This is a genomic window from Limosilactobacillus caccae, from assembly GCF_900156885.1.
GTDB classification, from domain to species: Bacteria; Bacillota; Bacilli; order Lactobacillales; family Lactobacillaceae; genus Limosilactobacillus; species Limosilactobacillus caccae.
The window spans coordinates 170,497-228,167 of the sequence record NZ_FTOY01000008.1; the positions used below are offsets into that span (position 1 = coordinate 170,497).

Sequence of the window (57,671 nt, forward strand, 5' to 3'; positions counted from 1 at the left end):
ATGATAGTTATTGTGAGAATTTCATTCCAGCCTTTTTATCTGAAATAAAACAGGCTCCAGATATTGTATGGAATGATGTCATTAATTTGTGCAAAGATCACTTCCAAAAGATAGATAGTGAGACAGTTTGTTTATCATTAATGGAGATGGTATTAGGGATATCTAAAGAAAAAATTCAGGAAGGGATAGCATCAAAATTCTATAAAACTAGTTTTCTTAGGGAAAATAATTTATTCTTTAACTCTAAAGTAGTTATTTCGGAAGATACTTTGTTTATTCTACAAGCACTAACAAAGGCTAATAGTATTTTTCTATCTAATAAGGAATTTTATTTTATTTTAGAAGAGCATTCTTTAAATCGATTTAATCCTAATACGTTAAAAGGAGAACTTGAATATAGGAAACAAGTACAAGAACTTTTGGATGCTTATAAAGAATCAGATAAAAAAAGAATAATTAATGATAGAACCAAAATTAATGGTTTTTGTACTTTAATTTATCGCTATTTTGGGCCGTTAATACAACAAAATAAATGCTCAATTAATGAAGGTGCTAAGGAATTAAGAAGAATTGCAATTGTAAGACATTATATAGAGTCTTTTAATAATAGCCAAATAGATAAAACATTATCACGACGTTATATAATTTTGCGAAAAATCTTAGCAAAAAATAAATATAGAGGTGCATTAATTATTGATATTTTATTTGATAAATTAAAAAGGCAAACTTGGAAATAAGAATCGAAGGGAAATGTAGTATATGAAAATTAGCTTTTTCAGTATATACGAGTTTTTACTGTATGTAATAATTATTCTTAACTTAGAGGTTTTAAGCATTGTTTCAAATTTAGATAATGTATCTCAAACTATTTCTGTTGTTCTGACCTTTGTTGTTTTTTTGTTATATATAATTCAAAAAAATAAAATAGTTCCAAATGAGTTTACAGTATATTTTTACTCTATTTCAATCTTTGCCTACCTAGCTTTTGAAATTATTCGTTTAAGATATTCATCGTTTTCTGGATTGAAGATTACAAGCGCATTAAGTTTAGAAAAAAACTTTTCTTATATTTTATTAGCAATGCCGGTGTTTGAACTATTAGAACAAAAGAAAAAAAGTTTTTTAAGGAATGTAGTGTATATTGGATTAATAATATTAGTAGTTCGATGTATAGTATGGCTTTTATACAATAAGTTTGGAATTAATGTCATGCCAGGGCTATTTGAAGTACGGGGATATAATTGGACACATGGAGATGGCTATGTACGTTTAACAGGTACATTCTTGGATGGCTTAATTTTTACCTTTTTTGGTATAAAATTATTTAAAACCAAATCTTATCAAGAAGGATTGTATTATGGACTTATTACTGTATTTCTTTTCTTTTATGCATATGCAGTATATAGCTCACGCTCACAATTAGTCTGTTATGCAATTACAATTTTAATTATTTATATATGGAGTAGTAAAAATAAATTACATACTATTTTTAATTGCTTTATAGGATTAATATTAGTCCTACTAATCCTGCAATTTCCAATAACTAAAAACTTTATTGCTTCTTTTTCATCTAATGATGTTACTTACGGTGAAGGGACAATGGTTCGAATATTCGGAAGTAAGTTTTATCAAAATGAATGGGAAAATAGTAGTATTTTATTCGGCTTTGGAATAGCAGAAGATGGCAACTACTTTGGAAATACACAATATTTTCTATCAGATTTAGGAATTATAAGTTATATTTTTGAGTTTGGAATAATTGGATTTATTTTGACTATATTACCAATGATGCAGGGATTGATTGTAGGAATAAAGTCTATAAAAAATGAGGATGGTTTATTATTGTTTTCATTATCTATTTATACTTTATTAACAAGTTTTATGTCACAAAATGTCTACGATTATATACGGATATTAATAATTCCGTTTATTTTAGGAATTATATTATTCGTGAAATATCAAAAAGATACTAAAAAGGAATTATAACAATGAAAAATTATGATTATCTAGTAGTGGGTACTGGCCTTTTCGGTGCCACATTTGCATATGAAGCCGCTAAACGCGGTAAGCGCGTGAAAGCAATTGAAAAGCGGAACCATGTTGCCGGAAATATTTATACGAAAGAAATTGATGGGATTCAGGTTCACCAATATGGTGCTCATATTTTTCACACTTCCAACAAGGAGGTTTGGAACTATGTTAACCAATTTGCTGAGTTTAATCGCTATACTAACAGTCCGGTTGCTAATTATAAGGGCAAGATGTACAACCTGCCATTTAATATGAACACCTTTAGCCAAATGTGGGGTGTACGGACGCCAGCAGAAGCAATGGCAAAGATTGATGAACAGCGGCAAGAGATGGCTGGGAAGACACCAACTAACTTAGAGGAGCAAGCCATTTCCCTCATTGGCCGGGACATCTACGAAAAATTAATCAAGGGTTACACGGAAAAGCAATGGGGGCAAAGGGCAACTGAATTGCCGGCCTTCATTATTCGGCGGCTCCCTGTCCGGTTAGTTTACGATAACAACTACTTCAATGATACTTATCAAGGTATTCCAATTGGCGGCTACACCCAGATTGTCGAGAAGATGCTTGATAGTGACCTAATTGATGTTGAAACCGGGGTAGACTTCTTTGATAAGAAAGCGGAATACCTTAAGGAATACCCAAAGGTTGTCTTTACCGGAATGATTGACCAGTTCTTTGATTACCAATTAGGCGAACTCCAATACCGGAGCTTGCGTTTTGAAACGGAAGAAAAGCATGTCGGAAATTACCAGGGTAATGCAGTGATCAACTATACCGATGCGGAAACTCCTTACACGCGGATTATTGAGCATAAGCACTTTGAATTTGGTAAAGGTGACAAGGATAAGACCATTATTACTCGTGAGTACCCAGCCGATTGGCACCGCGGTGATGAACCATACTACCCGGTTAACAACCAACGGAACAATGAGCTATACAAGCAATACGCTAAGCTTGCCAGTGAGAAGGCCGATAATGTGATTTTTGGTGGTCGTTTAGGTCAATATCGTTACTACAACATGGATCAGGTATTACATGCGGCGCTGACAGCAGTTAATGAAGAATTTGGTGTTAGGTAATGAGATTAATCAAAAACTATTTATATAATGCAGGAAATCAGATTTTATTATTATTAGTTCCTCTTATTACTGTTCCATATGTGTCAAGAGTTTTGGGACCTCATAATAGTGGTATAAATGCATACACGAATAGTTGGGTAACATTTTTTTATTTAGTTGGTCAAATGGGAGTCATGATGTATGGTAATCGTGAAATTGCCTATACCCGCGATAATCTGGCACTACGTTCAAAAACGTTTTGGGAAATTGCTCTACTACAAATAATAATGAGTAGTCTCTCTTTATTAGTTTATGTTGTTGCTATTTTAGCAACCTCTTCTCCTTATAAATTATATTTTTTATATCAGTCCTTATGGATTATTGCATATGGTTTAGATATCTCATGGTATTTTATGGGGATAGAAGATTTTAAAAAGACGGTTGTCCGTAATAGTGTCGTAAAAATTATTTCAGTTGCTCTAATATTTATTATTGTTAGAGGAAACCATGATTTGAGTAAATATATTTTACTTTTAGGATTTGCACAGTTGGCTGGTAGTTTGACTTTATGGCCTTATTTAAAAGATAGTATAAATAGAGTTAAGCTAAGTAAATTGAACCCTTTTTCTCATTTTAAAGGCTCTCTATTATTATTTATTCCAACAATTACAACTCAAATTTATATGGTAATTAATCGAATTATGTTGGGGCGAATGTCCACTCAATCATTATTAGGACAGTTTGATTATGCAGATAAGATTATAAAGTTAGTTTTAGCAATTGTTACTGCAGCAAGTACTGTAATGCTTCCGCATATGGCGAATAAATTTGCTTCAGGAGATTTAAAAGGAATAAGAAACAGTTTATATAATTCGTTTGATTTTGTCACTGCATTTTCTATGCCTCTGATGTTTGGAATAATGGCTATTGCAAGTAGCTTTGCTCCATGGTTTTTAGGCATTTATTATGCTCATACTGGATACTTAATGTTTCTGGAAGCACCAATGATTTTATTTATTGCATGGAGTAGTGTGACTGGTAATCAATATTTAATGCCAGTGAAACGTGCTCATGAATATACATTATCCGTAACCATTGGTGCAGTGATAAACATTTTAGCAAACTATATATTAATCAAGTTATTAAATGTAAGTGGTGCGGCAATTGCAAGTGTTATCTCAGAATTTGCGATTGCTGGTATTCAATTATGGATGGTTAGAAAATCTATTGTTATTAGTAAATTATTTGATAGTTTTTGGAAATACATGTTAAGCGGAGTAGTAATGTTTACGGTTGTATTTAACGTTAATACCCGTATGACAATGAATATTTTTTCTTTAGTAATACAGATGATAATAGGGATGTTAATTTATATTGGATTACTGTTCTTGTTAAGGGCACCCATTATAAAGCAAGCGTATACAATTTTAAAAAATAATAATTAATTTATAATATTTGGAGGAAAGGTAAGCTTAATTGGCTACGTAGCTTCTACGAATCCTTTTAGGACAAGTAAGACATATTATGGACTTTGTAGAGCATTAAAAATGGAGAGATACCAAGTAGAGTGGATACTACATAATAGTAGAATAGCTAATAAATTTTTCATCTAAAATATATCAGCTTTTTATGTGAAAGGTTCATTTATTCATTTACGGCTTATGAGTTGGTATCATACCAATTCAATTAGTAAAGATTTAAATGTTTTTATTACTGCGCAAATTCATGTGGTTTCAGAATTGGAAACAGCTATTCCAATTGTTTATTATTGGTTTTAGTAACAGATCAATTAAAGAAGTTAAGTTAGTTGAGAAATTTGCATTAAGGAATGCTTCACTTAATATCTTTTATTCTGCATGGGCAGCTAATTCAGTAATTAAGGATTACGGGATTAATTCAAATCTGGTGTATTTTTATCTATCTTTGAAATATTTCAAAGATAGATAAAGTTTTAATTATCATTTAGAGCCGGAAGAAAAGCGTTTCGAGGAGGGACAAAAGTTATTTCTTAAAGAGGTTAAAGTTTTTCTCTTCGTAGGTAAAAGTGTTTCTATTACTTATTCAAAGCATATTTATTGTAGTAAAAATATTAAATTAAAAACTTTTCAGGAATACAAGGACTTGCTTCTGAAGGATTGACTTTTGGCATAATGTTATGATTGGTCTTAAGTGCAGTTTATTTGCTGAAAGCCACAATTTTTTAAATAAAATAGCAGGGAGTTAATCAAATATGTATCAATAAACGTAAAATTAATATTCGCAAAAGATAATTTGAAATGGGGAATGAATGTGAGCAGAACTTTAGTTATTGGTGCTAATGGTCAATTGGGGTCAGAGCTATGCAATTTATTAGATGAACAGGAAATTATCTATAATGCATCTATTTCTAAACAAATGGATATTACTGATAAGAATACTGTTGTTGAAAAAATTACTACATTGAAACCAGATGTAATTTACCATTGTGCAGCTTACACGGCAGTTGATAATGCAGAAGACGTAGCTAAGGAACTCAACTGGAAAGTTAACGAAGATGGTACGCGTAATGTGGCAGAAGCTGCTAAAAAGGTTGGCGCTAAACTTGTTTATATCAGTACCGACTATGTTTTTGATGGGACTAATACCGGTGAGTACGAAGTTGATGCACCAACGAATCCTAAAAATGAATATGGGAAGGCAAAATTAGCTGGTGAAGAGGCGGTAAAGGAAATTCTTGATGATTACTACATTATCCGGACTTCGTGGGTCTTTGGTAAGTACGGTAAGAATTTTGTTTACACAATGTTGCGATTGGCAAAGGATCATGACAAACTAACGGTTGTTAATGATCAAGTGGGGCGCCCAACCTGGACGCGAACCTTAGCGGAGTTTATGACTTACTTGGTTGACAATGACCAGCCATTTGGTACTTATCAGTTATCAAACGAGGGGAATTGTAGCTGGTACGAGTTTGCTAAGGAGATTTTGAAGGACGAAGACGTTGAGGTACTGCCGGTTACGTCGGATGCCTATCCTGCTAAGGCATACCGTCCACGCCATTCAATTATGAGCTTGAAGAAGGCAGAAGAGACTGGTTTTGAAATTGTGGATTGGAAGACGGCTTTGGGGACGTTTAAAAGGCAGATTGGTTAAAATTATATAAAGCTTTTGCTTCTCTGATGATAGAATAGACGTCTAAGAATTTATTAGGTTTAGTGAAATATGGTGATATAACAAATTGTATCTTCTATTCCAGACAGATATTGCAAGAATATGAGTTTGAAAGTGTTGTCTTTTAGGTAGTAACAATAGTAACTTTAATCAAGTTTTCAAATTAATAAAAATAATATTTAATCTATTATTTGGATTGCTGAAGCTGGGGGAAAGCTTTTCGGAGTCACGGTGGAGTCACCTGGAACGGACGTTGGCAACGAACTGGTCCATGGTTTCCTTGGGTAGCTTGCTTTTTTACTGTGTAATATTCGGAGATAAAACACCCTAAGATTAGTTCTCGTAAAAATAAACTCTTTCTAAAAGGAGGGATAATCATTATTTTTAATTACTTAAAAAACAAAAAAAACAAAAAAATATTTTGCTAATGGTATCATTCTTTTCTTTTCTTTTTACCATGATTAGTTTATATAACATTAACAAACATCCCTTTTTAACATTAGCAATAGTAACAATGTTTGAGTTATTAATGATAGTTACATTTTCATTAATCAAATCATTAGACCTAATTTTACCCTTTTTTCTTTTTTTTATGCTCTTTATATCAAGAAATATCCCTGAACTTTCGCAGGCCGTATATTTGGTAATTGTATTATTTATAGATCCACTCCTTTTAGTAATACTATGGAGAGTATTAACCTGGTGCGGAGAAAAATTAGATATGTTAGAAAAAAATTTTTCATTACATATGAGAAAGAAAAAAATAAAAAATGAATTTAATAATTTTTTATTTAATTATAAATGGGATCAAGGCTTTATGGGGGGATTAATTGATTATTATGAAGATATATTAAAACCTTCTAGTGATGAATTGTTAACTGAAAATAAGTATATTTTCAATAACTATAAAGTTTATTTATCTTTAAAAGAGGATTTCAGTAAACTTTCATTAAATGAACTATTAGATATAAAAGCTTATTTAGATATTGAAATAACTAAAAAAAATAATATAAAATATACAGAAGTTCTTGAAACAGTGATAAGTAGCCTGAAATATAGCTTACCTTGGCTTTTCTTATGCTTTGGAATGGCTTATCCTAATAAAGACAATACTAAAATTGTTTTAAATTATCATTTAATTTTAGGATGGGTAAGTAATCCTATTTTGATAATCTTTATTTTTTACGTGTTATTATTATTGGCTATTGTTATAATAGCCTTAATTACAAGTCATAAAAAATCCAAGAATTCAATAGATGTATTTACAGCTATCATAAATAGGGCTATTGATGACAAAAAATATATAACTAATCATTATCCACACGTATTAAAATAAATATTTTAGTATATATTCAGTTGTTAAAAAGACTGTTCAAAATTTAAGATTTGGAGCACGACACTTCTAGATATGAGTTTCTTCTTCAAGCATCCTATGTCTGACTTTTGATATGGATTGTTTAAGTATTTTGTAAAGTATCAACAACTCACATTATCTAATTTAATCGAATCAGGCAGCCTATACTGAAACTATCAGGATATAAAGGGAGCTAGTGCCAACCTAGCGGTTGAACTAGCTCCTTTAAAAATGACTAATTTAACCCCAGCTTCTTCGATCTGTGCTGCAACGTGAGGTTGCCATTGACGTTTGATGGGTGAGGTTGGTTTAGTTGAAAACTTAGACGAAATAATATCATGCTTTTCTTCCATAAAAAAGGCCTCCTAATATCCTGATGCTTTTAGTATAGGAGGTGGGGGCAGCTTTTTATAGACGTGTCGTTATGGTGTGCTTACAATAAGCCTCAAGTCCTTCGTCCTTGCGGTTTGGCAGGTGATCAAACAAATACTGAAAGTATTTGTAGATATTTAAGTGGTTTAACTGGGCAGTTGCTACCAGGCTATAATAAATTGCGTTCGCCTGTGCTCCGGAAATGCTCTTCGCAAATAGACTATTTTTACGAATTAATGTTGAAGGGCGAATTGACTGTTCAACTGGATTATTGGTTAATGGTACTTGCCCATCTTCAAAGATCCGATACACCCGTTTTTTTAGTTTTAAGGCATTATTGACTGCCGCTTTTAATCGCCCTTGCGGATGATCGATGCTAATTAGGTATTCATATAGCTTATCCACTAGCGGTTTCACTCGCGACTGTCGTTGCCAAAGCTTTCCCTCTCGATTATCATATTTCAACCGATTTTCCTGATAGAAAATTGGGCGCATTAATTCTAGTACTTGATATGCTTTAGACTTCTTCAACTGCTCCCGATCTATTAATTGGGTAATCCGATGAAACTCTCGGCGAATATGGACTAAGCACGAGCCAAATTTAGCCGTTGGATAGAGCCGATCACTATAACCGTTATAGCCATCACACATGATAATGCCTTGATAATCTTGACCGATAATTTGCCCAACAGTTTTTCCGGCACGAGTATTGTAATAATGAAACATCGCTATTTGGTGCTGACTAAATTCTTTCGTTGTCCTAGTTACCCAGAAATAGCTTTGTTCATTACTTTCATCAATCACCTTAAATGGTGTTTCATCCATATGAATTACTGCTTCATTGCGGGTTAATTTTAGTAATTGCTGATAAAGCGGCTCAAGGTAAGTTTGGCTAATTTTAATCATGCTAGTCGCTAGCTGTCGCCCTTCTACTGGTAAGCCGGCGGCTTGCCAGAGCTTTATTTGTCGATGAAAAGGTAAGGCAAGATTGAATTTATATTCGGCCACTTTTGCCAAAATCGTACTGGAAAAGTAGCTATGCGGTAAGATACTTTGTGGCATCTCACTGCTAATAATTAAATCACCATTATCTTTACTCGTACATTGCGCACACTTATAGCTTTCTTGAAGTAAGTTGACACAATAAAGTTCTGCCGGTTTTAAACGTGCTTCTCGACTGTATAGGTGTTGGCCAATTTTCTTCATCTCTTGATGACAATGGGGACAGTCAATATCTTTTAACTTAATTACCTCTTCAACTTGCGGGAGACGATCCAAAAAAGCGGTCCGTCGACCATTGCCCTTTGGCTTCTGGTGACGCACCACTTGCTTATCTTTCTTTTCAATCACTTCGGTGATTGAAATATCGGTAGCTTGTAGTTGGTCTAGCTCTTCATCACTAAATAGTGACTGTTGACCATCAACTACCGTTTCTATTACTTCAGTTTTTTTCCAAACATTTGGTTTTGTTGAAGTTTAACAATTGCAGTTAACTGTTCAACTTGCTTCTTTAATTCTTTTATTTGGGCTTTTAATTCCCGATTTTCTTTCTCTAAATTGCTGCTAACCATGGATACGTCACCTCCTTCTTCATTGTCCTTGATATTATATCAAAGAACCACAGCTTTAAAAAGTAGGTGTTAGTAAAAATTCCCCGGTATAGCTTTTTTAATGTTCCTCGCTGGAAAAGGATTGAGTCCTGCTAATAGATAATCTAGTTGTTGAGTGGTTAGCTCTTTTGCCTCACGACTATGTCGAGGCCACGTTAGTCGGCCATTTTCAAACCGCTTGTATAAGAGAATAAAACCTTCGCCATCCCAAAACAAACCTTTGAACCGATCACTTCTGGTTCCACAGAAAAGGAAGAGTGAATTATCGTATAATTCTAAACCATAATGCTCTGCGATAACCATTGCTAGTCCGTCAATTCCCTTGCGTAAGTCAGTCTTACCGCAGACAAGATATACATGGTCTGGCTCATGCCAATTAACGAGCATAGCGAATCACTACTTTTGCGATTATCAGTAGCTAAGATTGAATTTGCTCCTTTGTATATCGTTAGTTCAACATCGTTAACCTGTACCTTAATCGCTGGGCGAGCGTTGAAGCCATGCTTTTTAAAATTGCTTGGTTTGCTTTTGAAAACCGGTTTAATAATCTCATTTTGTTCTTCCATAATAAAAGATCTCCTTACTGAATTAATGTTTTCAGTATAGGAGACCATAGACGGTTAAGCTAGACGTATGGATATTGACTGCTTACTTTTCAACTAAACCAACCTCACCCATCAAACGTCAATGGCAACCTCACGTTGCAGCACAGATCGAAGAAGCTGGGGTTAAATTAGTCATTTTTAAAGGAGCTAGCGTCAACCTAGCGGTTGAACTAGCTAAAGCAATGATTCGCTATGCTCGTTAATTGGCAGGATCCAGATAAAGTTTATCTGGTTTGTGGTAAGACTGATTTACGCAAAGGAATAGATGGTTTAGCCATGGTGATCGCCGAAAACTATGGGTTAGAATTATATAGTAATTCTTTATTTCTATTTTGCGGAAGTCGTAATGACCGTTTTAAGGCACTCTTTTGGGATGGTGAAGGATTTATTCTCCTCTATAAGCGCTTTGAAAACGGTCATTTACAGTGGCCGAAAAGTAGTCAAGAGATTAAACTACTTGATGAGCAACAACTAACAAACTTACTTAAAGGACTCAACCCATTTCCCATACCACAAGTGCACCGTGCGATTCCAGGTAGCTTATATTAGGCCTGTTTAAATTCCTTCCACTTTGATATAATAATTAAAGATTAATCAAGTGAGGAGGTGACGCAGCATGGATAGTAAGGAACTAGAAAAAGAAAATCAAAAGCTGAAGGCGCAATTAGCTAGCGCTAATCAGCAAATTGATTATCTTCGCCAGATTATTGCCGGGCAAAAAGAGCAGTTCTTCGGGAAAAAAACTGAAGTTATCGAAAAGGTAGCAGTTGGTCAAGAGTCACTATTTAGTGATGAACAACTGATGTCGATGCAGGCACCTGATCTTTCAGTAACTGAAGTTACTGAAACAAGAGTTACCAAAGCAGTGCGTCACCACTCGAAACGGAAAAAGAGTGGGCAGCGGACTGCTTTTTTGGATTCTTTACCCCAAGTCAATGAGAGTAAAGGACTGACCGACCGTGAATGTCCAAATTGCCAGCATGAACTGAAAAAAGTAGGCAGCAAGTTAGTGCGACGAGAAGTTTGTATGAAGCCAGCCGAACTTTATTGTAAGAATTATTATCAAGCTACGTACAAATGTGAAAATTGCCATCCCGGCGGTAAAGATATCCTGATAAATAGTCAAACACCAAAGGCGTTATTAAATCATAGTTATTTATCTAGCAGCATTTTAGCTCAAGTAGCGAATTACAAATTTAACTTAGCATTGCCTTGTCATCGCCAGCTGAAGCTCTGGCACGCCGTCGGCTTGCCAATTCAGGACAAAAATTTGGACCGCGCCCTAATTAAGGTTAGTCAACGGTACTTAAAGCCAATCTATCAGGCCCTTATCAAATTAGTACAAGAAGAAGCGGTGATTCATATGGATGAAACACCCTTTCAGGTGCTCGATACACGAAAAGCTAATGGATATTTCTGGGTAACGAGAACAACAAAGGAATTCAGTAACCATCAAATTGGTATTTTTCATTATGCCAATAGTAGATCAGGTCAAATGGTTGGGAAGATCCTGGGCGAGAATTATCCAGGAATTATTATGTGTGATGGCTATAGCGGTTACAGCAATCGGCTTTATCCCAGAGCTAAATTTGGTTCTTGTTTGGTACATATTCGCCGTGAATTTATTCGAATTACCAAACTTTTAAAACCAGCCCAGCGTCGCCAAACGAAGGCATGGCAAGCAATTAAGCTATTAAGCCGCGTTTTCCATAAGGAAAACAGTCTAAAATATCAAAGCGCGAAGGAAAAGTTAGCATTGCGAAAGGAGCAGATAAAACCATTGCTTGATCAATTCTACGATTATCTAGATCGGATTGAACATCCAATGGGTAGGCTAAGAAAGGCCATTGAGAATGCGCAAAAGCTTCGCCAACGTGTGTATCGCATCTTTGAAAATGGGCAAGTGCCACTAAGTAATAATGCGGTTGAACAAGCAATCCGCCCATCGACCTTAATTCGCAAGAATTGTTTATTTGCGAAAAGTATCGCAGGAGCAGAAGCAAATGCGATTTTCTACACCTTAGTAGCAACGGCTAAAATGAATTAGTTAAGTCCTTATCGCTACTTCAAATGTTTATTTAAGAAACTACCAAACCGCAAGACATCAAATCTTGAGGGCTATTTGCCATGGGCAAAAGAAGTTCAAGAAAATTGTCATAAATAAACAAAGGCGCCTGTGATCCAAATCGTAGGATCACAGGCGCCGTTTTCAATACGTGTTGTTATGGTGTGCTTACATATCTTTGAGTATGTTTTAATATTGTTAACCAATATTCTGGTTGAATGTAGGATTCGTCTGTTAAAAAATAGTATATTTGTTAAGAAAATTATTAGGGTATAGTTTACTATACTTTAGTGGTAAGGATGTCTAAATCATTTAAATACACATGGATATTTATTGCTTATTAAACTATCAAATTAGTAAAGAATCTAAAGTTAGAATATGAAATGGTGTACAATGGAATATATGCAAAATTGAAGGTGTCTTTTTTAAGATACCATTTTTCTTAAATAATATTAATTAAAATTGTTACTGGGATGGATACTTTACAAATTATAGGGAGTATAGGAAATGGATGATAACAGAATATTAATTACAAAAATAGAAATAAAGAATTTTAGATCAATAAGGCGAGCCGTATTAGATGTAAAAAATTATAATACGTTTGTAGGACTTAATGATGCAGGAAAGTCAAATTTATTAAAAGCACTAAATCTATTTTTTAATGATCAAACAGACTATCAAGAACAATTCAATTTCAAATTAGATTTTTCATATCTTTTTCCAAAGAAAACTCATAATACTAAAGAAATAAAAATAAAGATTACTTTTTTAATACCAAAGGGATATCGTGATTCTGGTAAAATTACCTGGGAAAAAACGTGGCGGACGAATGGTTACTTTAAAGACAGAATAATTGATAGCGATGGGCAAGAATTGCATGCGCGTTCAAGAGTACCTGGAGCATTAAGACAGATAAGATTTAGATATATTCCGGCTGTAAAGAGTAAAGAGTATTACAAAGGATTATTAGCTGATCTTTACCTTTCGGTTTCATCATCTTTGGATAGCCCATTAAAAAAATCTATTTCCAATTTTTCTAATACATTAAGAAACTATACAAGTGAAATTAGTAAGAATGCACTTAAGCATTTAGGAATAACAAGTAGATTGTCGATTCCTGAGAACTTAAGTGAAATTTTCAAGGCACTTGAATTTATAACATCAGATAAAGATAGAAATTTAAATATTGACTTAGAAAAAAGAGGTGATGGAATACAAGCAAGACATATACCTTTTATTTTAAAATATATAGCAAATGAAGACCAAAAATCACGTTCTAAAGGATCAACAAAAATTGTGACTATTTGGGGATTTGAAGAGCCAGAGAATGGTTTAGAACTAACTAAAGCTTTTGACATGGCAGAAGAATTTTTAGATTATTCTAATGATATACAGATGTTTATTACAACGCATTCTCCAGCTTTTTATCTAAATAAGGATAGCGAAAATAGTAAAGTTTTTTATGTATCGAAAGATGATAATGAGGGTGAAACATTATATTTAGATAATTATAAAAAAGCAATGATTACTAGAAAAATGGGCTTAATGCCTTTAGTGGCCCCCTTTATAAAAGAAGCGCAAATAAAACTTAGAAAAGCAGAGGCAGAAATTCGTAATACTCCATTTACTGATGTTGATTCTATTATGGTAGAAGGTATGTACGATCAAAAGTACTTAGAAATGGCTATTAACCAGTACTCGCATAATAACTTGTATAATAAAATAAAGTCAAAAAAATTAAAAATAATAACTAAACCAGAAGAAGGAGGGTGTGAAAAAATCGTTAACTTAGCCAAGGCATGGATATATGCTAATAATAAGTCAAAATTATACATAATATTTGATAGAGATAAAGCTGGTGAAAGTGCTAATAAGGAATTAAATGGATTTGTAAAAGAATTTAAGCATGAACATGAAAAAAAGAGGGGGAAGGCATTACCAATTAAAAATAGTTTTTGGGAATATACTGATGCAATGAAAGAAGCTAATAATAGAAATAAGATTCACCTTTACGTTGAGGTTGAAGACTTATTATCTTTAACGTTTTGGGATGGATTATTAGGAAAAAATTATATTGAAGAGAAAAGCTATGATACTTTAAATTGTATTCTTAAAGGTATGACATCCAAAAATGAATCTCTTGACGCATTAACAGACAAATTAGGAAATCAATATCCTGAACTAAAATATTTAGTGAAGTATAAACCAATTGATCAAAAGAAAAAGCAAATTTTTAACTTAGCCCAAAAAATCTATAATGAATCTGAGAAAGATGCACTGTTAAAAAATTTTGAGCCAACTGTGAGAAAATTGGAAGAGTACTTTCAATAGAATTAGATAAAATTAAATGATTAATCCAGAATAATTTATTTGCTTTGAAATCAGTGTCAAGACCTGTTGTTTCTAATTACAGAAATAGGTAAATTATTTATGCATAATGTCAACACCGATTTAAAATTGCTAGAAATCACCGGTTTAAAAATGTACTTTTTCACCGGTTTAAATTCTGCTTTGTATGTTGTTCCGTATAGTCTTTCATCCGATATGATTTACCAGAAATCTTAAATATTTCTGAATGATGAACTAATCTATCTAAAATTGCATTAGCAATAGTAGGATTAGAAAAAGTTTGTCCCCATTTAGATAGTGGAATATTAGTAGTAACAATGATTGACTTCTTTTCATATCTTCTTGAGATAAGCTGAAAGAATAGGTTAGAGCCTAAATCATCAATTGGTAAATAGCCAATTTCATCGATTATTAGAAGCTTATAACGAAGGTAGTTTTTGAGCATCGGCTCAAGACGATTTTCTTGATAGGCTAATTTCAGTCTTTCAATTAATTCATGACATCGGTGACATCTTAAACGGCACTGATCATGCTTAATCTGGGCAGTTTCACCAAAGTAATGATGATACAGAAAATAATCAGAGTTACGTTGAAGAACACTGCCACGCTTGAGCTCACGGCCAATCGTTGACCGATGACAATGAAGTTTTCTAGCGATTGCCGTATTGGTTAATCCTAAATCGTGAAGAGCTTCGATTTGTCCACGTTGTTCACTAGTTAATTGATGGTAGTGTCGACGAGTGTTAAAATTTGATTGAGTCATGAAGATCACCTTTCTTATTTTTTGGTCAATTTAAGTTTAGGTCTTCATGGCCTTTTTGTTTAATTTATGATGTTGCACTTAGATTATAAATCCGGCAAGGATGATTTTTTAAGATTATGGATTTTATGGTATAATACTTTTATCAGATTTATGATGAGTCAGGCAATTAAGAATCTGAAGAAGCTTATAGCTTACTAATGAGATAATTTCAATAAGAATCTTAACAATTCTTAGAATTATTTCCATCTTAGAGGACTTACTCTTATTGAGCAAGTAACTGATGAATGCAATTGTTAAACACATTGTTAAGTCACCTCTAACTTTATTAAGTGATTTGAGGAAGGCTATTGCCAAGAATAAAATGAACTTGCTGAGCCTGTCCAGCAACTAAGTTCAATGCAGCCCGTGTATAAATTCTTATTTTCTCATAAGGATTAAAAATGGGTTGCTTTTTAACTTTAAAGGATGACTTTATGGAAAAGAAAATCTCATTTAATGAAATAAAGCTTTCTACATTGAGAGAATATTTACAAAGGAAAAATTTAAAAAGAACAGCGACAACGTATAAACATTTTGACAAGCCTTTATCTAATAATATCAGATGCAAAATAATTAACGAAATTATACAAAATAATAATTATGTTTCTAGTTATCGGCATTTACCGTTTATAGAATTTCCAATTGTTTTTCAAAAATATAATAGAAAAAAGAGAAAATATAATAAAACGAGGATTATATCTTTACCATCTCATCATGATGCTTTTTTATATAAGATATATTCAAAAATTTTATATAAAAGTTATGAATACTATTTAACTCAAAATAAACTTTCAGAAATACCTATAGCATATAGAACTGGCCATTCAAACATTACGGGTGCTAGGGATGCAATTGATAATATAGCTTCTCAAACTTCCTGGGTAATAAAGGGAGATTTTTCACATTTTTTTGATAACCTGAATCATGATGTGTTAATGAAGAATGTAAAAAAAGTGATTGAAAGTATTGATGGCGGAGAATTTACAGATGACTGGCGATCAATATTAAAAAATCTGATGGATTATAGATACATTAAGCTTGACGATATTATTAACAACCCAACTTACAATTTAAAAAATAGAACCTCATATGTAAAAGATTTAAAAGAATTGGATAACCTAATAGCAAATAACCAATTAAAGGTTTCACGGAAGCATAAAGTGGGAATTCCACAAGGAACTGCGCTAAGTGCAATTTTAGCAAATGTTTATATGGTAGAATTTGATGAGTGGATTAGAAAATATTTACAACGATTTAATGGTTTTTATAGGCGTTATTCTGATGATTTTATAATTGTAATTCCTGATCAAGAATTTAGTATTGAAAAAATAAGAGAAATAGAAAAAACAATAATTGCAAAAAGTCGCAATAATCTATTCTTGACCATAAAAGAATCAAAAACACGTCTTTATTATTTTGACAAAAATCGTCGAGAAATTTTTCTTCTTTCCTCTGGTAGTAATACATTAGATAAAAGTGAGTTAAATTACTTAGGCTTTTCTTTTAATGGAATTGCAGTTAATTTACGTCCTAAAACCATATATAAATTTCATTATAAGGGTAAGAAAGCCGTTAACTCGTTGGCTGAAAATATGTGGATATATAAGCAGACACAAAAAGGAATGTACAATACTGAAGATGAAAACCTAAATAATTGGCAGAAATTTGTTAAAGAAAGTGCAAATAAGGGCTATAGTATTCCGAAAAGAAAGCTGTATACTCAAATGTATCTTGTCACAAAGCCAATTAAAAGGAAAAATTTCCTTTCGTACGCTTGGAATGCACAGAAAATATTTTCACAGAGTAATGAAAAATATGAGGTTAATATCTTAAAATCAGCTCTTAAGCAGGTTGGATATCTGCAAAGAAAATTTAGCGAAGATAAAAGAAATAAGGAGTAGTTAAGAGAAAAGATCGAAGATATTCGGATATCTCTACTAATTTGATAAGTTCAGCATAGGAAAACGTTGCTAGTTATATTCTCCACTTCCATTTCTAAGCTTCAATTTTAGGTGAATAGCAAAAGGATCATGAAGCACTAAAATATCAGTGTCATGATCCTTTTTTCAATACGTATGGGGATTGACTGCTTAGCTTGAAAGCAAGCAAAAGCTTTGTCATTAAAATAATTCTGAATGTGATCCTATTCCGGTTAGGTATACAATATTTTGATTTGTCCGAATATAAAGAAGTAGATGATCTCCATTATGACCGTCAAAATGTAAATCGAGTCCTTTAATTTCAAGATCATTTAAGCTCCCCAATTGATTTTTAATTTCTTGACGTTGTTGTTTTGTTAAATTGATTGGATGTTCATAAAAATAAGAAGGAATCTTTTGGTCAGTTAAAAAACTCCCATGGTAAACGTTTATCGTTAGGAAATGGAACTTGACCATTAAAAATGCTATCCCCGCGAGATTTTTTACTTTTCCGTTATTTCTTAAAGTGGTTAGTGGGAATAACTTTACTCATTTAATAGTTTCTCCAAGTCATCATAGGAATTAGCACTCTTTAAATGAGAATCTTTCATGTCATTAATCGCTTCATCAATTGATGACATGGTTTCAGCATTTGGAATACCCCAATATTTAGGAAGGCCATCGTTAGCAACTGATGTTAATGTCATCCGAATAAAGCTTGAAATTGATAAGCCGTGTGCAGCTAATTCTTTGTTGGCTTTTTCTTTAACATCAATGGGAATTCTACTATTTACTCTTGCATCCATATTTATCACCTCTTCTATATTGTATGACAAATAACGTACAAACTCGATTAAACTGCAAGCCCCTAATTTTACAACATCATATAAAGGGGCTCTTACTGATTTGACGCTCTTGGCATTAGAAAACTTTATTCGATTAAACTGAATATATGGATATTGACTGTTTTATCAGACAACAGAGAACAGTTACCGGTTCCAGCCCTTCACAGTATCCTAACATTTAAGATGTGTACTTAATCGTGTACAAATATCTAGCGGGTTGATCTAATAAAAAAGAGGTGATAAGTCATGATCCAAGCAGTTACAACTAAAGAATTTAGAAAATCGTTTAAAAAATACGCTGATGATGTAGCAGAGTACAATGAAGCAATTATTGTTGCTCGTCCTGAAAAAAGAATGTTGTGGTAATCTCTGAAAAAGAGTATAACTCTTGGCAAGAGACAAACTATTTACTAGGGACTAAGGCCAATCGGAAAGCGCTAGCCCATTCAATCAGCCAGTTAGATAACGCTACTAACCATCACTTTTTAACACCTGCAGAATTTGATAGGATGTCAGCTGACGATCAGGCTTAATATTGATTTTACGCAAGATGCTTGGTACGAATATCTAGATTGGAAAAAGAATGACAAAAAGATGGTGAAAAGGATAGATAAAATAATTAATGATACTATTCATCATCCCTTCACCGGTATTGGTAAACCTGAACCACTGCAACACAATTTGACTGGCTTCTGGTCACGGAAAATTGATAGTGAGCATCGAATGGTGTACGATGTAACAAGAGAAGAAATACAAATAATTCAGCTTAAGTACTACTATGATAAGTGAATATAATTGTATCTTATCAAGTGTGGTTAAACTTACTTGTTCCTCTAGTAATATAGAATTAGTTACTGAAACTTGAAAGCGCCAAATTACGGTAATTGACCGTCATTTGGCGCTTTTTCGTTATAAAAATAGAAAACGCAAGACTCTTGCGTTATACTTCAAGCGCCTAAAACCTAAGTAGAAAAGAGTCTTGCGTAATGAAAAGGATAACTCAAATTCGGACCGAGAACGATACTAAAAAACTTAATTTCTTCATTTATCACGCAAATTGGTCTAAGCCAACTTAGTAAATGAATCAATTTCAAGCGTCATTCAAGGATTCAATTCACGGACAGCCAGAAATTAAGTTTATTGAAGTATTGATCTACCTGTTAAGGACACTGCAATTACAGGAAGCCGAGTTTATCAACCAAACAATTAGCCAATTCATGGCTTACCTATTGCGTAGTATCTAAAATATTCTTCTAAAGGCCGTTTAAAAACTAAATTTGATAAAGAAAGAACTAGAGCTGTTATGGGCTCTAGTTCTTTTGAGTACTTTCAAGTTTCACTATGCTATTTATATAAATAAAACATATGTTTGCATAGAGCAATCGGCTGTGCTAATATATTTTAAGAACATATGTTTTGAAAAGGCGCGCTAAATATAATTTGTGAGGCGTTTAGAATGAGTGTAGATAATAGAACTTTAACTGATAAGCAAATTCAGGATGCGTATATTTTTATAGATGGTACCTTTAATAAGAGTACAGAATTTGACCACGGATTGTTTAGTGAATGGCTTACCTTAAAAACAATACTCGATGATGGGGATGAGGAAATAGAAGTTGCAAAAGCCAATCTCTACCTTTTTAACGGTGATCAAGTTGATTTATATGAAGCTGCTGATAGTATCGATGGTGATCAAGAATTTATAGCGTCTAAACTATTAAATGTATTTCAGATTAATCCTTTGAGTAAGATTGCGATTATCGATAATTTGTTCATTAATAGTAAAAAGGCTACAGCTAAGACAAAAATAAAGCTATTGAATGAGCAAATCTTACCTTATTTATATGATCGGGGATTTGATTATGCAGTGTTCTTAAATGCAAGCATCTGCTATAAAGGGAGTTGTTTAGAGCAGGAAATAATTGACAATGCATTTGAAAATGAACTACCAATGACTCGCGAGATTGATGAATCAGCAGAATGGGGAGAAGGAATCAACCTTGTTGATCTAGAGAATTATGAGAGTTAATTGTGTATGTTATGATGATTTACTGATTAAGATAAGTAATCCTGGTGTCTCTTGAAGCTGCTTTAATAATAGAGAGGTGAAATCTTTATGCACGAACTAGCTCTCCCAGTTGAACTAGAACAGCAAATTGTGAATGGAATTATGAAGGGAGAACAGAACTATCTTCAAATGCGCCTTAGAGAAAATCCAAATTTAATAGTAAGTAATGGATTGTCATGGGCTAGAGGAAATTATATTGACACATATGTTGGCAAGGAGACAGAGACTAACTCAAAAGTTACCTATAATATTGCTAAAGCTGGTTATGCCTGGGGCTATCTTCAATTTGCATATGCTCAATCAGAGAGAAATAAAAGTTTGATTTTTGTAAAAAATATTAGGACAATTGGTCCGCAATTTAATGGATCATCTACTAATATAAGTGATTATATAAATGAATATGCCGGGATAAATAATCATCTGGTTAATAATGGAAAATTAGAAGGTAGGGGAATTAACGGATCATTTCAAATGGAATTACTACCAAGTAAGTCAATGATTGATAGTAATGATGTTGACCGATTTTATATTGTAACTTATGATCATGATGAAGGCGGGCAGTTAAGTAAAATTATTCTAACTATGCCTAATCAACGAACTAATAAGCTGTTTCAGGTTGAAGATTTATCTGAATTAATGAATAATAGTGGTATTGAGTTTAATGACGATGAATTAAATGTTGCTGGAGATAATAACTCTAATATTCCGGATGCAGTATATGGGCAACAGAAATATAGTTTTGAAGTTCCAACTACACAAACAGAACAATCTAAAAAGGAAGGTTAAATTAACCATAATGATGAGGAGGCTAATTCATGGATTATGTTGGAGATAACATTCGCCAGTTGCGTGAATTGAATGGCCTTTCTCGAAAAGAATTAGCTAATAAATTGGCAACTACAGAGCAAACTATTTCGCAATATGAAAATAATAAGATCATTCCTAATATAGGTGTCTTTAATAAGCTAAGTAATGAATTTAACGTTAGCTCGCAATACTTTTTAAAAAGAAGTTGTATTGACAAATATGTAACCAGTGAAGAGCATGTGGCATATCGCGCTGATGATAGAAGCTCACGAAAGAAAACAAAATTTGAATTACAGTATTTGAACTTTGTCGATTATTATATAAATTATTTTGAATCGTTCCTGAAGGTCCCCAAAAATAACATTGATGAACTTCAAAAAGAATCTACTAAGATACTAAATAGTATTTCAAATCGAAGTGTTGCTATTGATAAGGTTGCAAATATAGCTCGTGATTTTTTAGAAATAACTGATAATAGGAATTTGATGTTTAACCTGGAAAAAAGTGGTATCTATATTTTAGAAAAGAAAAATTTAGGACACACGATAGATGCTTATAGTACGTTAACTGATAATGGACGCCCTTTTATTGTATTAGGCACATATCGAAAGTCAGCTGTTAGAAGAACATTCGATTTAGCACATGAATTAGGACATATTTTATTACATCAAGATGTTGATATGGCAATATTAGAGAAAGAGGAATATAAAGCAGTAGAAAAAGAGGCAAGCGAATTTGCATCTGCACTATTACTTCCCAAAGACCAATTCTTGAGGGATTGTGGGAACTTAAATCATTTTGCTAATCCATTATCATATATATCGTTGAAGAAAAAATACTATGTTTCTATTGCAGCTTTAGAAATGCGAGCTTATAAATTAGGACTTTTAACTTACCAACAAAATAGGCTTTTTTACGCAAAAATTAATAAATTAGACTATAAAAATATAGAGCCATTAGATGATAAATGGGCACCAATAAAGCCTGGTAAAGTAAAAGCAATGATGGATATGGTCTTTGAGCATGGATTAATGCCAATTTCAGATATTACAAATAAGATGTACATTAGCAAAAAGTTTTTAATTGATTTGTTTGATTTAAAAGAATCATACTTTGATAAGTTTGAAAGCGAAATTAAGAGTTATTACAAGACAGAATCGAATATTATTAAGTTGTTTTGATTAGAATACTTTTTTAAGTAGTTTGTGAATTACTCAAAAATTAAATAGAAAGTTTAAAATGACCTACAGTTGTTGTTGACTGTTTTCAATTTTCTATCAGGAATATCGTAATGAGAAAGGAAAACATCAATAATAGCAGAGATGGGTAAATATCATTAATCAATACTTTTGCTGAATAATTAATCCGTTCTTTAACGTTAATTCGTAAAAATAGTTTAAGTAAAATAACATTTAAAATAGCAAAAGGATCATGAATCGCCAAATTGACGGTGGTTCATGATCTTTTTTTCAATACGTATAGATATTGATTGCTTAAGGTAATTGTGCCAATTATTGGGGGAGTTTAGGAAAAATTCAGTTAAAAAAGCACTAAGTTAGTATCTAGTTACAACTTCAACTAACTTAGTGCTTTTTTATGGGAGACAGCGAAAATGCTTACTATCTAAGTGATTTACGGTAACCTGCTGCTTGAGCTTCAGCTTCTGAATTGAAGTAGACAGCGTTAGCAGGATTCATATGGTAGCCTTGTTGGTCAGGGGTATGGTAAACCTTAGAATTAATATTTCCTACGATTTTTCCATTTGCCTGATCAGTTTTCATGTCATCATTAGTTGAAACGGCCGTTTCTGAAGAGCTTGTAGCATTAGAAGATTCTTCAGAAATTGCTGTGCTACTTTCTGAAGATGACGATGATTCAACTGGTTTGACATAACCGGTATTTGTAACGATAAAGGTTACTTTTGCGCTTTTACTATCTTCGTCGTCATCAGAAGTAATCACAAATTTACACTTTTTCGTATTTTGTGCTAATTTTAGTGTTTTTGAGAAATTACCATTCTCATCGGCTATGACTTTGTAATGATGGTTATTGCCACCATATTTTACGAAGGAGACTTTAGCGTCATTTTCAGTTTTTCCCGTGAACGTGATCGTTCCATCAGCTTCAGAATTGATCTTGATAGCTTTATTGGTAATTTGTGCTTGCTTGCCGTCAGGGATGTTGATTGTTAGTGGTGTTTGACTAGCTTCTACAGTTTGCGTATTAGGAACTGCCCATAGGCATAATCCAGCAATAAGCCCTATAAAAATCGTTGTTATCTTTTTCAAATTCCTATCCTCCAATGATTATATAACACATACTCCCACTAAATAGGTTATCATAATCAATGATCCTTTTGGGAGTCAGTAGGAAAAATATTGTTTCTCATTTTCTGTGAAACTAGAAAACTAGTGAAAGGGGAATATATATGGCACGAAGCGTATTTAGGAAGCCATCTTTAAAGAAGTCGTTTTCGGCAAGATATAAAGGAATATATAAGCGTAAGCTAAAAAAGGCATTTATTCCAGGCTACGGAACGCGTAGGGCTGGATGGATGCATCCGCAGAGAAAACTTTATAATAAGGTGTATTACCGCACGTCAATTGACACGCGAAAATTGTTAAATGGTGAGAGAAGCCACCGATACAGTACAAATAGAAATAATTCAGTGCAAGGTGCAGGGTGTGCTAGTTGGCTAATTCTTGGTTTTCTTATATTGGCATTTATAATTAGTTATCCTGTCATTGCAGTAGCTATGATAGTTATTATCGGTTATTTTATTTATCGTTATAAGCATAAAAGAATATATATCACAACTGAGAAAGTTAAGTCGACTTCGCTGCCAAAAACAGATATAAAGCCCCAAACTTCTATTAAGAAAATAGATAGTGATTGGAAGAATTTTTCACATACCCCGCAACGACATTATAGTGAATTACAGCATTATATTAGTGAAAAACCAGAGATAATAGTAAAAGACAAAAAGATTATTAATGTTAGAACAGGTTATCCCTTGGCTAAACAGTCGTCAATTGAGACATCAATTATGCAATTTCAGGAAAATTTAACAATGCCGGAGCAAAATTATGTCGAAATGGCGCAGTATGGTTATTTTGATACGGCAGTGGAGAATTATTTTATAGCAACGTATTTACCATATTATTTTGCAGGAATCGTTGCTTATAAACGTGGTGATTGGGATCGGGCTGAAGCATGGTGGCTCTCAGTTTTAAATTTGCGGCCGTTAACGGTTAGTCAAAAGTTAGCAATCATGTATCGAAAGCAAAAACGATTCGAAGATGTTGTTAGGATGTATAACTGGTCGTTACAATTTGCTAATGAGCCACTTCTAAGATTACGTGAAGATGAATATCAACAATTAATTTCTAATTTAGAAAAAGCAAGGAAAAATGCAGCAAAGCATAAACAAATTGACTGTTCGCTTGGATTACGAGAGTACCCAAATAGAGCGGACATGGCATTTATACAATATCTAAAAAAGATATCAGATGGTTTGGAAGAAGATAGCTAGTTATTATAATTAAATGCATTAAATTTACAAAAACTAAATAATACTAGCTAATGAAGGCTAATCAGAGAGACACAATTATTAGCATTGGCAGTTAACAATGAGGACTAGGGATGGTGTATTATTAACTTAATACATCATCTTTTTATGATTAGGAGGATTCATGCCAAAATTCAGAAACATCATCGTCACCGGGGGCGCTGGCTTTATCGGTTCTAACTTTGTCCGTTATATTGTCGCTAACCACCCGGAAGTTGCCCATATTACCGTACTAGATAAGTTGACTTACGCTGGTAACCCAGCCAACTTAGCAGGGTTGCCAAAAGAGAAGGTTCAATTAGTCGTTGGTGATATTTGCGATCAGGACTTAGTCGACCAGCTCGTTCAAAAAGCCGATGCCGTGGTGAACTACGCCGCCGAAAGTCACAACGATAACTCCCTAATCGACCCGGCGCCATTCATTCAAACGAACATTGTTGGCACCACCGTCTTAATCAATGCGTGCCGCAAGTATGATGTCCGCTACCACCACATCTCAACTGATGAGGTCTATGGTGACTTGCCGCTGCGAGAAAACCTCCCTGGTCATGGTGACGGACCCGGTGAAAAATTCACCCCTGATGCACCATACCGGCCGTCAAGCCCGTACTCGGCATCCAAAGCTAGCTCTGATATGCTCGTCCGGGCGTGGGTGCGGTCATTTGGCCTCCGGGCGACGATTTCTAATTGTTCTAACAATTACGGTCCTTACCAGCACATTGAAAAATTTATTCCCCGGCAGATTACCAACATTTTGAGTGGCATCCGTCCCAAACTATATGGCACCGGGAAGAACGTCCGCGACTGGATTCACACCAGCGACCATTCACGGGCGGTGTGGCAAATTTTGACTGCGGGAAAGATCGGTGAGACCTACCTAATCGGTGCCGATGGGGAGAAGAACAACCAGGAAGTCTTAGCGCTGATCCTTGAATTGATGGGTCAACCTGGGGATGCCTATGACCACGTGAAAGATCGCCCTGGTCATGATTTGCGGTACGCGATTGATGCTACTAAGCTGCGGACCGAACTCGGCTGGCGACCAATGATTACCGACTTCCGCCAGGGCCTGCAGCAAACGATTAACTGGTACAGCACCCACCAAGACTGGTGGCGTGACGAGAAGGCGGCAGTGGAAGCCCGGTACCGCCAAAATGGGCAGTGAAGAGGAGAGTAGTTTAATTTGCGGCCTTGGCTATGCAATGATAAAGTATCGGATTTTGGGGAGAGGTAAACATGAACTTTGAACAGTTGTTATATGTCGAGGTATTGACTCACTGTAAATCAATTAATGAGGCCGCCGACACACTTCATATTAGCAAATCAGGATTGAGCTCGGCCATCAATGATTTAGAAAATGAATTAGGGATTAAGCTATTTAATCGATCATATGGAGGTACTACGCTAAGTAAAGCTGGCCAGCAGTTGCTTCCGTCAATTACCAATATCTTAAGTTCAAAAAATAAATTAGAATCAACAGTTAGTGCGATCAAGGATGATACAAACCAACACGTTATCCGGGTCCAATATGTAAATACCTTATTAGAGCCATTGATTGGTGAATATATGCTTGACTACACGCGTAATAATCTAAATAGAAAGTTAAATGTTAGCTGTCACCACGCTGACAAAATAATTAAAAATGTTCGGGATAAAAGAATCGAAGCGGGACTAATCGCGGTTAATCTTGAAGAAGATAAGTCAATGATTGATGGCTTAAAATTTAGTCCAATTTGTCAGAGTAGGTTTACGCTCTTTGTCGGCCCCAAAAATGCCTTTTATTCTAAAGAAAGCATCGATAATTCAGATATTCAAAAAATGAAATTTTGCCTTTATGATGATCCGCTTAACGAAAAGAACTTTGATCGCTTGCAGATGATCTGCGGACCATTAAATGTATTATTACGGGTTAATGATAATCAAACAATTCTTCAGACAATAAAAGATACTGATGTTGCCGGACTAGGCCGGGATGCTCAAACTATTCACTCTTTATGGCCAGCGATTAGAGTGATGAAGAAGTTTACTTTGACCAACCTAATTCCAGACAAGTTTACTTTTGGTATCCTTACCCACCCAGAAAATAATATTACAGAAGAAAGCCAGGCATTTTTAACGGGGCTTATCGAAAAATTGAGAGCAGAAATTCAGTGATAGGTTATTCGCTAGTGAAGCTATCTTAGTATTATAAAGAAAAAACTCATTGAAGCAGGAAAATCTTCTAGCCGCAATGAGTTTTTTCAGTTAATTCTTTTTATTCATGAGTTTCAGCATATCCGAGCTTTGTTTCAACATGCTTCAGCAAGACATCAGTTCCAGGGAGTTTCATATTTTCGGGGAGATTGGCGAGGAAAGTGATTAGCCCAGCAGGTAGATGAAGTTCCTTTAAAGTTTCATCAGTAAAGCAATGGTAAATCTCTTCTCCTTTATTCTCTTTAATCTTTTTGGCAATGTGATTATCCATCAGTGTTGCCCGGCCAATCCCAATTAGGTCCATGTAGTTTAGGGCATCTTCCATCTGCTCTTCAGTTCTGATACCACCGGCAACTACTTCTAAGGTTTCACCGTTAATATGCTCGCCAAGTAATTCAGCTAATGTCTTGTTAGAATCAGTTGGCTTTTGCTTGTAATCGAGTAATGAAAGATGAATATAATCAAAGTCAAAATTAGTAGTTAACATGTCGACTAATTGGGTTGATTCGTGCCAAGTGTAACCAACATTTTCACCGTGAATTTCTTCTGGTGAAATTCGATAGCCAACAATGAAGTCCTTTGGCGCATAGTCTTTAACAACTGCCATGACCTCTTTAGAAACTTCTTTAGCAAAATTCATCCGTTTCTTTAATGAGCCACCCCAGTAATCAGTTCGGCGATTGGAGTATTTAGAGAAGAATTCTTGTAAGAGGTAGTGATTAGCACCGTGGATTTCAACACCATCAAAACCACAATCGATTGCCCGCTTAGTAGCAGCACCAAAGTCTTTGACGATTTGCCATACTTCATCTTCTGTTAGTTCGTGAAGAGGATAGTCAATCCACGGAAAATCAATATCTGATGGCACTTCTACCTGTCCGCCAAGTGTGTGGCGATATTTGGCTTCTCGACCAGAGTGAACGAGTTGAAGAATTGCCTTATTTCCATCCTTTTTCAAGGCTTTTGCAATTTTGGCAAGTCCCGGCTTAAAGTCATCATTGTAAATGGCTAGTTGTTCACGGTTGCGCGCCCATGAACGAGAAGGACCCCCATTGGGACTAACGCTGGTATATTCAACAATTACTGCACCAGCAGATTGTGAACGGGAATTATAGTAGTCAATGGTATCCTGGGTTGCTTTCTCATCCTTCCCACTGTTAGTTAGCATTGGTGTTTGAATAAGACGTGTATCAATAGTGGCGCCATGACAAAATGTTACTTTATCTGTTACTTTTTTCACTTGTAAGGACCTCCTTATCCCTTTGCCTATAATTTAGCATCATTAAAAGCGCTTGCATATCAGGAATGAGTGGCAACACTGTTCAGTAAAAGCGAACACTAGGCGGTAGTGCCTCCTCACTAAAAATTAAAAAATCCTAATCAACCACTTGACTATTAACCCAGCGATCGCTATACTAATCACAACTTATATGAGAAATTGCTGAGAACGAATGAGTAACTAATGGCAACTTTTAAAGAGAGCTGTGGCTGGTGAGATGCAGCATTGTTAAGATTAGTGAAGATGGTTCGTGAGCACTTGGACGGTGAATGATTAGCCGTCCACGGCGTTGCCCCCGTTACCAAGGCTGCAAATTTATCGCTGATAAGTTTGTGAGTGCAGGGGTAGTGGCCCCTGAAGAAGGGTGGTACCGCGAATCAACGTCCCTTGGAAAGATTAATTTCTTTTCAAGGGACGTTTTTATTTTAGGAGGTAGATTATCATGACGAAAATTACAGAAGAACTTAACCAACCATTGTTAATCGACGGGGCAATGTCAACGGCCCTGGAGCAGCTTGGTGCGGACACCAATAATCCATTGTGGACGGCCAGCGTGCTGGATAAGCAGCCAAACCTCGTCAAGCAAGTCCACCAGGAATACTTTAAGGTCGGCGCCCGGTTAGCGATCACCGATACCTACCAGGCGAATGTACCGGCATTTGTCGCCAATGGCTATTCGGAACGGCAAGCTCATGCATTGATTAAGCGGGCGGTCCAGTTAGCAAGAGACGCTCGCGATGAATACCAGCAAGCCACCGGGGTGTATAACTACATTGCTGGCGCGGTGGGGCCATACGGGGCCTACCTTGCCGACGGGAGTGAATACACCGGCGACTACCAGCGCAGTGAAGCCGAATTTAAGGAGTTCCACCGGCCACGGCTTATGGACATTTTGAGTGTGGGGGTCGACGTGATCGCAATTGAAACCCAGCCCCGCCTCGACGAAGTTATCGCGGTCCTTAAACTCGCCAAGGAATTAGCGCCGACAACCCCGTGCTATGTTAGCTTTTCCCTAAAAAACCATGCCACCCTAGCTGACGGAACCCCGCTGGCGGTCGCGGCCGCAACCGTCGACCAGTATGACAACGTCTTTGCGATTGGGGCGAACTGCATCCCCCTCGAACGCGTCGCCCCCGCGGTCACGGTTATTCGCCGGGCGACGGACAAACCAATTATTGCTTACCCCAATTCCAGTGCGGTCTATGATCCGCAAACCAAGACCTGGGCATACCCCCACGGCCACCGGAGTCTGGCAAGCTATTTGCCGCAATGGTTGAGCGCTGGCGTAACGATTGTCGGGGGATGTTGTACGACCACGCCAGCAGATATTGCCTTGCTCCATGAAAAACTTACCGAACGGTCAGAAAGGGAGGGGACGGCAAATGACTAAGAAGACGCACCTATCACGGAAGATGAGCGCCCGTCACGTTCAAATGATCGCCCTCGGTGGCGTCATCGGTACCGGCCTCTTCCTTAGCTCCGGCTACACCATTCACCAGGCCGGGCCACTGGGGACGGTGATTGCCTACCTTGTCGGGGCACTAATCGTCTATGCCGTCATGCTCTGTCTCGGTGAACTAAGTGTCGCCATGCCCTATACCGGCGCCTTTCACGTTTATGCGAAAAACCTAATTGGACCGGCCACCGGTTTCACCGTCGCCATCCTGTACTGGCTGACCTGGACGATTGCGATGGGGTCGGAATTCACTGCCGCGGGGCTAATTATGAAGCGGTGGTTTCCCCAGGTACCCGTCTGGTGGTGGAGCCTCCTGTTTATCAGCATTATTCTACTGTCGAACATCTTCACCGTCCGGATCTTTGCCGAAAGTGAATTCTGGTTTGCGGCGGTCAAAGTGCTGGCAATTGTTGCCTTTATTGTCCTGGGAGGGCTCGCCATTGTGGGGATTATCCCCATTCACGGTTACCAGCATGCGCCGTTATTGACCAATTTTACGAAGAATGGCCTCTTTCCCAGCGGCTTTGGTGGGCTTTTTACAACGATGCTGACGGTAAACTTTGCCTTTTCGGGGACCGAGCTAATCGCCATTACCGCTGGTGAGACGAAAAACCCGGAAAAGACACTGCCCAAGGCGATCCACACGACCTTGTGGCGGTTGGTAATTTTCTTCGTCGGGAGCATGGTTGTGATGGCGTCGCTGATCCCTTACCGGCAGGCGGGGGTCACGCAAAGTCCCTTTGTTACTGTCTTTAGCCAACTGGGGATTCCTTATGCGGCAGACTTGATGAATTTTGTGGTCCTGACCGCAATTATTTCGGCCGCAAACGCCGGCTTGTATGCGTCGACGAGGATGTTGTGGTCGCTTGCCAACGAGGGAACGATTCCAGCTGTCATTGCGAAGACGAACAACCGGGGGATCCCGGTGATCGCTCTTTTGCTGAGTATGGTGGGCGGGATCTTAGCCTTGCTATCCAGTGTTTATGCGGCCGGTACGGTCTACCTGGTGCTCGTGTCCGTGTCGGGATTGGCAGTTGTTTTCGTCTGGATCGCGATTGCCCTATGTGAGTTGCTCTTCCGGCGAAAATTCCTGCAAGCAGGGCACCAGCTAAGTGAGCTAAAGTACCGCACCCCGTGGTACCCGCTAGTGCCGTGCTTTGCCTTACTCGCCAGCACCCTTTCCTGCCTCTTGATCTGGTTCGACCCTCAGCAGCGGATTGCCCTATATTGCACGGTCCCGTTCGTGCTTGCCTGCTACGGGATTTACTATTTGCAGGCCGCCTGGCGAAAGCATGCGGTGGCGGTGAAACAATAAAAAAATAGGTTTCTACGATGGTTAGCGCAGTAGAAACCTATTTTAATTACTTTTTAACTTCACCAGCTTGGACAGGGTCTTCCTTAGTAAGGGTGAATGCACAGATTAAGGTCACGATTCCAACGATGATTCCTAAGATAAGGTAGGTATGTTGGAAGCCGATTTGGTCGTACATCTTCCCAGCAAATGATGAGAAGAAGAAAACCGAAATCTGCTTAGCAAAATTAGAAGAGAGCGCGTAGACTGTTGCGTACAGCCGCAGGTCGAAAGCACCGGCAATGTACTTCATGATTGAAACCAAGAGTAGGGGCATTTCTAACCCGGCGAGCAAACGGAAAAAGATGATTAATGTCAAGTTTGGCACGAGGGCTGAACCGATAATCCGGACGGTCAAAATGATTCCGTAACAGATCAACCCGTTCCGGGAACCAATCTTGTTAATGATCCATGGCATTGGAATCATTAACAAGAATTCCAGGGCAGTTTGCGTACTGGTCATGTAGGAATAAGCAATTGTTCCCTGTGCAGCCGCGTGGAAAAATGACTTAAAGAAAATGATGAACTGCTGGTCGAAGACGTCGTAAATAGCAGAAGTTCCCATGTAAAATAGGGAAAGAATCCAGAAGTTACGGAGCTTAAAGATCGAACCGATTTGCTTAATGTCGAGTTTGTTTGAGGTATCATCCCCGGCAGTCGTCAGGTTATCCAGGTGGATCTTGTCGCTAAATACCAGGCAGCAAGTCAAAATGATTGCGGCAACCGTACATGCCCAAAAGATTGCGTTTGGGTTCCACAGGAAAAGTCGACCTCCAACTAAGGCGGCAACGGCCCCTGCTAAGGAACCACCCATCCGGGAGTGACCATATTCAAAGCCGTTCGTGAGACTGGCCCGTTGTACATATTGTTCGACCACCGAAACCCCACCATTTAAGATAAATGAGAGGTAGATCCCGGTAATGATCGCTGCAAACATGTTATTAACGCCGAGCAATGGTGGGAATATCCATTGGAAATAAGGGCCAACTAAAATCATTGCGACAGCGATTGTAATAATCAGGTTCTTTTTCATCACCAGCTTATCAGAGATAACCCCAAAGATCGGTTGAAAAAGTAATGAAATACCAGACATCATCGAAAAGACCAGGCCGGCTTCGACACCATTGAAGTGGGCTTGCTGTTCGAGCCACAGTGTCAAGTAGCCGAAGACAATCGCCCAGGTGAAGAAGTAGCTAAAGTGGGTAACAGGGAAACCCCAGAAATCCTTTTTCTGGTGGCTTTGCGAAGTGGTGTTCTTTGTATTATCCAAAATAAACATCCTTTCTATTGGTAATTGTATGGAACGGGCTTACCGAATACCGGGACGCCATTGTCGTCATAGCTAAATGGTTTAACGATCGTGTGACGGTTAGGGTCGTAGAGGGGGTCCCCCTTAATGTCGGTGTAGTTCCGGCAGTGGTATACCATCAGGTTAGTCGTCCCATCTTCGGCAACGGTGAAAGAATTGTGGCCGGGGCCAAATTGGTCGTGTTCAACATCACTCTGGAAGACCGGCGTCGTTGACTTTGTCCAGTTAGCGGCATCTAAGACGTCAGCATCGTCATTGCAGGTTAGCATCCCCATGGCATAGTTTTCATCGGTCGCACTGGCGGAGTAGGTAAGGAAGAGGCGGCCGTTACGGTGTAAGACAGCCGGTCCTTCGTTAACCCAGAATACCTTTGTCTCCCAGTCGAATTCTGGTTTGCTGAGTAAGACCGGCATAGTTTTTAGCGTCCACGGGTTTGCCATTTCTGCAATGTAGAGGTTTGAATTTCCCTTGATGGCCGGGTCCTTTTGTGCCCACACGTAGTAAAGCTTGTCATTCAGTGTAAACGTGGTGGCGTCCAGGGAAAATGAATCGATGGGCGTGTTAACCTGGCCACGTTCGATCCAGGCTTCCTCATTGCCCATTGGGTTAGCCTGGTCACACTCGATACAAAACATCCGGTGCTGGAACATCCCGTTCTGATCAAAGGCGGTAGTAGCAGCGGCGGCAAAATAAACGAACCATTTACCATCGATAAAGTGAATTTCTGGCGCCCAGATAAGCTCGCTCATTGGACCTTCATCATGTTTGCGCCAGATTGTTCTTGGAGCGGCGTGAGCTAATCCTTCGATTGTTCTGGCCCGCCGGAGTTCAATCCGGTTATACGCTGGTACTGAAGCGGAAAAATAGTAGTAGCCGTCAGTATGCTTATAAATATACGGGTCTGCTCGTTGAATAATTAATGGGGCGGAATAGTCAGTGGTTGTCATTGAAAGACCTCCTAAAAAGTTTATTAACTATATTTCACAGCTAACGATACCGGTAATTGAAAAGGCTTTCAACAAGCTGAGGGAGATTTATCGGACAAATTTCACGAAAAATGACTAATTTATTGACTTATTCCTGAAAGCGATGCCATAATAGGCTTATAAAAAACTAAAAGGCTTATCTTAATGCCAATATTGCTGTAATAGCATTAAGATAAACCTTTTAGTTAAGTGTAAAGGAGCGAGACGATGGAAATCACAATCTCACAAGACTATTTGGATGTGTATAAAGCATTAGCGAGTCCCGTTAGGTTACAAATTATCCGCCTGCTATCAAAAAAGCAGATGAGTATTGAGGAACTTGCCAGCCATCTTGAAATTAGTCCGACAATTACCGCCCGCCACTTAAGAAAATTAGCCGAAGCAGAGATAATTACCCTTACCCAGGTCGGCCATAAAAAGGTCGCCAAGGTGAAAGTCGATAAGATAAATATTGTCTTCCCGAAGGTGATTTACGAAGCCTTTAATGTTTACCAAACAGAGGTACCAGTCGGCCACTTTACCAATTTTTCCGTAACCCCGTCATGCGGGATGGCGGGCCGGTCAGGTTATATCGGGAAGGTCGATAATCCATCGTATTTTATGGACCCTCACCGGATGGATGCGGGGATGGTGTGGTTTAACAATGGTTACCTGGAATACCAATTACCCAACCACTTAAAAGAAACAGACCACTTACAAATGATTGATATCATTGGCGAATTTAGTAGTGAATTTCCGTTCTCGAATAATAACTGGCCGTCAGACATAACGGTTGCGGTTAACGGAACTGAGCTGGGCTTTTGGACTAGTCCGGGCGATTTTTCTGACGTGCGGGGCAAATACACGCCGGCATGGGTGCCCAATAACGTGAACCAGTATGGTTTACACAAGGTTTTTCGGATCACCGACCACGGGACTTATTTAGATGGGCAGCCATGGTCACCAGTGACGCTTAATGATTTGACCTATGACCCCGACCGGTTTGTCTTGCGCTTTGAGGTGAAAAAGACGGCGACTCATAAAGGGGGATGCACGATTTACGGTCACGGCTTCGGCAATTTTCGCGAAAGTTTGCAGATGAAGTTGTTCTATAGTTAACTTCGTAAAGTTACCTATACATTTTATTCACCGCAAAATTAATTTTTAAAACCCAAAGGGCCTCAGACTAAGCAATACAGCTTTTTCTGAGGCCCTTTTCAAATGTATAAGGGTTACACTTGAAATAATTGTCCAAACAGTTTAAAACTAGTAGTAATCAAACTTTTACCATTAATAGTAGGATAACGATAGATGCGTTGATAGATACATTTTGGGAGATACGTTATCAAGCAATCGTTTGCAGTACTAGTTTCCAGAAGAGCTAATAGGGGATACTCTCCTCAAATCGTTCGGTTTGCACGATCGTTAGTTAGGGGTATTGAGATGCAAATCGAATTAGTTACGGTTATGGAATAACTATGGGTAGCGTTACCCAATTATAAGCTAATCGGGAACTCATAATTCGGGTAGGTATCGATTTTGTGACAGTGTTGGAGCTATCACAAAGAAATGGGACGCCACTAACTCGAATTGTCACCCGCTCGTCAGTGGATGACGCATCAGGATAATGACGCAAACTATTATTGGAACTATTCATCAATAAATTTTTCCACTAATAGCAATGGTGATGTACAAGTATTCGCAAGACATTTCCGCGGAGTCGTCTTGATGTGAAACAAACTAATAACGTCTGCCCCACAAGTACATAGTAACATTTTAGCTATTAAATAACAACCTACTATTAATAAGTGCCTTTTTACACATATAAAAATTACTGAAATTATAAAAAGGGCATTAAAAGGTTGTTTTCATGGCGTTCTGTTAATTCAGATGGCAACTAATAATTACTCACATACTTAATTTTATTAAGTTAGAAAATGTTAGGCCACCTGATTAGCAGAACGCTTTTTCTCGTTAACCAAATCAGATTTTTCCGTCTGGTGATAATAAATTCTCTTCGTATGAGACCGGGACAATTAGGTACCAGTGCCCAAATAACCGCATTAGTTGGGCGACCCCGAAATGGTTTGTTGATGCCATCAGTGGGTGATCGGGCTTAACCGTATATGGGAGGCGGATCCGTTTACTGAGGACGCTAAGGGAAATGAACTTTCCTTTCTTAGGGAAAGAGTAGTTCATCTTATATGCATAGCAGGCTCCCATCTTTGCAAAATTAAGTGGTTGCTTAATTAATGATACCCGGTCGATGTTTTCGCCAACGTTTTTTAATAAAGAAAGTAGACGGTGATAGCGTTTGGTAACCGTCAGATAAGTAAGTTGGATCATTGCAGAATTTAGCCGTGGTGCATTCTTCCGGAGCTTATTGTATAGTTCACAGTTAAATTGCTTACGGTTCGCCCGCAACTGGTGCTCGTAAAAGAACCACTTACTGACGATATTACATACCCGTTGGTATTCTTCCGCGCATTCGGTAAGCTCGTGTTCTTGTTCTTCGCTTGGGTGGAGGGTGATAGTGAGATTTTTTCTTACTAGCATGGTTGCCACCTACTTAAATAAAAAAGGGGACGTTAAAACGCGTTGGTTTTACTCCCCTTTGCTGTTGAATAGTGATGCTTTCTCCCCGTTCGTGTTGCCTGTGTTTCATGATGTATATCATAACCCTTCTAATCTGATTAAGTGTATTAAGTCGAGTTATGAAGCCCCCAGTGCTTATTACTTTTCGAGTAACGCTTTGACTTAATTATAATATACGAGTTGGTGATTGATAAACAAAAATGCACAGATTCCCATTCGGCCGATAGTTTATTAATTCACAAGCAAACGTTTAGGTGACGATAAGGACGGGCGTAACTTATGCACAAATTATCCGTAAGTGAACAAAATAAATCTTTTAAAATGATAAAAAGTAGCAAATGTTATTAAAAACTAGCTAAGATAAATTCGCAAAATTCAAGAAAAAATATCACAAAACGAGTGATTTAAAAGGCTTGATGGGATATAATCTGGTTGACGATAGATTACATTAATTAAGTGATAAATGCACTTTGGGGGTTTAGATTTATTTAGAAGCACCGTTTGCCTTCATCAAACTTACCTTTATTTTTCATAATGAAATTTAATAGTAACTACTGAGAGATAGGAAGGTAAATTTACATGGTGGGAAAAAATAATACACACTTAATTGAGAAAAAGGCCAATCAACACTTTACAAAATGGTCATTACGGAAGCTAAGCATCGGGGTTGCCTCTGTGGCAATTGCTTCAGGCTTCTTTATTTATAGTAGTCTAGGCGAACAAGTAGCGTACGCTGCTGATGATGCGCCAGCGATTACGGCAACGAGCACGGATACTAGTGCTACGTCGCAACCGGCAAGCACACCGGCTACAAATAGCACGACGGCAGCCGAATCCTCGGCCGCGACGCCAGCAAGTGATAATCCATCAACAAGTACGCCCGCAGACGCTGCAACCATCACGACGACACCGATTGCAGGGACGCCAACGGCTGACAGCTCTGCTAGTGACGCTTCTAGCGGTGCAACAAGCGCTGAAAGTGGGACGATGGAAAACCCAATTGTTGCCGATGCAATTGCAGACGGTTACATCAAGGGACCAACGGACGCAACCAATGCTGCTTATACCCTTTCTGGACGGGCATGGGTTGTTGACAAGGGGACACCGGCAACGATGTCCAATGGTTTGCAGCCAATGCCAGACGGGACAAAGGTTTACCTCCAATGGATGGACACTGATGGTTTGGTTTCCCCAGTCTACATGACAGCAATCAAGGCACTTGGTAAGTCGGATGGTTCGCAAGTGGGACCAGGAGCCTACGCCTTTGACTTGCGCGAAGGCTGGACGGACGTAAATGGAAAGCTACATAAGTACCACGCTGTTGGTGGCCAGTACTACAAGCTTTGGATTCCAGATACCAAGCTTGAAAACGGCAATACATTGACGATGATCCGGCAGGCTGGTGGTTTTTACCCCGGATCATGGATAAACTCAGTTACTGGTAATAATATCGGTCAATTCCCACTGATCGGGACCAATATGCAGCGGACGGGGATCTTCATGGGAGAAATCCCTACCGGTGCAGAAGTTGGTGGGGAATCCTACATGACAACCCCCAAAGACCAGTGGATTGAAGATTCTGCCGGCCCACTTAAGTCCCCAGCACTTGTTGGTGCGGAAAACGCAAGCGGTTCAATTTCTGGTAGTGTCTGGCTGGAAAACGGTGGTGACAAAACTAACTCGGCTTCTGGACCTAATTACAACGGTTTGCTGGGTGATACCCCGGTTGCTGATTACACGGTAGTTGCCTCAATGTTAACCGATGAAGGGGCAAAAGCTTACAAAGAACAAGTTGAAAACCTCGCATACAGCCAGCAAGCAACTGCCGCTAAGACCTTATTAACAGAACACCCAGAATACATTGCCGCAACCGTTTACGGCAAGACTGACGAAGAGGGACGTTACACTCTTCGCTTCCCGCAAGACCTAACGTGGGAGAACACTTACCTCTACATGTTTGTCTTAGATAAGAATGGTAATTTAACAACTAATTATTCCGCTTACACGTCGCCATTATTCCGGAGTCCAAGCGCCAATAATAGTTGGGCCACTAATGCTGTTCCGGGATATAACGCAATTGCTAGAAACTCACCAACCTGGTACAACGTTCACTTTGCAACGGTTAATAATATGATGGTGACTTTGGACATTACCAACCATGATGCCACCAGCAACCCAGCATTCTTTGGTGACACTGCAAATGTTAAGCTAGCAGGAAAGGGATCAGAAATTTCGCCACTAGCTAACTACATCCAGTGGACAGATGCGAAGGGCAACAAGATTGGTGAAAAGGTTGACGTTTCACTACTAAGTGATGGTGCCAAAGCAAACTTGACCATCAGTCAGGATGGTAGGTCAGTTACCATCAACGGGGTTACTTACGAGTTAAAGAATCAAATCAAGACTGGCGATGTCTTCACCGCTACTCTTTACGAAGGAAATGACACCAATCCTGTCGCAAAGGATTCGTTTGCGATCACTGCTAAGGATAGTGCAATTTACAATCCAGCATACGATGCTAAAACTGTCGCTGCCGGGAAGACTGCTACCACTTCACCATTCTTTACTGATTACGATGGCAATGCGGTTGACCTCCCTGAAGGGGTAAGCTTTACAATTGCAGGGGCTGACGGATCAGCCACTGACGGCTGGGCAACGCTCGACAAGACGAGTGGCCAGCTTACCTACACCCCAGCTAAGGACCAAGCAGCTGGACAATACTATGTTCCAGTGACCGTGACTTACCAAGACGGGACGAGTGAAATCGTCAATGCGTTGGTAACAGTGACCAACGATGCGCAGGATTACACCGCAACTGGCGGCACAGTTACCAAGGGCTACGGTGAAGCAACGACCGCTGAGGATGTCACTAGTCAAGTAACGACAAACTACCCCGCGGATAAGGCTGACCAACCAACGATCACGGTGGACAATCCGGCTGAATTGCCAGATGGGCAAACCCCTGGGGATTACACTGTTCCGGTAACCGTCACTTATCCAGATGGGACAACTGACAGTACTACTGTTAAGGTTACCGTCCTTGACAAGGTTATTGACGTAACTGACGACCCAAGCAAGCCAACACCAGAAGGCTACGTGCGGGTAACCTTGGCAATTGGTGAAGGAGTTGACGGTAGCGGCAAGGTTTACGACGTTAAGAAGGGTGAAGCATTAACAGCAGATAACCTACCAACCATTACTGCCAAGGATGGCTACAAGAATGCCCAGTGGCCAGCCGCCGCTACCCAAGCAGTTAGCGAAAGTACAACCTTTACCGCAACGGCTACTAAGGTTGCGGATAATGAGTTAAACAACCCATCATACGATAACGTTGATGTACCTGCTGGTTCGACTGCCACGACTGACCCAACCTTCACCGATCAGGACGGCAATAAGGTTACCCCACCAGCTGATACTACTTTTGCAGGTGGTGAAGGTATCCCAGGCTGGGCCACCGTTGATGGTTCCACCGGGACAGTGACCGTTGCACCAGGAACTGACACCCCTAGTGGTGAATATGAAGTTCCAGTAACGGTCACTTATCCAGACGGCAGCACTGATACTACTACTGTTCACGTAACGGTTACTAATGATGCCGCTGACTACGCGGCTCAAGGTGATGAGTTGACTAAGGGCTACGGTGAACCAACAACCACTGATGATGTGACTAGTCAAGTAACGACTAACTACCCAGCGGACAAGGCTGACCAACCAGCAATCACGGTGGACAACCCGGCCGAATTACCAGATGGGCAAACCCCTGGAAATTACACAATTCCAGTAACGGTTACCTACCCAGACGGCACCAAGGACACCACAACCGTGACGGTTACCGTCCTTGATAAGATCATTGACGTAACTAACGACCCAAGTAAGCCAACGCCAGAAGGCTACGTCCGGGTAACCCTGGCAATCGGCGAAGGGGTTGACGGTAACGGTAAGGTTTACGATGTTAAGAAGGGTGAAGCATTAACAGCGGATAACCTACCAACCATTACTGCCAAGGATGGCTACAAGGACGCCCAGTGGCCAGCCGCTGCTACCCAGCCAGTTAGTGAAACCAGCACCTTTACGGCAACGGCTACTAAGATTACTGATGCAGAAACTAACACGCCGGCATACGATGATGTTAACGTGCCAGCCGGTTCGACTGCCACAACTGACCCAACCTTCACCGATCAAGACGGCAATAAGGTTACCCCACCAGCTGGGACTACGTTTACGGGTGGTGAAGGTACTCCAGACTGGGCCACCGTTGATGGTTCAACCGGGACAGTAACAGTTGCGCCGTCAACTGAGACGCCAAGTGGTGACTACACCGTCCCAGTCGAAGTTAAGTACCCAGACGGTAGCACTGACACAGTTGACGTTCACGTAACAATCACTAATGACGCCGCCGACTACACGGCTCAAGGTGGCGAGTTGACTAAGGGTTACGGCGAACCAACAACCGCTGACGACGTTACTAGTCAAGTAACGACTAACTACCCAGCAGACAAGGCTGACCAACCAGCAATTAACGTTGATGACCCAAGTACGTTACCAGATGGGCAAACTCCTGGGGATTACATAATTCCAGTAACGGTTACTTACCCAGACGGCACCAAGGACACCACAACGGTAACAGTTACTGTCCTTGACAAGGTCATTGACGTAACTGATGACCCAAGCAAGCCAACACCAGAAGGCTACGTGCGGGTAACCTTGGCAATCGGCGACGGGGTTGACGGTAACGGTAAGGTTTACGATGTTAAGAAGGGCGAAGCATTGACCGCGGATAACCTGCCAGCTATTACCGCTAAGGACGGCTACAAGGATGCTCAGTGGCCAGCTGCCGCTACCCAGCCAGTTAGTGAAACCAGCACCTTTACGGCAACGGCCACTAAGATTACCGATGCAGAGACCAACACGCCGGCATACGATGATGTCAACGTACCTGCCGGGACTACCGCAACGACTGACCCAACCTTCACCGATCAGGACGGCAATAAGGTCACTCCACCAGCTGATACGACCTTCACCGGTGGCGACAACAATCCAGACTGGGCGAAGGTTGATGGCTCAACGGGGACGGTCACTGTCGCACCAGGAACGGATACACCAAGCGGTGATTACACTGTCTCAGTCGAGGTTAATTACCCAGACGGCAGCACCGACACTGTCGACGTTCACGTCACAATCACTAATGACGCCGCCGACTACACGGCTCAAGGGGGCACAGTAACTAAGGGTTATGGTGAACCAACAACCGCTGATGACGTGACTAGTCAAGTAATGACCAACTACCCGGCAGATAAGGCTGCTCAACCAACAATCACGGTGGACAACCCGGCCGGCTTACCAGATGGCAAGACTGCCGGGAATTACACAATCCCGGTAACCGTCACTTACCCAGATGGCACCAAGGACACCACAACCGTGAAGGTTACTGTCCTCGATAAGGTCATTGACGTAACTGATGACCCAAGCAAGCCAACACCAGAAGGCTACGTGCGGGTCACCCTGGCAATTGGTGAAGGGGTTGACGGTAGTGGCAAGATTTACGATGTTAAGAAGGGTGAAGCATTGACCGCTGACAACCTACCAGCCATTACTGCGAAGGACGGCTACAAGGACGCCCAATGGCCAGCCGCCGCTACCCAAGCAGTTAGCGAAAGTACAACCTTTACCGCAACGGCTACTAAGGTTGCGGATAATGAGTTAAACAACCCATCATACGATGACGTTAATGTACCCGCTGGTTCAACCGCAACGACTGACCCAACCTTCACCGATCAAGACGGCAATAAGGTTACTCCACCAGCTGACACGACCTTCACCGGTGGTAAAAACAATCCAGATTGGGCGAAGGTTGATGGCTCAACGGGAACGGTCACCGTCGCACCAGAAACGGATACACCAAGCGGTGATTACACTGTCTCAGTTGAGGTTAATTACCCAGACGGCAGCATCGACACCGTTGACGTTCACGTCACAATCACTAATGATGCCGCTGACTACACAGCCCAAGGTGGCACAGTAACTAAGGGTTATGGTGAACCAACAACTGCTGACGACGTTACTAGTCAAGTAACGACTAACTACCCAGCAGACAAGGCTGCTCAACCAGCAATTAACGTTGATGACCCAAGTACGTTACCAGATGGCAAGACTGCCGGGGATTACACGATCCCGGTAACGGTAACCTACCCAGACGGCACCAAGGACACCGCGACGGTGACAGTTACCATCCTTGATAAGGTTATTGACGTGACTAACGACCCAAGCAAGCCAACGCCAGAAGGCTACGTTCGCGTAAGCTTTGAAGCTGGTGACCATGGTAGCTTTGCGGCTGGGACAAGCACGGTCTTTGATGTAAAGAAGGGAACAACAGCGAGCGAATTGCCTGTTCCAACAGTTACCGCTGCCAAGGGTTACAACCATGAAGGCTGGAACCCAGCATTGCCGACGAATGTTGATGCTAGTGCTACTTACGTTGCCCAGTATGAAGCAACTAAGCCAGCTGGCAAGCCAATCATTGTTGATCCGGGCCAACAACCGGACCCAAGTGATGGGATCAGTAATAAGGATGACCTTCCAGACGGAACAAGCTTCGAATGGAAGGATCCGGTTGATACCAGCACAACTGGTAAACAGGATGGGACGATTGTTGTTACTTACCCAGATGGGGCACAAGCAGAAGTGACGGTAACGATCACCGTAAACGGTGATGCCAGTGCCAACGACGATGCCCAGACCCCTGAAGAAGAGCCAGCAGCGGAAGAAACAACTGTTACGCCTGCAAAGGAAAACCCAGCTGCTAGCCACAGCAACAATGCTGCTAAGCAAACCTTGCCACAGACAGGGAATGCAAATGAAGCGGGCATTGTCGCTCTGGGTGCCGCAACGGCCTTCTTTGCATTGTTTGGCTTGGCAAAGCGGAAAAAGAACAATGAAGATTAATTAGTATTATGTAGGGTTAAATTGCTAACTTTAACAAAATAACGAAAGCCATGAACTATCTTTGCGCCAATAGTTCATGGCTTTTTTATTACCCGCTAGGATACAAAAAGCAGGATCTACAAGTCAATTGCTTATGAGATCCTGCTTTTTGCTGATTTAAGTTAAGTGCCGGCGGCTGGACAACCACTCAGTGACTAGTTGTTATCCTTTTCAGTGCTGATCACGGCCTTTGAGCCAGCATCAATGGTTACCTCCGTAGCGTGGCGCCCGTCGACAACCTTAACTTCCCAGACGGCCTTGTCCTTTTCCTGTTTTAGTTCCCATTCACGGCTCTTCCCCTTCTTAGCGGCATCTTCAGCAATCTTACTTGCTTCGTCCCTGCTGATTGCCTTGCCCGGGTCGAGCTGGTATTCTTCTTCGCCGCGGTCACGCTTTTCACTCTCACTTTTTACGACCTTACCAGTCTTGGCGTTGACTTTTACCTCGTACTCCTTGGTATCGTCAAAGCCCTTGACTTCGTATACGTACTTGCCGTGTTCATCATCGAGTAAAATTTCGCTGAGCTGCTTGTTTTGGTACTTCTGGTTAAACTTGTCCACTGCCGTGTTTTGGTCAACCTTGATGTCGCTCAGCTTGGCCTGCTTCTTCGCCGCCATTACTGCAGGGTGGAAGTCTGTGTCAGCGGCCATCATGCCAATCGTCCCACCAGCACCCATGAGAAGGCCGGCGCAAACACCTAGGGTAATCATCGTCCGCTTGCTTAAGCCGTGCTTCTTTTCAGTTGCCGTGTCCTTGTTTTGAATTTGTTTTTGCTTGTCAGTCATTTTACTCATCCTCCTAAGTTCTTTTCTTAAGTTTGTAACTATATATTAACGGAGGAGCGCAAAAGAAAAACCAAAATTGGGTGAAAGTAAGATGAAGAAATCTTCATTTTTTATCGCGGTAGGGTCACGGTGAAAATGGTCCCCCGGGGCTGGTTAGCCGTGATCGTGATGTCACCACCGTGCTTATCGACAATCGCCTTAACGATGGCGAGGCCAATTCCTGAACCGGGGATCTTGCTTGAGTGGGACTGGTCTTCGCGAAAGAAGCGGTTAAAGACCTTTTCCCGGTTTGCTTTTGCAATCCCACAGCCCTCGTCAGCAACCGTCAAGACTAGCTGGAACCCAGTTGGTTGCAGACTGACGGTGATTGTTGAAGCAGTGGGGGAGTACTTGGCGGCGTTGTCGACCAGGTTATGGATGAGCCGCTGAAAATCGCTGGCCGTCATCGGGTATTGGCAGTTAGCCGGAAGGTCTGTGACGAACTGGCGCTGGTACACCGCACGGAGGGAAGTGATTTCAGTCCTGATGACCGCAACGAGGTCCAGTGATTCGACAGGTGCGCGCGACCGGTGTCCCTCTAAGGTGAGCAGGTCGTTGATCATCCCCTGCATCCGCTGGCTCTCCTCGTCGATGTAACCGAGGGACTTACTGACCAGTTCCGGGTGGGCATCACCATGCCGCTTGATTAAGTTGACGTGTCCCATGATCGCCGACAGGGGGGTCTTCAACTCGTGCGAGGCATTGGCGATAAACTCCTTTTCCCGTTGCATCGCATGGGTTTGACGGTCGAGCAACTCATTGACCGACTCGGCGACGTTTTTGACTTCCACCGGTTCTGCCGGGACAGTGATCAACTGCTGGTCACTTCCGGTGGGGTCAAGTTGGTCAATCTCGGCATCCAGCTGGGTGAGGGGCGCAGTCCACCGCCGGGCCAACCGCCGGATCAGGGGAAGGGCGATGATGGTTGCCAGGAGGTTGATGACAATCGTGACCCCGACCAGCCAGCCGGCGAGCCGGACGAGGTCATCGACGTTAATGGCAACGCAGACTTGGCCGCCATGCAATTTTTGGCGTATCAGGTAGTAGACCCCGTCATCGGTGACCCGCAGATTCCTGACGGCCATCTGCTGCTGGCGGATTCGGAGAAAAATCTTCGGTGCCTTGGGGGAGGCAAAACGCTCTCCCTGGCTAGTGACGATCTCAATCGCGTCATCATCTTGGCGGGCAACATAGGCACTCAAAAGCGGCCCCCAGTCTTTTCCTGGTGCCCAGTCGTCGTCGATCGTTTCGATTACCTCGGCGGCTTGCTCATCGGCATAGTGGTAAACCAGCCCGGTAGCGGTAGTGATGAAGATGGCGTTAACGACCAGCAGGATAATGACAAATAAGCCAATGAATAGGTGGGTGAGTCTGCCCGCCGCGGTTGCGTTATTCCTGTTCATCAGCCTGCTCCGTTAAGATGTAACCCACACCGCGTACTGTCTTGATCTGGTCCCGGTGTGCACCAAGTTTGTTGCGGAGGGCGCGGACATAGACGTCCACCGTATTTGTCTGGCCGTCAAAGTCGTAACCCCAAATTTGGTTGAGGAGGTCGTCGCGGGAGAGGACGGTGCCTGGCTTTTCAAGAAAGGCCTGCATCAGGGCAAATTCCTTCGGCGTTAGGTGGACCACGGCCCCGTCAAGGGTAAACTGGTGCTTGACCAGGTCAATTTTAAATGGCCCCTGCTGGTAAACGGGACTATTGTGCGGTTGGTCCTGCCTAAGCCGGCGGATGATCACCCTAATTCGGGCAAGTAGTTCTTCAATTGCAAAGGGCTTCGTGATGTAGTCGTCAAGGCCCTGGTCGAGCGCCATGCTGATGTCGGAAGTTTGGCTGCGGGCGGTGATCATAATTACCGGAACATTACTGGTCTGGCGGATTCGTCGGAGGACCGTTAGCCCGTCATACACCGGCAGCATCCAGTCGAGGAGGATGAGGGTCGGTTGCTTTTGGGCGAAAAGTTCAAGGGCCTGGCGACCGTCTTGTGCCCAGATTACCTCGTAGCCCTCCAGCGATAGTTCGGTCTGGACAAAACTAGCCAAACTCTCTTCATCTTCTACTAATAAAATTGTTGCGTTATCCATGCATATACCTCGCCGTAAATAATATAATGAAAGAAAAAAGGATCGGTGATTTGAATGCGGACGATCAAAGTGTTTACGGAGCAGTTTTGCCCCGCCTGTACAATGACGAAGGACTACCTTGCCCACCATCAGATCGCTGCCCAGCTGATCGATGTGACAACCGATCACGCGGCTAGCGCGGCCCTGAAGCAACTTGGTTACACCAGCCTGCCACTGGTCTTAGTTGACGAAGATGGGCAGATGAGGGTGTGGACCGGCTACCGTCCGGACCTGTTGGCGACGCTATCGTAACTGACTAGCGGCTGGCCGGTCGATGATGATCGTGGCGTTGGGGTGGGTCTGCAAAACGGACGCCGGAACCGCGGGGGTTACTTCGCCATCGACGGTTGCCGCAATGGCAGCCGCCTTTTGCTCACCAAAGGCCATTAATATGATGTGCTTGGCCTGCATAATTGAGCCAATCCCCATCGTGTAGGCCTCACTCGGTACCTCTGCTGGGGAAGCAAAGAAGCGGGCATTTGCCGCAATTGTTGAGGCTGTTAATTGAACCTTGTGGGTTTGACTGTCGAAGGGCGTGCCCGGTTCGTTAAAACCGATGTGGCCGTTTTGCCCGATTCCCAGAATCTGGGTGTCAATTGGGTGGTCCGCTAGCACCTGGTTGTATTCAGCGATTACCTCGTCGGCGTTGCGGTTGGTACCGTCGGGGATGAAACTTTGCTTAAATGGCTTCTTGCTAAACAAGTGCTGGTGCATGAAGTGGTGGTAGCTCTGTGGATTGGTCGGGGCAATTCCGACGTATTCGTCGAGATTGACGGCGGTCAAAGCAGAACAATCGAGTTCACTTGCACAAATTTCATCATAAAGGCCGACGGGGGTACTCCCAGTCGCTAGGCCGAGCACCGTGGCGCCCTGAGCAATATCTTGTTGCAGGAGGCTAAAGGCCTTCTTGCTGGCGGCAATTTTATTTTCTGTAATAATTACTTGCATATTATTCACCTCACATTAATATTTTAACAAAAAAGAGCCCGCAACTGACGGACTCGAAAAAATTATTAATTAAGTGGTTGACCATTAACGTCTTGGTCATCCTTTTTCAAAATAAAGGTGGCGTAAATCCCAGCAACTAACACGATTCCGGAAATTACCAGGAAGGTGTGGCTGTAACCGATGTGGTCACGAAGGTTACCGAGCGGTGTGGAGAAGATGATTTGACCAACCTGAGCGGCAATCTGGTAACCAACCATGTAGAGGGTGGCGGAAACCTTTGGATCAAAGTGGAGGGTGAAGTAACGGAAGAGACCAAGGGCAAACAAAGCCGTTTCCGGTGCGTGGAGCAACTTGATCAGTGATACGCCGAGCGGGTTAGTAACTAGCCCACAGCCACCGATCCGGAGAACCATGATGATGATCCCGAGGAGCAGGGTCTTTCGAACCCCGATCTTCTTCATGATCCATGGAACACAGGCCATCATGATTGCTTCCAGGAAGACTTCGATCGAGTTTAAGATCCCGTACATCTGTTGCCCAACAGCCTTTGAGGCAAAGAACTGGGTAAAGAATTGGGGGAACATCTGCTGGTCAAAGACGGTGTAGAATGTCCAACTCAAGATGATGTAGATAACGATTTGCCAGAGAGCTTTCATCTTAAAGACGGAGAGAATTTCATTGAATGATGGCGTTGTCTTTTCCCGTTCGTTTTCCTGCTGGTTAACGTACTTCTTGAAGGTCTCCGGGTTCTTGCCAGGATGGTCGAAGACAAGGATTAATAAGAGGACTAAGGAAATAACGGATGAGGTCCAAAAGACCAATTCCGGGTTAATCGTGAACAAGAAACCAGCGGCTAAGGCAGAAACAGCGTAACCAAATGATCCCCACGCCCGGGACTGCCCGTATTCAAAGCCGTAGCGCCGGCTAAACCGTTCTGTCAATGCTTCAAAGGTTGGCGAAGCAGCGAGGAAGGCGAATGAGAGATAGAGGGAACCGAGGATGGCACCGATGTAGAAGTTGCTGTGCAGCAGTGGCGCGTAGACCCAGGAGAAGAAGGGACCGAGCAACATTTGTAAGACTGCACAGACAATCAGCAGGTTCCGTTTAATCCCCAGTTTATCCTGGATTGCCCCGTAGACAAACATGAGGACCAGGGTAATTGCGGAGTTAAAGGAGTAGATCGTCCCGACTTGTTCACCGGAGAAGCCCAGGGAGTTAGTCAACCAGATCTGGAAGAATGACCACCAGATCCCCCAACCGGTGAAGAAGAGAAGGATTACTAACGAGGTTGAACGATAAAATGGATTTTTAAAAAGACTTTTCTTTTTCATTAAAAATCATCCTTTCATGTTATAAGCATCGATGGCGATTGGCAATGCGTGGTTACTTAAAAGGTGGGGAGTAACCGGCCCGTTAGCGTAATAGCGTTCGCTAAATGTCGCTTGGCCGTCGTTGATAAAGAACTCCACGGAACTAGTATCAACAAAGATCCGTAACCGCAACTGGTCACAGTGGCCGATTGTTGCATAGCGGTCAGTTGCTTGCCCGTGCTGGTGGACGGTGATTTCGCCCGCCGCCTTGTCATAGTGACAAGCGATCAATTGCTCGTCGCTCCCGGTGAGTGCCCAGCTGAACTGGTCATCGTCGCCAGTTGTGGTAACCGTGATATCCCATTCAGTATGTTGCGGGTCAGTGACAGCAAGTTGCTGGTCACCGTCAATAATCCGGGCAGAATGGATGACGCGCCCAGACCGCAGCAGGCTAACTTCCTTGGCCGGAATTGTCCCCAGCTGGTCGCCATTCATTATTAATTCACGAGGGAGGGTCAAGGCGCCTGCCCAGCCGTCAGCTTGTTCAGGCATTGCCTGGTCAAAGGAACTAAACCACCCAAACTGGATTTGCCGACCATCCGGCGTTAAGAATGACTGGGCAGCGTAGAAGTTATGCCCGTAGTCAAGCTCGTTAAAATTAAGATGGTGAAAAATTGCTTGTTGATAGTCGAGCTGACCGACAAAGTAGCCATTCTGGTTGAGGTTGAGGTAGTGGTGGCCGCATGCCTTGATGCCCATTGGTGAGCAGGCGATGACATCCTTGCCGTTGAGGCGGAAGAAGTCGGGGCATTCCCACATGTAGCCTTCGCTCTCCTGGCCGGTTGACTTCGTGATTGGTCCCACATATTTCCAATCGAGCAAGTCGGCGGACTGGTAGAGAAGAATCCGACCGAGGTTATCGTCCTTTGACCGGCTGCCTAAGACAAGGTAGTAGGTACCGTCATATTCCCAGACCTTGGGATCGCGGAAATCTTGTGAATTATCTTCCGGGGCGGAAATAACCGGGTTGCCCGCATACTTGGTAAAATGAATCCCGTCGTCACTGTAAGCGACGTTTTGGTTTTCCCAGAAGTGATCCTGGTCGCCGTCATCATAGTAGTGGTGCCCGGTATACAGTAAGTACAAGCGCCCGTCCTTGACAATCGCTGACCCGGAGAAGCAGCCACCACTGTCTTCGGGGTCACCTGGGACAAGGGCGACCGGGAGACTTTCCCAGTGAACAAGGTCTTTGCTTCGCACGTGGCCCCAGTGCATCGGTCCCCATTCAGCTGAATAGGGGTGGAACTGGTAAAAGGCGTGGTAGTATCCCTTGAAAAAGCACAGGCCATTGGGATCGTTGAGCCAGCCACCATCGGTTTGGATATGGTAGTGTTCACGGTAACGGTCATTAGTAACCGTAATCGTCCGTGAGTGGTCGATTTCGTTCATCTTTCCGTAACTCCTTTTTTACTAGTTGAAAACGATTACAGTGCTGATTGTAGTTTCTTTAGTAAAAATTGTCAAGCGTTTATCAATTTTAAATGTGAATTGTTTTACATTTAAGCGTCCGGTAAAATAAGGGATTATAATGAAATTAATTTATAAAAAGACCTCCGCAAGGGAGAATTAATCGCCGTAACGGATTGAACTTAGAAGAGGGAATAACAATGAGGAAAATTAGTAAAATAATAATCGGGCTGTTAACTATTTTAGGCGTCCTTAACTTATCATCCGCCCAGGCAGCGACTGTCCGCCAGACTGACCTCAACGGCCATGTCTACATTGCCTCCTACCTTAATGCCAACGCCCTGCGAACGTCTTACCAGTATATCTTTTTCACAAGGGACGGCCGGGCAATCACGGTCCCTGTTGCGGACGTTGATGCCAGTGGCAAACCACTAATCGACGAGGCGGCGACAAAAAAAGAGCGTCAGGGACCGGCAAAGGTTAAGCAATACACTGCTAACCGGCAATTTGTTGAACGCCAAGCGAAGGAGCGGCCGGTAAGGGTACTAGCTAAAAACAAGATTAGTGTTAAGGCTAATGGTGTCAAGGCTAAGCCGCTGGGAACGATTCAAGCAAAGGATAATAGCAAGGATTTCACCGTCACTTACCCTGATGGCGCGCAAAAGTATACCAGCATCCGCTTTAAGCTTGCGCCGGCTAATTACCAATATAAATAAGGAGTAGGCAGTCGCCATGACTGCGCTACTCCTTATTTTTTAGTAATTCTTTGATTTCATCGAGCTCTGCTTTTAGTTGCTTGTTCTCTTCACGGATACCCTTGAGCTGGTCGGCGAGTTCCTGTTCGTCCTTTTTGGAGAAAAACTCGGTGATCATGCTGGTCAGCATCCCGATAAAACTGATTCCTAGTAGCATCAGGATGATCGCCGCAATCCTTCCTAACCCGGTCTTTGGGACGACATCCCCGTAACCAATCGTCGTTGCGGTAGTAACTGCCCACCAGATAGCGGTGTTGAAGGAGGATTTTTCAGAAATACAAAACATTGCAGAAGTAATGATGATTACGGCAATGCTGATATAGAGGTAGTACAAGAACTCACTGCGCTCAAAGAAGCTGCCGAGCCGGCCAGCCAAGCCAACCAGCCGCATTATCCGCAGCAGTTTAAGCAGGTGTAAAGTTCGCCCAATCTGGGCAATTCGGAAGAAGTAAAAGATACTGCTGGCGGGGATGATTGAGAGCAGGTCAAAGATGTTTTCCCGGATAAAGCGGCGCTTATTGTCGGCCAATACGAGCCGGACGACGTAATCGGTAAAAAAGATTAGCCAGATCCAGTTATCAAACATGTCGTAGGGGTAGGCATCGATATTGATCTCGTTGGCGTAATAAGCAATCAGCATCACGATTGACGCAATCGCCAGCAGTGCCATCAAAACTTGGTAGATAATGTAAGTTATTTTCTTGTGCACAACATCCGCTTCCTAACACTATTTATTGCGGTGTGACCGCTGAAGGTAAATGCTAATACCGGCCGCGACTGCCGTCCAGCAAAGGCCGAACAGGCTAACCAGCGCCCCCGCTTTTAACCCCGGCAAATGGTAGGTAAGGGTCAACTTATGCTGACCGGCAGGGAGAAAGACCCCGACAAAGGCCTGGTTGGTCCGCAATGTCGGCACCGTCTTGCCATTAACGCTCGCAACCCATCCCCGTGAATATGGGATTGACGAGGTTAAAATTCCCGGGCGATTAGTTGTAATCTGCCCGCTAACTTGGTTATCCCGTAGGTGGAGCTTTTTCAGCCGGTTTTTCTGCAGTTGCTTAACCTCTTGATAATAGGAGTTATCCAGCTTTTCCGCAACCACCCGGTACTTCAGCTGGTAAGTCCCCAGCTTGCTTGGTTGGAAGCGGAGAGAAGTCGGCAGCTTGCCATCGTAGTAACCGATGTTAAGCGTTGAATCCTTGACAAACTTGAAGAGTGAGAGGGTGCTCTGCCGGGCCTGGTCGACCGTGGCTGTCCCAAACTTACTGCCGACATTTAGCTTAAAACTGATATCCGGCGACCCGTTGAGGACGTGATAGCGCCAGTAACGGTACTGGTTAAAGCGGTGGTTGACGACACTACCAGGGTTAAGTGCCATCTCCTTTAGGTGAGCCTGCTCGTAAGCAATCTGCTGCTTCATCGTGAAGGGAGTGTACTTGATCTGGGAAAATTCAATGTGTAGCTCACTGCCACGGAGCTTCTTTTGCACGGCCTTCTTTTGCAGCTCTGGTAGCTGGATGCGGTAATACGCCGTACTGTCGGTATGGCGCAGCTTGGCAGGGTTGACCGTGGTGAGGCGGTTAGAAACGAGGGTGCTCTTCAGTGGGTATACCTTGGTATCAAGCTTGGCCGCCCGCATCCCCTTAGGTCGTGCTGAATCGACAAGCACCCCCGCTGCCAGGGCCCGTTCCTTTTCTGTTGGTGACAACTTTTGGTAGGCCCGCTGGGGGATATACGTATCTTGCCAGTAGAGGAGGGGGAAGGCATAGTTTGTCTTATAGCGCAGCGTCTGCGTCGGAATAAAGTCTTCCGGCTTCTGCGGATTACTTGGCTGCCCCTGGTCGTAGTTGATGACCGGGTCGGTGGCCTGGTCAAGGAAGTAGCCCGCCGGAATCTTATTCGCATTCGCTCCGTTGCTCTGGACGAAGAGGTACTTGACCCCGAAGAAGTTGTTCATTACTGTCCGGTCGTCCGCCTGGCGGATGGGGATATTCGCCTGGTACTGGTTGTTTTGCAGGCTGGTGTTAAACTGGCCGAGGTATTTATTTTGCAGCGAATAATAAGAATCAATATTATGTAAACCAGACGTGAGGTCGTTGTCGAGTTTTGGACCGTCGATGATTTGGTTTTGGCTAATTGTCGAGACCCGGTAGAAAGACTGGCGGTCAAGCCCCTTGTCGAGACCCCCGTAACGGTTGGCGGCAATGCTTTGGTACTGGCCCTTGCTCAGCATGTTACTGCTGAAGTCACCGTTATAGGGGAAAGCGGCATAGATAGCGTTAAAGCCGGCGTTAAGCATGACGATTGTTAATAGCCACCGGTCGGGCAGCTTCACCTTGTGGAAGTTGATCAACCACAGGGCCATCAGTGACAGGATTAAGAAGATGACCGGCATGAAGATGTCATCCTTGCCTTCAAAGAAGAAGGTGGCAATCAAGACCAGCAGGTAAACTGCGGTCGCCCAGGTGAGGATCATCAGCTGGTGGTGGTTAAGGGTCGGGGCATCCTGGACGAGGATACAGATTGCCGTTGCTAGTGGTAAGTAAATAAGCAAGGTCCAGCGGTTGGAGGCGGACATCATCCCGTTGAAGAAGGCACCGACAGCGGGGATGAGCAGCATCACTAGGGCAAGGGCAAGGCTGATTGTCAGCAGGGGGTACTTCTTTGCTTGGGAGTAGAGGTAAACGAGGGCGATGAAGCCGATTGAAACGATCCCCAAGGCTGACCAAAACATGAAGTACCACTGTCCCCCGTTGATCAATTGCTTGGGTAAAAAGAGGTAGTAGTAGAGGGGGTAGGTCTTCAAACCGTTGGCAAACAGTGAGCCAGTCCGGGTTGAATTTGTGACAGCCATTAATTCGGGGATGATTAGGATGGCGGACAATAGGAGGCTAGTGACAGTGGCAAATGCTAATTTTAGTAGTGTTCGCCCATAGTCAAGCTGCTGGCGGTAGTGGGTGAGGACCCGTAAGACGAGGTAGGCAAATGAGCCGATTCCCAGCACGTAGGCTAGGTAGTAGTTGCTGATGAGCATCCAGGTGAAGGCCCCCGCCAGTGGCCATGCCGAGCCATTTTTCAAGATCCGCTCAAGCTGGACGACGATGAGCGGGAAGATAATAAACGGGGTGGTGAAGAAGGGCTGGGCAATACAGGCGTAAAGTAAAAATGAGTTTACCAAGTAGGCGGTCGCCCCGACCAGGATTACGTGGTCGCGGAAGTTAAAGTGCTGGGCAAAGTAAACAAAGGCTAAGCCGACACAATACATCCGGACGACGTTGATGACCTGGTAGGCCAGGGTGATCTTTGCGGCAGGAAAGAGGAGGGCCAGGTAGGCAAAGACGTCCCCAATCGTGTAGTAGGAATATACCTGGAAGGTGTCACTACCGAGGCCCATCTGCCAGGACCAGAAATTAAAGTGCCCGGGATGGTGGAAAAATTCCACCAGTGCAGCCCGGTACTTGGCGAGTAGGGGCAGGTGCTGGTTTAGGGCATCTTTGCTGAGAATAAAGGAATTGCCAAATACTAAGTAGGTCCCGAAGATACAGGCGGCGAGGAAGATAAATACCAGGCTGTATTCCAGGTACAGTTTTTTAACGTTGCGTTTGCCAAATGAAAAATCCATAGTCGACTCCTTAAAATAAAAAAGTACATCTTTTTTATTTTAGCAAATAATGGCTGGGGGGAGCAGGCGCAAATAAAAAAGCCGGGATGATTTCTCCGGCTTTTGCGTTAAGCTTAATTTTATTAAATAATTGCGAGAATCTTACAAGTAATAATCAGCGCCGACTTAGTAGTCATGTGCTAACACTGCCAACATCTTCTCCCGGCAACGGTGGACGGCACTTTGGATGCTCCGTTTCGAGCAGTTGAGACGGGTGGCGGCTTCACTAATCGAATAACCCTGGTGAAGGTAGCTGAGAACCTGGCACTCAAACGGTGAGCACTTGTGAAGCAGGGTTTCGACACTTTGATGGCAGTAGACGATTTCGTCTGGCTCGCCGCGCAAAGAATCGATGAAAGATTCAGCAAAGGTGGTATCCATCGGCATCACCTGGTGGGCGGGGATACGTTTGCTGGCGAGAGTCTGCCGGCGGATATCACGGATCCGGTTGGTCAGACACTGCTTGAAAAAGCCAGAAAACATCTGTGGGCACTGGTCCTGGTATAGGGCCAAGACGTCGATCAAGACCACTTGCGCGTCTTGTTCCCAGTCAGCGAGTTCGTAGCCAGCAATAAAATGCTTTTGCCAGATCCGCCGAACAAGGGGGCGGTAACGGTGAAACAGTTCCGCAAACGCACTATTATTGCCTGCCTGGGCATCCTTGATCAGGGTGACGTATTGCTCCTCGTTTTCTTTAATTACATTGAATAAATCTTTTGTGTTGAAGCGCACTGGAAAATGCTCTCCTTTATAACCTTATTTACGCGATAAGACTTCCCATCATCACGGATGCTATTATTTAACCTCCCAAATAGCAAGATGACGACCTGTTCAACAGGGGTTCATCCCTGCTGTTAGGCAAGCGAAAACGGTTTCGTGTTTTAGCAACCAGTTCGTCCCGCGCAGGTCATAATTTATCAAATGTCTTATATTGCAACAACGAGAAAGCGGATACATTATGAACGACCGATCGAACGCTAACATAAGCAGGACGGTAGGCGCGGCCCCAATAAGAAAATTTATAATGTTTGCCCAGAATAAAAAAGATCAATTAATAAAATAGTGAAAGGCCTTAATCACTTGCTAGCTGGGCGCGGGCGGTTAGCGAGGGTGACGATACTGGTACTGGTTAGCCGCTTTTGGTTGTATAGCTTGACTAACCATGTTTGGAGGGTTCGCCCTTGCTTGAGGGGGGTGGCGACCGCTTTAATTTTATCATTTGATACCGGTAACAAATGATCTGTGGTAATATTGACGCCGAGGGCAATCTGTGCTTGATTTTGTTCAGCGAGCCACTTGTTTGCGCCCAGCGAAGCCGCTGTTTCTGCAAGGGTTGCATTAATGCCGCCGTGGACGACGCCATACGGTTGCATTAACTTGTCAGTGACTTCAACGGTAACAATTGCTTCGGTGGCACTGACGGATTGGGGATGGATTCCTAGATTTTCTAACAGGTTCATTTTATAAGACCTCACTTACAAAGGAGACGATGTAACATGACAACAGTCGATTGGCAACCAGTAAAGGATTACTCAGAGATCATCTTTGAGCGGGCCGGTAAGATCGCAAAGATTACGATGAACCGGCCGGAAAAGATGAACGCCTTTACCCCGGTTACGATTCAAGAAATGATCGACGCGTTTAACATTTGTCGTGATGATAGCACAATTGGGGTAATTATCCTAACTGGCGCTGGCGACAAGGCTTTCTCATCCGGTGGTGACCAGGGGGTTCGTGGCAACGGTGGTTATGTTGGGCCCGACCACATCGCCCGGCTAAACGTCTTGGACCTTCAGCACCTCATTAGAATCATCCCGAAGCCCGTCATTGCGATGGTTAAGGGCTGGTCAGTTGGGGGCGGAAATATCCTCCAGTTAGTCTGCGACCTGACGATTGCGGCGGATAATGCTAAGTTTGGCCAAACTGGACCAAAAGTCGGCAGTTTCGATGCCGGTTACGGCTCCGGCTACCTTGCCCGGGTGATCGGTCACAAGCGGGCCAAGGAAGTATGGTTCTTAAACCACTTCTACAGCGCGGAAGAAGCCTACCAGATGAACTGGATCAATAAGGTAGTTCCGTTAGACCAGGTTGAATCCGTCACCCTTGACTGGTGCAACGAAATCTTGAAGAAGTCCCCGACGGCGCTGCGCTTCATCAAGGCAGCGATGAACGCCGATACGGATGGTTTGGCCGGCCTGCAACAATTAGGCGGGGATGCCACAATGCTATTTTACACGACTGATGAAGGAAAGGAAGGGCGTGACGCATTCAACGAGAAGCGAGACCCTGACTTTGACCAATTCCCAAAGTTCCCATAGAAGGCGTCAACGATGGAAACACAAAATTGGTTATTAAAACAGGCCGCTACCCAGCCGAAGAAGGTGGCGGTCGATGACGGCAACCAGCAGTTGACATTTTGTCAGCTAAAGGCGATTGTCGAGGACTTTGCCTCCCGGTTGGACCAGCTCCACCCCGGAGAAAAAGTCGGCCTTCTTGCCAATAACGACTTGCAGAGCTACGAAATTGCCTTAGCAGTCCTGGCGAGTGGGCGGACGATTGTTTGGTTAAACTGGCGGTTAGCCGATGAAGAATTGCAGAGGCAAATGAAGGACAGTGACCTAGCTGTTTGTCTCGTTGACGACCCCCTGTGGCGGGAAACAATGGACGAACGTTTTGTCAGTTACACTGATTTTCTTGCCTTATCCCAGGGAAGCAGGCCGCTTGTGGCAACCTTTGATTATGACCGGGTCGCCAGCATCATGTATACCTCGGGCACGACGGGGAATCCGAAGGGTGTTTTGCAGACCTTTGGCAACCACTTTTACTCGGCGGTTTCGTCCGCCCTCAACCTGGGTTTAACCAGCAGTGATGAGTGGTTATGCGTCGCCCCCATTTTTCACATCAGCGGTTTTTCCATCATCATGCGGGGACTTATCTACGGGATGACGGTGCGGATCGTTGATAAATTCCGGGTCGAAAACGTTGCTGCAATCCTGGCTGCTGAGCCGGTGACGATCATGTCGGTCGTACCATTCATGCTCAAAAAGCTAGTTGCCGAACAAGAGGCTACTGGTCGCCGCTATAACGCGGGCTTCCGTTGCATGCTTCTTGGTGGTGGAACGATCGACCGACCAACGCTAGTCAAGTGCCAGCAGATGGCAATCCCGGTCGTCCAGTGTTACGGGATGACCGAGACTTGTTCGCAGATTGTTGCGCTCCGGGCTAGTGACGCCTTGGCAAAACTTGGGTCAGTCGGCCAGCCCCTGTTTACCACCCAATTGAAGCTGTCGGCTAAGGGGGAGATTCTATTGAAGACCCCGGCCCTGACCCCTGGTTATTTAAACTTACCGGATAAGCTGCCGGCTAAGATGGTCGATGGCTGGTATAAGACAGGCGATGTTGGTCACCTCGACCACGATGGCTACCTTTATATTGATGGCCGCCTTGACGAGATGCTGATTTCCGGCGGGGAGAACATCTTCCCCCAAGAAGTTGAGCAGGTCTACCTTGAGTATCCTGGGATTAAGGAGCTAGCGGTGGTGGCAAAGGCTGATCCTGAGTGGGGACAGGTCCCAGTCGCCTTTGTTGTGGCTGACCAGCGAGTAGCTGACCAGCAACTGATTGAATTTGGCTACCAGCACCTTGCCCATTACAAGGTGCCTCGCCAGTACATTTATGTTGACCACTTGCCAAAGAACGCGAGTGGCAAAGTCCAACGGTTTTTATTACGACAGAAATTATCCTAATTACAAAATTTATACTATTGAGGAGTAAACCTAAATTATGGAAAACTATGACAACCATTCAGTAGCAAAACGGTGGGGATCGTTCGTGCTGCTGTACCTGG

At 42.1% G+C, this 57,671-nt stretch carries 47 protein-coding genes, 3 pseudogenes and 1 other annotated feature (2 of these 51 only partly in view); of the genes and pseudogenes, 28 read left to right on the top strand and 22 right to left on the bottom strand.

The window, feature by feature from the left end; all coding sequences use genetic code 11:
• The 6 genes from CZ502_RS01875 to CZ502_RS01905 form a co-directional block, all read left to right on the top strand.
• Positions 1–737, top strand: the 3' portion of a protein-coding gene (locus CZ502_RS01875; RefSeq protein WP_076459418.1) for a glycosyltransferase family 2 protein. Its footprint begins 286 nt before the window's first position; only the last 737 of its 1,023 coding nucleotides appear in the window; its start codon lies off the left edge, out of view; the stop codon is at positions 735–737.
• 22 nt (positions 738–759) lie between these two features.
• A complete protein-coding gene (locus CZ502_RS01880) occupies positions 760–1,986 on the top strand; it encodes a hypothetical protein (RefSeq protein WP_076459419.1) in 1,227 nt (408 codons plus the stop codon).
• Positions 1,987–1,988: 2 nt separating this feature from the next.
• Positions 1,989–3,113, top strand: a complete 1,125-nt coding sequence (gene glf / locus CZ502_RS01885; protein ID WP_076459420.1) for a UDP-galactopyranose mutase — start codon at positions 1,989–1,991, stop codon at positions 3,111–3,113.
• Positions 3,113–4,537: an oligosaccharide flippase family protein gene (locus CZ502_RS01890; RefSeq protein ID WP_076459421.1), complete on the top strand. Its 1,425-nt coding sequence runs from the start codon at positions 3,113–3,115 to the stop codon at positions 4,535–4,537. The genes glf and CZ502_RS01890 overlap by 1 nt, the downstream gene beginning before the upstream one ends.
• 844 nt (positions 4,538–5,381) lie before the next feature.
• On the top strand, positions 5,382–6,224 hold the full coding sequence (rfbD, locus tag CZ502_RS01900) for a dTDP-4-dehydrorhamnose reductase (RefSeq protein ID WP_076459423.1): 843 nt from the start codon (positions 5,382–5,384) through the stop codon (positions 6,222–6,224).
• Positions 6,225–6,963: 739 nt separating this feature from the next.
• Positions 6,964–7,578: a hypothetical protein gene (locus CZ502_RS01905; protein ID WP_143457259.1), complete on the top strand. Its 615-nt coding sequence runs from the start codon at positions 6,964–6,966 to the stop codon at positions 7,576–7,578.
• 194 nt (positions 7,579–7,772) lie between these two features.
• Here the strand turns inward: CZ502_RS01905 and CZ502_RS10665 are convergent, their stop codons facing one another.
• The 4 genes and pseudogenes from CZ502_RS10665 to CZ502_RS01920 form a co-directional block, all read right to left on the bottom strand.
• Positions 7,773–7,949, bottom strand: a complete 177-nt coding sequence (locus CZ502_RS10665) for a cupin domain-containing protein (RefSeq protein ID WP_159434544.1) — start codon at positions 7,947–7,949, stop codon at positions 7,773–7,775.
• A gap of 55 nt (positions 7,950–8,004) precedes the next feature.
• Positions 8,005–9,539, bottom strand: a pseudogene (tnpC, locus tag CZ502_RS01910) (IS66 family transposase).
• 69 nt (positions 9,540–9,608) lie between these two features.
• Complete coding sequence (tnpB, locus tag CZ502_RS10980) at positions 9,609–9,965, bottom strand: IS66 family insertion sequence element accessory protein TnpB (protein ID WP_076459425.1); 357 nt, start codon at positions 9,963–9,965, stop codon at positions 9,609–9,611.
• Positions 9,884–10,144, bottom strand: a complete 261-nt coding sequence (locus CZ502_RS01920) for a hypothetical protein (RefSeq protein ID WP_234982435.1) — start codon at positions 10,142–10,144, stop codon at positions 9,884–9,886. Before CZ502_RS01920 ends, tnpB (CZ502_RS10980) begins: the two co-directional genes overlap by 82 nt.
• A 231-nt stretch (positions 10,145–10,375) precedes the next feature.
• On the opposite strand from CZ502_RS01920, the gene tnpB (CZ502_RS01925) reads away from it, so the two are divergent.
• The 3 genes and pseudogenes from tnpB (CZ502_RS01925) (at position 10,376) to CZ502_RS01935 (ending at position 14,579) form a co-directional block, all read left to right on the top strand.
• Positions 10,376–10,732: an IS66 family insertion sequence element accessory protein TnpB gene (gene tnpB / locus CZ502_RS01925; RefSeq protein ID WP_076459426.1), complete on the top strand. Its 357-nt coding sequence runs from the start codon at positions 10,376–10,378 to the stop codon at positions 10,730–10,732.
• 67 nt (positions 10,733–10,799) lie between these two features.
• A pseudogene (tnpC, locus tag CZ502_RS01930) lies at positions 10,800–12,347 on the top strand (IS66 family transposase).
• 408 nt (positions 12,348–12,755) lie between these two features.
• On the top strand, positions 12,756–14,579 hold the full coding sequence (locus CZ502_RS01935) for an ATP-dependent nuclease (protein ID WP_076459427.1): 1,824 nt from the start codon (positions 12,756–12,758) through the stop codon (positions 14,577–14,579).
• 160 nt (positions 14,580–14,739) lie between these two features.
• Here the strand turns inward: CZ502_RS01935 and CZ502_RS10750 are convergent, their stop codons facing one another.
• Together CZ502_RS10750 and CZ502_RS11005 are read right to left on the bottom strand one after the other, a co-directional pair.
• Positions 14,740–15,222 (bottom strand): ATP-binding protein, encoded by a 483-nt coding sequence (locus CZ502_RS10750; RefSeq protein ID WP_255372230.1) that lies wholly within the window; start codon positions 15,220–15,222, stop codon positions 14,740–14,742.
• Positions 15,211–15,360 (bottom strand): annotated as a pseudogene (locus CZ502_RS11005) (helix-turn-helix domain-containing protein); the annotation flags it as partial. The gene CZ502_RS10750 and the pseudogene CZ502_RS11005, both read right to left, overlap by 12 nt.
• A 473-nt stretch (positions 15,361–15,833) precedes the next feature.
• On the opposite strand from CZ502_RS11005, the gene CZ502_RS01955 reads away from it, so the two are divergent.
• Positions 15,834–17,300, top strand: coding sequence for a reverse transcriptase/maturase family protein (locus CZ502_RS01955; protein WP_159434545.1), 1,467 nt, complete (start codon positions 15,834–15,836; stop codon positions 17,298–17,300).
• A gap of 563 nt (positions 17,301–17,863) precedes the next feature.
• Here the strand turns inward: CZ502_RS01955 and CZ502_RS01965 are convergent.
• On the bottom strand, positions 17,864–18,124 hold the full coding sequence (locus tag CZ502_RS01965) for a type II toxin-antitoxin system RelB/DinJ family antitoxin (RefSeq protein ID WP_076459430.1): 261 nt from the start codon (positions 18,122–18,124) through the stop codon (positions 17,864–17,866).
• Positions 18,125–18,522: 398 nt separating this feature from the next.
• Between CZ502_RS01965 and CZ502_RS10985 the strand changes: the two genes are divergently transcribed.
• From CZ502_RS10985 to CZ502_RS01990, 6 genes are all read left to right on the top strand, one after another.
• Entirely contained in the window at positions 18,523–18,696 is a 174-nt protein-coding gene (locus CZ502_RS10985; protein WP_368087318.1) for a hypothetical protein, read from the top strand.
• Complete coding sequence (locus tag CZ502_RS01975; protein ID WP_438267729.1) at positions 18,665–18,952, top strand: Txe/YoeB family addiction module toxin; 288 nt, start codon at positions 18,665–18,667, stop codon at positions 18,950–18,952. The genes CZ502_RS10985 and CZ502_RS01975 overlap by 32 nt, the downstream gene beginning before the upstream one ends.
• Before the next feature lie 290 nt (positions 18,953–19,242).
• Complete coding sequence (locus CZ502_RS10670; protein ID WP_159434546.1) at positions 19,243–19,407, top strand: hypothetical protein; 165 nt, start codon at positions 19,243–19,245, stop codon at positions 19,405–19,407.
• A 212-nt stretch (positions 19,408–19,619) separates the two neighbouring features.
• On the top strand, positions 19,620–20,192 hold the full coding sequence (locus CZ502_RS01980) for a hypothetical protein (protein WP_076459431.1): 573 nt from the start codon (positions 19,620–19,622) through the stop codon (positions 20,190–20,192).
• An 87-nt stretch (positions 20,193–20,279) separates the two neighbouring features.
• On the top strand, positions 20,280–21,017 hold the full coding sequence (locus tag CZ502_RS01985) for a spr1630 family ClpXP-sensitive toxin (protein WP_076459432.1): 738 nt from the start codon (positions 20,280–20,282) through the stop codon (positions 21,015–21,017).
• Positions 21,018–21,046: 29 nt separating this feature from the next.
• On the top strand, positions 21,047–22,219 hold the full coding sequence (locus tag CZ502_RS01990; RefSeq protein ID WP_076459433.1) for a spr1629 family repressor/antitoxin: 1,173 nt from the start codon (positions 21,047–21,049) through the stop codon (positions 22,217–22,219).
• Positions 22,220–22,657: 438 nt separating this feature from the next.
• On the opposite strand, the gene CZ502_RS01995 is transcribed toward CZ502_RS01990, so the two are convergent.
• Complete coding sequence (locus tag CZ502_RS01995; protein WP_076459434.1) at positions 22,658–23,326, bottom strand: sunset domain-containing protein; 669 nt, start codon at positions 23,324–23,326, stop codon at positions 22,658–22,660.
• Between the two features lie 140 nt (positions 23,327–23,466).
• On the opposite strand from CZ502_RS01995, the gene CZ502_RS10760 reads away from it, so the two are divergent.
• The 3 genes from CZ502_RS10760 to CZ502_RS02010 all read left to right on the top strand — a co-directional run bounded on the left by CZ502_RS10760 (position 23,467) and on the right by CZ502_RS02010 (position 26,760).
• On the top strand, positions 23,467–24,570 hold the full coding sequence (locus CZ502_RS10760) for a tetratricopeptide repeat protein (RefSeq protein WP_076459435.1): 1,104 nt from the start codon (positions 23,467–23,469) through the stop codon (positions 24,568–24,570).
• Positions 24,571–24,730: 160 nt separating this feature from the next.
• A complete protein-coding gene (rfbB, locus tag CZ502_RS02005) occupies positions 24,731–25,771 on the top strand; it encodes a dTDP-glucose 4,6-dehydratase (protein WP_076459436.1) in 1,041 nt (346 codons plus the stop codon).
• Between the two features lie 71 nt (positions 25,772–25,842).
• Positions 25,843–26,760, top strand: coding sequence for a LysR family transcriptional regulator (locus CZ502_RS02010; RefSeq protein ID WP_076459437.1), 918 nt, complete (start codon positions 25,843–25,845; stop codon positions 26,758–26,760).
• 100 nt (positions 26,761–26,860) lie between these two features.
• On the opposite strand, the gene CZ502_RS02015 is transcribed toward CZ502_RS02010, so the two are convergent.
• On the bottom strand, positions 26,861–28,039 hold the full coding sequence (locus CZ502_RS02015) for an oxidoreductase (RefSeq protein WP_076459438.1): 1,179 nt from the start codon (positions 28,037–28,039) through the stop codon (positions 26,861–26,863).
• 194 nt (positions 28,040–28,233) lie between these two features.
• Positions 28,234–28,469, top strand: a binding site (T-box leader).
• A gap of 51 nt (positions 28,470–28,520) precedes the next feature.
• On the opposite strand from CZ502_RS02015, the gene mmuM reads away from it, so the two are divergent.
• Positions 28,521–29,468: a homocysteine S-methyltransferase gene (mmuM, locus tag CZ502_RS02020; protein ID WP_076459439.1), complete on the top strand. Its 948-nt coding sequence runs from the start codon at positions 28,521–28,523 to the stop codon at positions 29,466–29,468.
• On the top strand, positions 29,461–30,849 hold the full coding sequence (locus CZ502_RS02025; RefSeq protein WP_076459440.1) for an amino acid permease: 1,389 nt from the start codon (positions 29,461–29,463) through the stop codon (positions 30,847–30,849). The genes mmuM and CZ502_RS02025 overlap by 8 nt, the downstream gene beginning before the upstream one ends.
• A 46-nt stretch (positions 30,850–30,895) precedes the next feature.
• Here CZ502_RS02025 and CZ502_RS02030 read toward each other — a convergent pair whose 3' ends face one another.
• Both CZ502_RS02030 and CZ502_RS02035 read right to left on the bottom strand, forming a co-directional pair.
• Positions 30,896–32,164 carry an oligosaccharide MFS transporter gene (locus tag CZ502_RS02030; protein WP_200804210.1) on the bottom strand — a complete coding sequence of 423 codons (1,269 nt, stop codon included), beginning with the start codon at positions 32,162–32,164 and terminating at the stop codon, positions 30,896–30,898.
• A 5-nt stretch (positions 32,165–32,169) separates the two neighbouring features.
• On the bottom strand, positions 32,170–33,141 hold the full coding sequence (locus tag CZ502_RS02035; RefSeq protein WP_076459442.1) for a glycoside hydrolase family 43 protein: 972 nt from the start codon (positions 33,139–33,141) through the stop codon (positions 32,170–32,172).
• A gap of 246 nt (positions 33,142–33,387) precedes the next feature.
• Here CZ502_RS02035 and CZ502_RS02040 point away from each other — a divergent pair, with 246 nt between their 5' ends.
• A complete protein-coding gene (locus tag CZ502_RS02040; protein WP_076459443.1) occupies positions 33,388–34,278 on the top strand; it encodes an ArsR/SmtB family transcription factor in 891 nt (296 codons plus the stop codon).
• A gap of 864 nt (positions 34,279–35,142) precedes the next feature.
• Here CZ502_RS02040 and CZ502_RS02045 read toward each other — a convergent pair.
• Positions 35,143–35,715 (bottom strand): hypothetical protein, encoded by a 573-nt coding sequence (locus CZ502_RS02045; protein WP_076459444.1) that lies wholly within the window; start codon positions 35,713–35,715, stop codon positions 35,143–35,145.
• A 618-nt stretch (positions 35,716–36,333) separates the two neighbouring features.
• Here CZ502_RS02045 and CZ502_RS02050 point away from each other — a divergent pair.
• The gene (locus CZ502_RS02050; protein WP_076459445.1) at positions 36,334–42,696 is read left to right on the top strand and encodes a Rib/alpha-like domain-containing protein; all 6,363 of its coding nucleotides are present in this window, start codon (positions 36,334–36,336) and stop codon (positions 42,694–42,696) included.
• 194 nt (positions 42,697–42,890) lie between these two features.
• Here the strand turns inward: CZ502_RS02050 and CZ502_RS02055 are convergent, their stop codons facing one another.
• The 3 genes from CZ502_RS02055 to CZ502_RS02065 all read right to left on the bottom strand — a co-directional run bounded on the left by CZ502_RS02055 (position 42,891) and on the right by CZ502_RS02065 (position 45,644).
• A complete protein-coding gene (locus CZ502_RS02055; protein ID WP_076459446.1) occupies positions 42,891–43,520 on the bottom strand; it encodes a PepSY domain-containing protein in 630 nt (209 codons plus the stop codon).
• Between the two features lie 110 nt (positions 43,521–43,630).
• Positions 43,631–44,962: a sensor histidine kinase gene (locus tag CZ502_RS02060; RefSeq protein ID WP_076459447.1), complete on the bottom strand. Its 1,332-nt coding sequence runs from the start codon at positions 44,960–44,962 to the stop codon at positions 43,631–43,633.
• Positions 44,949–45,644: a response regulator transcription factor gene (locus CZ502_RS02065; RefSeq protein ID WP_076459448.1), complete on the bottom strand. Its 696-nt coding sequence runs from the start codon at positions 45,642–45,644 to the stop codon at positions 44,949–44,951. The genes CZ502_RS02060 and CZ502_RS02065 overlap by 14 nt, the downstream gene beginning before the upstream one ends.
• A gap of 54 nt (positions 45,645–45,698) precedes the next feature.
• Between CZ502_RS02065 and CZ502_RS02070 the strand changes: the two genes are divergently transcribed.
• The gene (locus CZ502_RS02070) at positions 45,699–45,935 is read left to right on the top strand and encodes a glutaredoxin family protein (protein WP_076459449.1); all 237 of its coding nucleotides are present in this window, start codon (positions 45,699–45,701) and stop codon (positions 45,933–45,935) included.
• Here CZ502_RS02070 and CZ502_RS02075 read toward each other — a convergent pair.
• From CZ502_RS02075 to CZ502_RS02085, 3 genes are all read right to left on the bottom strand, one after another.
• Positions 45,927–46,631: a glucosamine-6-phosphate deaminase gene (locus CZ502_RS02075; protein WP_076459450.1), complete on the bottom strand. Its 705-nt coding sequence runs from the start codon at positions 46,629–46,631 to the stop codon at positions 45,927–45,929. The genes CZ502_RS02070 and CZ502_RS02075 overlap by 9 nt on opposite strands.
• Before the next feature lie 65 nt (positions 46,632–46,696).
• Positions 46,697–47,962 carry an MFS transporter gene (locus tag CZ502_RS02080; RefSeq protein WP_076459451.1) on the bottom strand — a complete coding sequence of 422 codons (1,266 nt, stop codon included), beginning with the start codon at positions 47,960–47,962 and terminating at the stop codon, positions 46,697–46,699.
• A 6-nt stretch (positions 47,963–47,968) separates the two neighbouring features.
• Positions 47,969–49,390 (bottom strand): glycoside hydrolase family 32 protein, encoded by a 1,422-nt coding sequence (locus tag CZ502_RS02085; RefSeq protein ID WP_076459452.1) that lies wholly within the window; start codon positions 49,388–49,390, stop codon positions 47,969–47,971.
• A gap of 218 nt (positions 49,391–49,608) precedes the next feature.
• On the opposite strand from CZ502_RS02085, the gene CZ502_RS02090 reads away from it, so the two are divergent.
• Positions 49,609–50,124 carry a hypothetical protein gene (locus CZ502_RS02090; RefSeq protein ID WP_076459453.1) on the top strand — a complete coding sequence of 172 codons (516 nt, stop codon included), beginning with the start codon at positions 49,609–49,611 and terminating at the stop codon, positions 50,122–50,124.
• A 25-nt stretch (positions 50,125–50,149) separates the two neighbouring features.
• On the opposite strand, the gene CZ502_RS02095 is transcribed toward CZ502_RS02090, so the two are convergent.
• The 4 genes from CZ502_RS02095 to CZ502_RS02110 form a co-directional block, all read right to left on the bottom strand.
• A complete protein-coding gene (locus CZ502_RS02095; protein ID WP_076459454.1) occupies positions 50,150–50,872 on the bottom strand; it encodes an ion channel in 723 nt (240 codons plus the stop codon).
• An 18-nt stretch (positions 50,873–50,890) separates the two neighbouring features.
• The gene (locus CZ502_RS02100) at positions 50,891–53,785 is read right to left on the bottom strand and encodes a YfhO family protein (protein WP_076459455.1); all 2,895 of its coding nucleotides are present in this window, start codon (positions 53,783–53,785) and stop codon (positions 50,891–50,893) included.
• Between the two features lie 165 nt (positions 53,786–53,950).
• Positions 53,951–54,556, bottom strand: a complete 606-nt coding sequence (locus tag CZ502_RS02105; protein WP_076459456.1) for an RNA polymerase sigma factor — start codon at positions 54,554–54,556, stop codon at positions 53,951–53,953.
• A gap of 344 nt (positions 54,557–54,900) precedes the next feature.
• Positions 54,901–55,284 carry a PaaI family thioesterase gene (locus CZ502_RS02110; protein WP_076459457.1) on the bottom strand — a complete coding sequence of 128 codons (384 nt, stop codon included), beginning with the start codon at positions 55,282–55,284 and terminating at the stop codon, positions 54,901–54,903.
• A 36-nt stretch (positions 55,285–55,320) separates the two neighbouring features.
• Between CZ502_RS02110 and menB the strand changes: the two genes are divergently transcribed.
• The 3 genes in view from menB to CZ502_RS02125 are tightly spaced (at most 37 nt apart) and all read left to right on the top strand, a layout consistent with a single transcriptional unit that may run on beyond the window.
• The gene (gene menB, locus CZ502_RS02115; RefSeq protein ID WP_076459458.1) at positions 55,321–56,142 is read left to right on the top strand and encodes a 1,4-dihydroxy-2-naphthoyl-CoA synthase; all 822 of its coding nucleotides are present in this window, start codon (positions 55,321–55,323) and stop codon (positions 56,140–56,142) included.
• 12 nt (positions 56,143–56,154) lie between these two features.
• A complete protein-coding gene (locus CZ502_RS02120; RefSeq protein WP_076459459.1) occupies positions 56,155–57,570 on the top strand; it encodes an o-succinylbenzoate--CoA ligase in 1,416 nt (471 codons plus the stop codon).
• Positions 57,571–57,607: 37 nt separating this feature from the next.
• Positions 57,608–57,671: the 5' end (the start) of an MFS transporter gene (locus CZ502_RS02125; protein ID WP_076459460.1), read on the top strand. 1,121 nt of this gene lie beyond the right edge of the window; the window shows 64 of its 1,185 coding nt (coding positions 1–64); it begins with the start codon at positions 57,608–57,610; its stop codon lies beyond the right edge, outside the window.

What these genes read in the sequence shown, in the direction of transcription:
- CZ502_RS02030 (WP_200804210.1), bottom strand. Translation starts at nt 32,164, where the DNA reads ATGTTTATTTTGGATAATACAAAGAACACCACTTCGCAAAGCCACCAG.
- CZ502_RS01920 (WP_234982435.1), bottom strand. Translation starts at nt 10,144, where the DNA reads ATGGAAGAACAAAATGAGATTATTAAACCGGTTTTCAAAAGCAAACCA.
- CZ502_RS02025 (WP_076459440.1), top strand. Translation starts at nt 29,461, where the DNA reads ATGACTAAGAAGACGCACCTATCACGGAAGATGAGCGCCCGTCACGTT.
- CZ502_RS02045 (WP_076459444.1), bottom strand. Translation starts at nt 35,715, where the DNA reads ATGCTAGTAAGAAAAAATCTCACTATCACCCTCCACCCAAGCGAAGAA.
- glf (WP_076459420.1), top strand. Translation starts at nt 1,989, where the DNA reads ATGAAAAATTATGATTATCTAGTAGTGGGTACTGGCCTTTTCGGTGCC.
- CZ502_RS10760 (WP_076459435.1), top strand. Translation starts at nt 23,467, where the DNA reads ATGGCACGAAGCGTATTTAGGAAGCCATCTTTAAAGAAGTCGTTTTCG.
- CZ502_RS02040 (WP_076459443.1), top strand. Translation starts at nt 33,388, where the DNA reads ATGGAAATCACAATCTCACAAGACTATTTGGATGTGTATAAAGCATTA.
- CZ502_RS02035 (WP_076459442.1), bottom strand. Translation starts at nt 33,141, where the DNA reads ATGACAACCACTGACTATTCCGCCCCATTAATTATTCAACGAGCAGAC.
- CZ502_RS02065 (WP_076459448.1), bottom strand. Translation starts at nt 45,644, where the DNA reads ATGGATAACGCAACAATTTTATTAGTAGAAGATGAAGAGAGTTTGGCT.
- CZ502_RS01965 (WP_076459430.1), bottom strand. Translation starts at nt 18,124, where the DNA reads ATGGATGCAAGAGTAAATAGTAGAATTCCCATTGATGTTAAAGAAAAA.
- CZ502_RS02100 (WP_076459455.1), bottom strand. Translation starts at nt 53,785, where the DNA reads ATGGATTTTTCATTTGGCAAACGCAACGTTAAAAAACTGTACCTGGAA.
- CZ502_RS02090 (WP_076459453.1), top strand. Translation starts at nt 49,609, where the DNA reads ATGAGGAAAATTAGTAAAATAATAATCGGGCTGTTAACTATTTTAGGC.
- menB (WP_076459458.1), top strand. Translation starts at nt 55,321, where the DNA reads ATGACAACAGTCGATTGGCAACCAGTAAAGGATTACTCAGAGATCATC.
- CZ502_RS02070 (WP_076459449.1), top strand. Translation starts at nt 45,699, where the DNA reads ATGCGGACGATCAAAGTGTTTACGGAGCAGTTTTGCCCCGCCTGTACA.
- CZ502_RS01990 (WP_076459433.1), top strand. Translation starts at nt 21,047, where the DNA reads ATGGATTATGTTGGAGATAACATTCGCCAGTTGCGTGAATTGAATGGC.
- CZ502_RS02010 (WP_076459437.1), top strand. Translation starts at nt 25,843, where the DNA reads ATGAACTTTGAACAGTTGTTATATGTCGAGGTATTGACTCACTGTAAA.
- tnpB (WP_076459425.1), bottom strand. Translation starts at nt 9,965, where the DNA reads ATGCTCGTTAATTGGCATGAGCCAGACCATGTATATCTTGTCTGCGGT.
- CZ502_RS01955 (WP_159434545.1), top strand. Translation starts at nt 15,834, where the DNA reads ATGGAAAAGAAAATCTCATTTAATGAAATAAAGCTTTCTACATTGAGA.
- CZ502_RS01985 (WP_076459432.1), top strand. Translation starts at nt 20,280, where the DNA reads ATGCACGAACTAGCTCTCCCAGTTGAACTAGAACAGCAAATTGTGAAT.
- CZ502_RS02110 (WP_076459457.1), bottom strand. Translation starts at nt 55,284, where the DNA reads ATGAACCTGTTAGAAAATCTAGGAATCCATCCCCAATCCGTCAGTGCC.
- CZ502_RS01905 (WP_143457259.1), top strand. Translation starts at nt 6,964, where the DNA reads ATGTTAGAAAAAAATTTTTCATTACATATGAGAAAGAAAAAAATAAAA.
- CZ502_RS10665 (WP_159434544.1), bottom strand. Translation starts at nt 7,949, where the DNA reads ATGGAAGAAAAGCATGATATTATTTCGTCTAAGTTTTCAACTAAACCA.
- CZ502_RS01935 (WP_076459427.1), top strand. Translation starts at nt 12,756, where the DNA reads ATGGATGATAACAGAATATTAATTACAAAAATAGAAATAAAGAATTTT.
- CZ502_RS02050 (WP_076459445.1), top strand. Translation starts at nt 36,334, where the DNA reads ATGGTGGGAAAAAATAATACACACTTAATTGAGAAAAAGGCCAATCAA.
- CZ502_RS01890 (WP_076459421.1), top strand. Translation starts at nt 3,113, where the DNA reads ATGAGATTAATCAAAAACTATTTATATAATGCAGGAAATCAGATTTTA.
- CZ502_RS01980 (WP_076459431.1), top strand. Translation starts at nt 19,620, where the DNA reads ATGAGTGTAGATAATAGAACTTTAACTGATAAGCAAATTCAGGATGCG.
- rfbB (WP_076459436.1), top strand. Translation starts at nt 24,731, where the DNA reads ATGCCAAAATTCAGAAACATCATCGTCACCGGGGGCGCTGGCTTTATC.
- mmuM (WP_076459439.1), top strand. Translation starts at nt 28,521, where the DNA reads ATGACGAAAATTACAGAAGAACTTAACCAACCATTGTTAATCGACGGG.
- CZ502_RS02060 (WP_076459447.1), bottom strand. Translation starts at nt 44,962, where the DNA reads ATGAACAGGAATAACGCAACCGCGGCGGGCAGACTCACCCACCTATTC.
- CZ502_RS02085 (WP_076459452.1), bottom strand. Translation starts at nt 49,390, where the DNA reads ATGAACGAAATCGACCACTCACGGACGATTACGGTTACTAATGACCGT.
- CZ502_RS02055 (WP_076459446.1), bottom strand. Translation starts at nt 43,520, where the DNA reads ATGACTGACAAGCAAAAACAAATTCAAAACAAGGACACGGCAACTGAA.
- tnpB (WP_076459426.1), top strand. Translation starts at nt 10,376, where the DNA reads ATGCTCGTTAATTGGCAGGATCCAGATAAAGTTTATCTGGTTTGTGGT.
- CZ502_RS02120 (WP_076459459.1), top strand. Translation starts at nt 56,155, where the DNA reads ATGGAAACACAAAATTGGTTATTAAAACAGGCCGCTACCCAGCCGAAG.
- CZ502_RS01880 (WP_076459419.1), top strand. Translation starts at nt 760, where the DNA reads ATGAAAATTAGCTTTTTCAGTATATACGAGTTTTTACTGTATGTAATA.
- CZ502_RS10670 (WP_159434546.1), top strand. Translation starts at nt 19,243, where the DNA reads ATGAATCAATTTCAAGCGTCATTCAAGGATTCAATTCACGGACAGCCA.
- CZ502_RS02075 (WP_076459450.1), bottom strand. Translation starts at nt 46,631, where the DNA reads ATGCAAGTAATTATTACAGAAAATAAAATTGCCGCCAGCAAGAAGGCC.
- CZ502_RS02080 (WP_076459451.1), bottom strand. Translation starts at nt 47,962, where the DNA reads ATGAAAAAGAAAAGTCTTTTTAAAAATCCATTTTATCGTTCAACCTCG.